The following is a 57671-nucleotide window of genomic DNA, read 5'->3' as shown; positions in this document are numbered from 1 at the left end:
TTGGGCACCACCCTGTACGCCCACTTGCCCGGAAGGCACTGCTTGCCCTTATGAGCTAATACTTTCCTTTAAACTAGAAGAAGATATTTTTGTGGTTGCATTGCCTAAAAACATTGATAGAGATTTAAAGCTAACACCCGCATTCCTTGTTAAATTTCTTTTGACTGTATTGGAAATGTTATATATTCCTGAACAAAAATCCGATAATTTGTTAATCGCGGAAGCATTGCAATTTTTGGCAAATCAATTTAATATAGAGTTTTTCCTTTTTGACAATAAAGGACAACTAATTTTAAGTCAAACTCATTCGCCTATCCAACTTTCTACCTTTACCCTTTGGGAAAAGGTAAGTCAGACAGGTGAGCCAGAAGGTTTTATAAAAACCAGATGGGGAAACTTTTATTATCGTATTTTTACAAAAGATGGAATAACAACGGGTTCGATAGTCTGGAAAACAGAACCAACCAAGCAGGAAGAAAACAAATTCCTTTTTCACGACGATTCTTTTTTTACTATTCCAGGTAAAAACCCTCGTTTTTTAGAAATAAAAGACCTTGTACGACAAATCGCAGTAACCGACAGCACAGTACTACTTCAAGGTGAAAGTGGCACTGGTAAAGAACTCTTTGCCCGCTATATTCACTACTTAAGTCCTCGGAAAAACCATCCTTTTATTGCAATAAACTGTGCTGCAATTCCCGATAACCTTCTTGAAAGCGAACTTTTCGGCTACGAAGACGGCTCATTTACAGGTGCTCGTCGTGGCGGCAAGCCTGGTAAATTTGAACTTGCTAATGGTGGAACAATTTTTCTTGATGAAATTGGTGACATGCCTCTACAATTACAAGCAAAACTTTTACGGGTTTTGGAGAACCGACAAGTAGAAAGAATTGGAGCTACTGTTTCCCGTCCAATTGATGTAAGAATTATTGCGGCAACTAATAAAGATTTAAAAGAATTAATTGATGCTAAACTGTTCAGAGAAGACCTATTCTTCCGCTTAAATGTTTTTCCAGTTTTCATACCACCACTACGTGAGCGTCGAGATGATATACCTCTGCTTTTGGATTTTTATTTAAAAAATGTTTGTCTTGAACAAGATAAGCCATTTAAAGTCTTTAGCCCCGAAGCTATTCAAATACTTCAGAATTATAATTGGCCAGGAAATATACGAGAATTAAAAAACGTAGTTACTTACGCCGTCTCTATTTGTAAAGGTGATAAAATTATTCTGCATTATCTACCAAAGTACTTACAAAACGGTTTTTCCTCTAGTAAATCCCAGTTTGGTGAAGTTAAAACCACCCATCCAATTATCCAGGTCGATCAATTAAAAGATCAGTTAGAAATTCTATTAGCTAAATACGGTAATTCTACCCAGTCCAAAAAGTTAATTGCCCAAGAGTTAGGTATTAGTCTGGCAACTCTCTATCGTTGGCTTAGAAAATACCATCTAAGGTAGGTGTAACTATGCAAGAAATTACCATTGATTGGATTGAACCACTTTGGTATGGCAGTATCTTCCTCGGTTCGGGTGGTGGCGGGAAAAGTGAACTTTTGGCATCTGTACTGTATAAAGCTTTACAAAACCGTTCTATTCCATTACTAACCCTTGATGAATTGCCAGAAAACAATTTTTTTTGCGGCGTAGGTCTTCTAGGCTCACCGGAATTAAGTGAAGAAAGCCTACCTTCGGGAATGGAAGCACGTATTATTATTGAGGAGTTAGAAAAACATACTGGTGCTAAGTTTAAGGGGATCTCAATCGTTGAAGGAGCAGGGGTTAATATTTTTTACCCACTCTTAACTGCGCTTCAAACAGGCTTACCAGTTACTGATGGTGATGCTATGGGGCGAGCTTTTCCCGAATTGCAAATGACCACCTATCATCTTGAAAATTTAACTGTTACTCCTTTAGTGTTAATTGACAGCAATTATAATTTGCATTTGTTTCTTGATAAGCAAGATACCTTCCTTTTAGAATTGAATACTCGCCAGATTATTTCCCAGCAGGGAGGAGTAGGTTATTTTGCTGGTTTTCCTTATCCTGGTTCTGTGCTAAAAAGAGTCCTTCTTCCAGGCACGTTAACTTTTGCTCGAGAAATAGGTGAATGCTTTCTACAAGCTGATAATTATCGTGAACTGTTTAGCTTGCTTTTAGAAGTAACTTCTAACTCTTTCTACGGGCCAGTAGTGGAAATTTTCCAAGGTACCGTAACAAACATCTCCACATATGAAATTACTAAATGGAAAGCTGCAACATTAATTTCGCCAAAAGGTGAAAAATTACAACTTCTTTTTCAATATGAAAATCTGCTCGCTTTTAAAAACGGTAATATGGTTGCTAGTGTGCCTGATTTAATTTCTGCAATTGATTTAAATAAACTTAAACCAGTAAACAACAACGAAATTTATGAAGGACAACAGCTGGCACTTCTGGGCCTTCCAGCACCGCTTCGACTCAGAATCAGCAAAGCTCTAGATGTCGTTGGCCCTCAATGTTTTGGCTATCGAACTATTTATGTACCGCTGGAAAAGCTATATTGGGACTACTACCATAAAAAGGAGGTATTTTCTTGAAACTTACACTTGGAATTTTTTTGAATGGTCAATCTGGAACTCTTATCGCTGGCTCAGGTAAGTACCTTCTTTATGAAGGAAAATTTTCTTGGCAGACTTTTTTAGATGAATTAGAGCACTGCCTTTCCATACTAGGCTTATCTAGAAAAGATGTAATTAAAGTCTATTTTACTCCACCTCTTTCTTCTTCAGCAAAAAGTGATATTAAGCCAATCTTTCATCTTCGCCTAGTACCAGAGCAATTTAGTGCTTTTTTTACCCAATCCCAAAATTTACAAAAACTAGTAACAATCTTTCAAGTAACCCCAGAAAAACTTTTACAAAAATTAGAAGAAAATAAAGAGCAGATTAAAAAAGCCAATGTAATCTCCATCATTGCGCCTTTTGGTCTAGTCTACCCTGAAAAAGAAGACAAAGCTATTCGTATACTTAAAAAACTCGCTTCGGCAACAATCTTAAAATCTCAGGATTATCCCCAGCTTGGCTTTTATGAACGAGAAAAAGCTTTGCTAATAGCTGATAATTTTATGGTTACAGTATATCCTTATCTTAAGCAACTTAGAGATTTTTTTGCTCCTTACCCCCCAGGAATATATTGGGTTGAAAACGAAGCAGTCTGCTTAACCGAAGATTTTTTACCACAAACTTGCGGTAAAATTTACGAATTTGCTCCTTTGTTACAAATAGCCCGAGGTGCTGCCGTTTTATTTGGTTACCGTTATTCTTTAGCTCTTTTTAAAGTCGGTTCTACATTTAAACTTTTTCAAGTGCAGAATTCTTTAGAAGTCAGCGAATTATCTCCACCTTTTAGTTTCATTAGCGCCTCGTCAGTGCAACCTTTACTTGCCAGCCTTAAATACCGCCTTCCTGAAAATGTGCAGGGCATAATTCCTATTTTTAATTTTTCCAGTTACTATTTTTCTGATTCTTATCCATACCGATTTTATCAGCTTGCTTTTTCAAAATTACTCCGTTATATCGGTTTTCTTACAGCTCCAGCGGTTTTAACATCTCTTACCATCTGCAAACAAGAAGAACTATATGAAAACAAAAAAAATTTATTAAAAAATTTACACCTTATTAATAAAAAGCATAATTTTCTGGAAAAGCCTGTAGTTTTTTATCAAGAAACTCCTATTCGTTATTTAACTTTTAATCATACAATCTTAAAAGTGGGTCTAAAAGAGTCAAGTTCATTGCAATTATAGTTATTACATTAGCGGCTTCTCTATGTATTCTGCAATTTTGTGACCTGGTTTTTTCCTATATTCCTAATGCCTTATGCTATAAAAGTAAGGAACCCCTCTGCTGTAAAGGGTTCCTTAGATTTTATCAAAAGCAATATTTTCTCTCTGCGTTGCAATCCATCTTTCTGCTACTGGTGTTTTTTATTATCTTAACTTACTTACATTCTTTTATTAGCACTATATTCTGATTCCCATTTGGGCTGTGGTCCTCTTAGATAGGATATAAAAGCTGCAACCAAGCTTATTGCAAAAGAAATCCCAAAAGTAGACCTTAAGCCCTTAATAAATTGAGCAACTGCTATCCCTTTTGCCCCAACTTGGGTTCCTACAAAAAGTGCTTGCATTGCTTGTGGATCTATGCTTGAAGAAATTATTCCCATTGCTAATGCTATACTTATTACTGTTCCGGCATTGTTCATCATTGTCCTTACTCCTGCCGCTATTCCTCTTTTGTCGACCGGAACATTACTCATTATAGCATTGGTATTAGGAGATATAAATAGTCCGGAGCCAAAACCCATTATAGCCATCCACAGTATTAACTTTGTAATTGACGTTATAGCATTTATTCCCATAAAACCTACAAGTCCTACTGCAGATATAAGTAGCCCTATACTACTTAACTCTCGTGACCCATACCTATCAGATAGCCAACCGCTAATTGGAGAAACCACCATCATTGCAAGAGCAAATGGTGTCAATAAAATACCTGCAGTCAATGGATCCATTGCTTTAATACCCTGCAAATAAAAAATCAAAAGAAAAGTAACGGCTCCTCTTGCTATTCCGTTTAGAAGATTACTCGTATAGGCAAAAGCTAATATTCTCGTTTTAAAAAGATTCAAATCAAGCATTGGCTGGTCTACGGTATTTTCAATATAAACGAATAAAACAAACAAGGCTATTGAGACAACAAAGAGAGTAATAATGTGTGGATTTCCCCATCCTGCAAATCCTCCAAAAGACAGGACAATTAAAAGTATTATCATAGCAACGGTAAATACTAAAGTACCAGCATAATCAAATTTTTGATGTTCGGGAAGAGCCTCTACTTCCCTAAGCTGTAGTGCTGCCCACAGCGTGCCAATAATCCCAAATGGCACATTGATGTAGAAGATGCTTCTCCAGCCAAATTTAAGCAAAAATCCTCCTAAAATAGGTCCTATGACATTTGCAATGCTTATAACCATGCTGTTTATACCTAAAGCTTTCCCTAATTCGTTTTTAGGAAAAGCGTCTGTTACAATCACTGTACTATTAGCCATCATTAAGGCGCCACCAATAGATTGAATAATTCTAAACAAAAGCAATTGAATACCCGAATTTGACATTCCAGATAGTAAAGAACTGAGAGTAAATATCGCAAAACCTGTAACATATAATTTCTTTCTTCCAATCATATCTGCAATTCTGCCTATTGTCGGTACAAGTATTGTAATAGAAAGCATGTAACTCATGACAATCCACATGATTATAGTCATATCAGCATGTAAAGCGTTCATAATATCAGGCAAAGCAATTAAAAGCATACTTCCATTAAGAACAGAAAAAAGAGCACCTATTGTAGTGCAGGAAAGCGCAATCCATTTGTATTCCAATTTTTTCACAGCATGCATCCCCTTTCTCATGTGACGATTCTCGGATATAATAATGCGGCACATAATTGCAAAATAGCAGTTATGAATATTATTATTAGCCAATCCAAACCTGCATTTGGTATAGGACTATTTAATAAATATCCTCTTAAAAGTTCTACAATATAACTCAGAGGATTTATGTATTAATGCCTGGCCGATTTCCAGTTTTCTAACCATACCACCAGAGTACTCTTTGACAATCCTGTTTGCTGCTTCACTTAAATTTAATATGTCAAGAATATGATTAATCCTTTCTTCTCTCTCTTTTTTAGGTAAGCGCAATAATTTTGCAACAATTAGAAGATTTTCATACCCTGTTAAAGTTGAATCGGCTGATAAGGCTTGCGGTACATATCCTATTAAATTTCGAATATAACCTCCATTTTTTATAACATTTATTCCCTCTATTTTGATTTCGCCTGATGTCGGAGACAAAAGCGTAGTTATCATACGAATTGTAGTTGTTTTTCCTGCTCCATTAGGTCCCAATAAGCCAAAAACCTCTCCTTTGTTTATGTTAAAACTTATACCTGCAACTGCCTCATACTTTCCAAAAAACTTCCTTAGATTTTTAACTTCAACAGAAAAAGGCATACAAACACCTCCTTCCAAATTAAAATTTAGCAAGTCTCACATTCTTTCAAATGATTCCAAATTAACCTCAAATCCCTGTTTAGCCGTTCTACGTCAAGTCCCTCAATTTTTTTCAAAATATTTGCGAGTATTGATGTGCGATATTGTAAAATCTCTTTTAATAGTTTATCACCTTCTTGGGTTAATTTCAGATAAACAAGCCTCCTGTCAGTTTCGTCTCGCCATCTTTCAACGAGCCCATCACTTACAAGATTGTCAACAAGTCCTGTCAGAGTAGCGGGAGCTAGCAGCAACCTTCTTTGCAATTCTTTCATGGTTATTGGGTTGTCAGCCGACAACTTATTCATAACCCAAAACCTCGCCATCGTTATATTTTTTTCGTTGAGATAGCTTCGAGTATATAAATTTAATATGTGGTTTATCTCTCGTAAAAACATTTCTAAATTGTCTATATACCCTAGTTTCATCAATTTGCCTCCCTAATATTTTGGTTTCCAAATTATATTATAACATTATTTTTACAAAGTCAATAGGGTGTAAACATTTTATTATAAAAATGATAGATAAAGATATAAATAAATGCGTGAACAATGAGATAAATATCCTTAAAAATAATAGACAAGAAGAAAACAGTGTGGTAATCTATAAAAAGAAAGTAAAAATCAATTTGGAGGGCGTTAAATGAGTAAAATTTTTGATATTGATAGAAATGATGAATGCATTTGTGGAAGTGGAAAAAAATATAAAAAATGCTGTCTTCCTAACATAGAAAAAATTGAGAAAACCCTCTTAAAAGAAATGGAAAAAGATGACGTATTTTTACCTTATGATTATGAATTTATACGAATATTAAGTGTAATGTATGGAATTAAGCTGGATGGTAAAAATGAAGCTGTAAACGTGGAAAAATTAAAAGTATTACTAATAGAATCATTGGAAGAAAGAAAACGACAGGCGGAAGAACTTAATGAAGAAAATGAAGATGAAATAACCGAAGAATTATTTAGAAAAATTGTAAGCATATTCAGAAAAAATGAAGGGTTGAAAGACTTAAGGATCCCGGTTACTTTTATAATGAATGTAGATCTTGATAATGAGGAAGAAATGGAAAGAGTTTTAGATGAAATATCTAATACATATTTTTTAGAAAACTATTTATTGAATTTAGCCTATTATCTACGTACAGAAAAAGTTAACGAAGAAGAAATGAAAAATATCTTTATCTGGCTTTCAATAGCAGTTATAGATAAAACTTATAAGATATTTACAACACCTATCTTAGAAGCAACGGAATTTGACCTTGTGGATGGAGAAGATGAATTAGAAAAAGTTATAAATGATGCAGAAAAATTACCTCATGACTTAGTGAAGGAGAAAGTGATGGAAATATTCTATAAATATCCTATATTTGCCGAATATTTAAGTGCCAATATGCTTATGGAAATGGAAGATGATTTAAATTATATTTTAGACCCTGAAATGGAAATTGAAATACCATTTTATGTATTTTATATATTTTATTTAAAGTTCCTTACAAAAGCTGCTGAATTTTTTAAAAAGAAAAATATAGAGAAACAAGAAGTTTTTGATTTTATATTTGATGAAGTGATAGATGAAATTTTTGATGAAGATATAGTTGCAGAAAAAGTGTATTTTTCTATATTAGACAAAATAGTAAAAATAGAAAAAACTACAAAAGATAATGACCTCAAAGAAAAGCTTCAAAACATATTAGAATTTTTAACTATACCAACAACATTCCAGATTAGTTTAATAAAGATAAGATTTGTTATATCCCTATCTAACTATGTTAATACTTTACCTCAAAGAATAGATGATAGCAATATGATTTTAGAAAATCTAGAACAGCTATTATCAAGAAAATTTTTTAATGAATATATAGCCTATTTAGAGTCAAAGGATTTTGAAGAAGTGCAATACTTAAAACAGCTTTACAATAAAATCGAAGAACAAAAAGCAATTATATATGATAATATGAATGCGATTGTAAATGCATTAAAAGGTTTTTGATTTTTGTTGTGTAGAAATGTTATGAATTTATAAATAAATCAAAAAGAATCAATATAAAGCTACTTTAAAGGCTTTTTAAAGTTTTAAGGTAGCTTATTTTTGTTAACATTTTAAATTTTATTATTCGATGAGATAATAGCTGCCTGTGGCAAAACTTTTAAGCTTTTTCTTTTTAATTAAAAAGTTAATTAAAAAAGAGCAATTAACCACTGCCCTGGCATTGCTCTTTCTAAGATAACACATTAATTTTTCTTATATTAAAATCTGTAAATACTTGATAATCACAAAAATCTAATCTTTCTCTAACACATTCCACAAAGATTGCTTTTTATTCTTCAAAACAATTTCATCATCTTTTAGTTGAAGGGGCATAACAGACACAACAATGTGCTTTTCTTTTAACAGCTCTTTTTCAATAAACAACCATGTATGATTGTGCAATAGCTTTTGCCACCACTTTGGTGCAGTAAATTTTGGTATAATTACAGTTATTATATCTCCCTTTTGATAGTTATACTCTTCTGACTTTATATATTCTAAAAGTGGTTCGATGATTTTTCTGTAAGGTGAGTATCTGATAACTAAAGGAATAGAACAATTTAACATTTTATATCTTTCTTGCAATTTCTTTGCTTGCTCCTCGCTTATAGAAACATTGAATGTAATTACATTATCAGATATAGTCCTTGCAAACCTTAATGCTCTTACACTTGCTTTGTTTAAACTTTCTATTGGAACAATTACTCTATTTCTATAGATATTGTGTTCAATATCTAACAATTCTTTATCAGCAGGTGTTATTCTGAGCTGGTCAGCAACAGCAATATAATGAAGTTTTACTTTTACCATTGCAAGAACAAGTACAGGTATTAAAAGAACAACAATCCAAGCGCCTTCTTTGAATTTGGTTATTGCAATTATAATGACAACAACAAAGGGAGTAAGAGTTCCAAACCCGTTTATAAAAGCTTTTATGTGCTTTATGTTTGGGCCATCTTACAAACATGCCACTTTGAGACAATGTAAATGATATAAATACACCAATAGCATAAAGACCAATTAAGGCCGAAACATTGCCTTTAAAAATGACAATTAATAAAGCAGATATTAATGAAAGAATTATTATTCCATTTGAATAGCTCAATCGGTCTCCTTTCATACTTAGTTGTCTTGGAACAAATTCTTCCTTTGCCATGACAGCTACAAGCATTGGAAAACCTGCAAAAGCTGTATTTGCAGCAAATACAAGAATTATAAATGTTGTTGCAGCAACGAAATAATACATAAAAGTTTTGCCAAAAACTTCTTGAGCCATTAAAACAAGCATTGCACCTTTTTCGGGATTTACTCGATAGTAAGTCGCCAGTAAAGATGTCCCACCAAATAATATAAAAATTATCAAAGATAAAAGCATAAGAACCATTTTTGCATGTTTTGTAGCAGGCTCTTTAAAGTTGGGAACAGCATTAGCAACTGCCTCAACATCTGTTAAGGCAGTACATCCACTTCCAAATGCTTTCAAAAGCAAAATCATTGTAACAGGGTGTATTGGATAATTTATTTTTGGTTCAGGCGGTATATAACCAGTTTTGAGCTTGAAAAATCCCGCGATTATTAGAAAACTATCGCCAACATAAAAGCATAAGCCGGAATACCAAATATACGTGAAGATTCTCTTATTCCCCTTAAGTTTCCTATCATCAATAATAAGACTAAAAGCAATCATATCTCCAATTTATATGGTCTTAACACACTGATAGCAGTTACAATTTGATCAGCACCAGATGATATAGAAACAGCAACAGTAAGTATATAATCAACTGATAAGGCAGCACCAGCAATGATTCCTGCTAAAACTTCAAGATTGTCCTTGGCAACAATAAAGGCTCCACCACCGTTTGGATAGTTATCAATGGTTTGACTGTATGAAATCATAAGAATAAAAAGTAATACAACTTTCTCCCATAATCTTTTTATTCCTCCTTATTACCTTCTTCTTCGGCCTTAAACGTACTTTTAAACATAAATAATCTATATTGTGAACTTTTAACAAGTCTTTATCTATGTAATTATATAGTGTCTTAGTACAAACTGTTTTTTTTCATCCAGAACTCCTTCTGCAAATAACCTACTACTGCATCTGGCAACCATTTGTCTTTTAATATTTTTTCCTCTATAAATCTTAGAAATTTTTCTACTTTGGCTATTTTGAACTTTGCTTCGCAATTTTTTTTATTCTTCTTATATACTTCATACCCAATTTTCGGAAAATATTACAACATTTTAATTTATTACAGGAGTGCTAAATTTTGATATGAACTTTAAAATCATTGCCCTTGTATAATTTACTAAAAAACTGTAAATTTCTTTTTTATCCTTTATATTTACTTTTTCTAAAAATATGGGTTACCCAATGCAAATTTTAACTTTTGCCCTTTTTGGAATCCATTTTCCTGGAGGAAGCACTCTTTCCGTCCCTATTATCGCTATAGGAAGGATAGGTGCATTTGTTTTAACCGAAAGGAAAGCAAAACCATGTTTGAATTCTTTAACATTTTCATTTACGCTCACCCCGCCTTCCGGAAAAACGCCGACTATATTGCCGTTTTTTAGCAAATCTATTGCTCGTTTTAATGTCCTTAAATCTTGCTTTTTTCTTTTACAGGAAGCACACCCACAAGCTTTAAAATTATATTTAAAAACGTTATTTTAAATAGGTATGAAGCAGCTTACTTAAAAACACAATAAAAATTTTCCTGTCATAATATTATCCCTCTGATATTTTTCTGTCAAAAAACTTATAGATAGCTACATTAAGCCAAGCCCAAATTTTTGGGGTAAAATTTCACTTTTGCTTAGAATAAGATTATGAGCATGAAATGAAAGCCAAAAATCAGGCATGGATTAGATGTTTTATAAATTATGTTAATCAAAAAGAACATCTTTATCCAACAAATATACAATAGTTGAAGATCTGATAATGAAGTATCAATATTTTACATTCATAGAAATTGAATTTTTAATCTAGTTGCTACTTGTCGAATTGAGGTTAAAATAAGATTAGAGTAAAATAAAGTTATTTGCATTTAATATATAAAATTGCTAATAATAGTATTACGTTCCAATCTAAAAACTAAGGGCAGGCATTCAGAAAATACCCACCCCAATTCTTGATAAAGAAACAAAATAAAAAATATGTTTGCAAAATGTTTGCAAATTTCGATTTCTAATTGTATTTCCAAAAAAAAGAAAACCGCAAAGCCTTGCGGTTACTGATCTTCACTGGTCTGAGTGGGGGGACTTGAACCCCCGGCCTCCAGAACCCCATTCTGGCGCGCTACCAGCTGCGCCACACCCAGAAAGAAACTATGTTCAGCTTTTATTATAAACGAGATAAAATAAAAAATCAATAGTTAAATGATTATAAAGATTATTCCGCCTCCACTGTCATTCACAACTCTTTCTAATGTATCTCTCAGTTTATGACTTAAGTTTTCGGGAATGGTGCCAATCTTGTTTTGCATTCCCTCTTTTACAAGGTCACTCAAGGTCTTGCCAAAAATGTTAGATTCCCAAATTTTTTCTGGATCGCTCTCAAACTGTTCTGTCAAATATTTTACAAAATCTTCACTTTGCTTTTCTGTTCCTACAACTGGCGATACTTCTGCCGTAATATCAGTTCTAAATATGTGATATGAAGGAGCAGAAGCTCTAAGCCTTACCGCAAATCTCCCACCTTGCCTTACTATTTCGGGTTTTTCAAACTTCATGTCATCAAGGCTTGCAGGTACCACTCCTACACCTGTTTTTTCAGCTTGTAAAAAAGCATCTTTAACTCTATCATACTGTCTTTTTGCATAAGCCAATTCTCTCATCATTGTCATTAATTCTTTATCACCCTGAATTTCAAGTCCGCTTTCATCACTTAATATCTTAAAGAATAAGCCTTCCTGGGTTTTTATTTCAACATTTGCACAGCCTTCACCTGGAGTTATCTTCTTTATAAACACCTCAGAAAAGTTTTCATTTGCTTTAAGACCACCAACTAACTTAGGTATATCTCTTAATCTAAACAAATCTTTTATGTTTTCTTTTACTGTTTCCATTATATTTTGCTTAAGCCAATGACTTTTATCAAGAGCATCTACCCATTTAGGCAAATCAATTGCAATCTCCCGTATGGGAAATTCAAATAAGACTTTTTCCAAAATTGCATGAATGTCTGGTATTTCCATTTTAAGTACATTTAAAACAACAACAGGTACATCGTATTTTTTCTCTAATTCTTTTGCTAAATTAATTGTTTCGGGACTTTGAGGATCAGTTGTATTTAGCACTATTATAAAAGGTTTATTCAATTCTTTTAATTCTTTTACTACCCTTTCTTCTGCTGCTACATAATTTTCTCGCGGTATGTCGGTTATGCTTCCATCAGTGGTCATCACTAATCCTATTGTAGAATGGTCATTTATGACTTTTTTTGTTCCTATTTCTGCCGCTTCCTCAAAAGGTATTTCATAATCATACCAAGGAGTAGACACCATACGGGGCTTATCCCCTTCCATGTATCCCAGTGCACCTTTGACCATATATCCTACACAATCTACTAATCTCACTTTAAACCTCGTGTTTTCATTAATTGTTATCTCTACCGCTTTTTCAGGAACAAATTTAGGCTCAGTAGTCATTATGGTTTTGCCTGCTGCACTTTGTGGCAATTCATCTTTTATTCTCTCTTTTTGGGGAAGATTTTCTATGTATGGCAGTACTAATATGTCCATAAATCGCTTAATAAAAGTCGATTTACCTGTTCTCACTGGGCCTACTACTCCTATGTAGATATCCCCTTGTGTTCTTTCTGCAATATTTTTATAGATATCGTAGTTTTCCAACCCATTTCCCTCCTTTTTATATCCCCATATCCTTTTCTTCTCACTCATATATATATGCTTTAACAGTACATTTATATGTAAAAAATATTGAAATATAATAAAATCTCCGGAAAACCGGAGATCAAATACCGTGCAATTCATGTTTTTTATCTCTTGTCATAAGGCTATAAACAGCCTCATAGGGATTTTTACCCTCAAAAAGTATGGAATAAATTTCTTTAGTTATTGGCATTTCTATTTTATGAATTTGAGAAAGTCTGTAGGCGGATTTTGTAGTATTAACTCCTTCTACTACCATTCCTATCTCTTTTAATGCTTCTTCTAAACTTTTACCTTTACCTATAAGTATCCCTGCTCTTCTATTTCGTGAAAGCATGCTGGTACAAGTGACAATGAGGTCTCCTACACCTGCCAAACCTAAAAACGTCAACGGATCAGAACCTAACGCGACACCCAAACGAGTAATTTCCGCAAGACCTCTTGTCATAAGAGCAGCTTTGGTATTATCGCCAAATCCAAGCCCGTCTGAAATTCCAGCTCCCAAGGCTATAATATTCTTTAATGATCCTCCTAATTCCACTCCCACAACGTCCTTGTTTATATACAACCTAAAGTTTTCATCCATAAAGGCATCTTGCACTATTTCACAGGCTTTAACATTCAAAGAGGCTAAAACACAGGCTGTAGGAATTTGCCTGACTACTTCCTCAGCATGACTAGGACCTGACAAAACAACTACATCATTTGAAAGATATTCTTTTATGACTTCAGACATTCTTTTTAAAGTGGAAGTCTCTATTCCCTTTGCAAGATTTACCACAATAAAGTTTTTATCAACTACCTCTTTTAATTTTTCCGATATCTCTCTCACAGCATGAGAAGGTACTGCGATTACTACTATTTCAGAGTTAGTTACTGCCTCTTTTAAATCAGTAGTAATGGAAATTTCTTGAGGAATATCAACATCAAGATATTTTTTATTGTGACGAGTAGACACAATTTCCTCAAACTGATTTTTATCTCTCATCCACAATGTAATTTGATGCCCAAGTCGGTTTAAGTGTATCGCTATAGCTGTTCCCCAACTTCCCGCACCTAATACTGATATTTTCATGACCACTTTCCTTTCTCATTTTATTTCCGTCTTTTGTCCAAGTTTAGATTCTGTTCCCGCCAGCAAACGTTTTATATTAGAACGGTGTTGGAAAATTGCTAAAGATGCCAGAATAAGCGAAAATATGAATATTTGTGTTGAATTCCAAAAGATTGCATTTAAAAGCACAAAAGTAACCGACCCTGTTATGGACCCTAAAGATACGTATTTTGTCAAAACAATTACTGTAACCCCAATTGCTAAGGCTATGAGCCCTAAAAGAGGACTTACAGTCATTACAACTCCAACGCTTGTAGCAATTCCTTTTCCACCTCTAAATTTTAAAAACACAGGCCAGTTATGACCGCATACCACTGCTATTCCTGCAATCATAGCACCAGTATTACCCATTAAATACTTACCGATTAATACGGCTATAACTCCTTTTAACACATCCAATGCAAAAACAGGAGCTGCAGCTTTATATCCTAATACTCTCAAAACATTAGTAGCCCCCGCATTTCCACTTCCATAATTGCGAATGTCTATGTTTCGCGTGTATTTTGTAAAAATATATGCATTGTTTATGCAACCAATCAAATAAGCAATGATGGCCGTTAAAACAGCGTACATATTTCCCCCCCTTTCTCTTTTAATTTTCTCCTCTTTTTTTAGTAGAAATCACAACAGGTACTCCTTCAAAGCCAAAATTTTGTCTTAATGTATTCTCAATAAATCTTAAATAGGAAAAATGCATCAGCTCAGGTTCATTGACAAATACTACAAAAGAAGGCGGCTTAATTCCTACTTGTGAAGTATAATATACTTTTAATGGTTTGCCCTTATCAGCAGGTGGCGGAAACATAAGCATAGCTTCATTTAGCACATTATTTAAAAGACCAGTAGTAATTCTTTTATTATATTCCTCCCATACTTTATCTACAGTCTCTAAAACTCTGTGTACTCTTTGCCCTGTTTTTGCTGAAATAAATAGTATAGGAGCAAAAGATATAAAAGATAGTTTTTCTCTTACCATCTTAGTATACTCATTAACAGTATTATTGTCTTTTTTTATTGCATCCCATTTATTAACAACTATGATGATTCCTTTTCCATTTTCAAACGCATATCCTGCTATTTTAGTGTCCTGTTCTGTTGGACCTTCTGTAGCATCTATCATCAAAAGGCATATATCAGACCTTTCAATTGCAGCTAAAGCTCTTAATACGCTGTACCTTTCTATAGATTCGCTAATTCTACTTTTTCTACGTATCCCTGCTGTATCAATAAGAACATAGTTCTTCCCATCTTTTGAAAAAGGAGTATCTATTGCATCCCGTGTAGTGCCAGGTATGTTACTGACTATTACCCTTTCTTCCCCTAATATTTTGTTAACTAGTGAGGATTTCCCCACATTAGGTTTGCCAATAACAGCAATTTTAATTGTCTCTTCAGTGTATTCTAACTCTTCCTGTGGCAATTTTTTTACTACTTCGTCTAAAAGTTCTCCGATGCCCAACCCATTTGACGCTGAAATTGGAATGGGATTGCCTAAACCAAGGCTAAAAAAGTCATAATAAGTAGGAGGCATTTCTTTAAAACTGTCCACCTTGTTGCAAACCAAAATAACTTCTTTTTTTGCTCTTCTTAAAATGTTTGCTATTTCTTCATCTTCTGGCATTAAACCTTCTTTTGCATCAACTAAAAATAGTATTACGTCGGAAGCATCAATTGCTGCTTCCACTTGTAAACGGACTTTTGAAAAGAGGATATCTTCAGCATTTGGGTCTAATCCTCCTGTGTCTACTAATATAAATTTTTTGTCCAGCCATTCTGCATTGCCGTATATTCTATCCCTTGTAACTCCTGGTTTGTCTTCCACAATAGAAATTCTTTTTCCCATAATTTTATTAAAAAGAGTAGATTTACCCACGTTTGGTCTACCTACAATACTTACCATTGCTCCTGCCATATCTATCACCTTCCACTCTGTATCCTTTGTAAAAATTTTCTCCCATCGACTTCAGAAACTATAACTTTTGTCCCCAGTTCTCTTTCTATTTCTTCAACAGTAGTATCATCAAGAAAAACATTTGAACTTTCCTTTAACATGACATCGGGAATAACTAAAACTTCCCCATTTATTTTACCTTTTAATTGGTTTATTATATCTTTCCCCACCACAAGTCCAGCTACTGTGATATTGTGACCAAAAAACTCATTGTGTATCTTCTCCACTTTTACATTAAACCCTGTTTTTCTTAATTCTTTCGCTACTTCTTCCATAAAATTATAGGCAGCTATTCCTGTAACAATAATGTAAGGGGTGGTGTTTATATTTTTCCCTTTCTTCACTTTTAATCTTTTTAGACTCCTTTGAAATTGATGTTTAAACAATGCCATAAGTCCTACGCCATTTTCTATTTGAGGAAATCCCTCGTAATGATAATAAGAAGGTATAGTAACACCTGCCATCACATAAAACTCATCTGACAAAAAAACAAAAGAAGAACCTAATTCTTTCTTTAATTTCTTTTGCCATGAAGATACTTGTTCGACTACATTTTTAGCTTCCTCTTTAGTAAAAGTTCTAAGTTTATAAAGTTTCTCTCTGTGGTCTGTAAGTCCTACTGGAACAACTGCTATTGATTTTACACCAGGATATAGACTTGACAAATCCTTGATAGTTCTGTCAAGAATTTTACCATCATTTATTTCTGGACATAATACGATTTGACCATGTACCTCAATTCCGTTCTCAACAAGTTTTTTTAATTTATCCATTATACCTTTTGCATTCGGGTTATTTATCATTTTTACTCTTACATCATCATCAGTGGCATGAATTGAAACATATAAGGGAGAGAGCTTATATTTTATTACCCTGGCAATTTCCTCTTCACTCATATTAGTCATAGTAATAAAATTACCTTGTAAAAAGGAAAACCTATAATCGTCATCCTTAAATAAAAGAGATTTGCGGACTCCTTTAGGTAACTGGTCAATAAAGCAAAAAATACACTTATTTCTACAATGTTTTGGCCTGTCAATTATTTCTTCTTCAAAGACTAACCCTAAATCCTCATCATAGTCTTTTTCCACTTCAAAAATATATCTTTCTCCTGTAGCCTTTTCAATTTCTAATTGTATAAACTCATTTGACACTTCATATCGATAATCTATTATATCAATTATTTCTTTTCCGTTTAATGTAATGAGTTTGTCTCCTTTTTGTATATCTAAATCCCATGCTATACTTCCTTTTATTACATCTTTTATATTTATTTTATGCATATTTTTCCTCCTAAATTAACTCCTCTCTTTTCAATTATGAATTAATCCTATCAATACGTCAAGACCTTATTTGCAACTTTGTTTTAATATCTGTTACTAATTTTACGAAATTGTTGTATTTTTTCAATATGCCATATACCGTTATAGGCCTACCTAAAAAGATAATTCCTAAACGCCTTGACGTAATACCTCCAATCTTTGTAGTAAGTCCTATGGTAGGAAGTGCATCTACGACTAATATATCTTTTTCAGAAATTCCATATAAAGACAAAAAACTGTAAATAGCTTTTGTCACTATTTCTCGCCCATTTCTCGCACCGACAATGTACACATAGTTTCCAAATTCATCCTTACCCATATAAAAAAGAGTGCCAATTTCATCGTTGGAAGTTTTATCATAATGAGGAAGAGAAACAATTTCTTCATAAGTAGGCACTCTGTCAATAGGTAAAAGTCCTATGTGTATAGAAGCAGCTACAACAGAAGAGTGAGCACTTCCATAACACATATATACAATAATCACAAACCTACCACCTCATAGTATTTTTTTATATCTCTCTACAAATCTTTTTATATTCTTGTGTCTCATCAAATAGTAATTATACAAAAAATTGTCTATAGTTTGTGTTAGTATTTTCTTACCTCTTAGATTCATCAGCACTTTAAAAAAAATTACATCATAGTGGGAAGTATCTATAAAAATTATATCTTCTTTTATTTTAAAAACTTCCATCAAATCACACAAAGTTTTCTTGATATTTTCACTAAAATTTTTCATTCCTATTATGAACACTTCATTTTGATTATTATCTTTCCCAATAAATCTCATTTGTCCATAATCAACTTGAAACAAAAAAGGGATTTTAAAAAATTCCTCTTTTTCAATTTTGGATTTATCATTTAAATGAAGATATGCACATATAGGAGAAGAATAGCACCCATAATAACTATAATACACTACTTTCATAGATACCACCTAATATTGTTTAACTAAAATAAATACTCCATTTTCAAGATCGTGAACGGCTGCCTTAAAAATTCTGCTCAAATACATAGAAATCTTTTGCTGCTCTTCTTCATTTTCTACATAAATGATGGGTGCAGTACCACTTAAGACATTATCTTTTGCTTTTCTTAAAGCTACTATTGCTATTATATATCCTGTTACATGTACTTCCATTCTATCACCTCAATTAACAGCTTTTCTCGCGCCCCTTGACTTTGAAGGATACTTTCTTACAGTTTCAATTGCTGGCACATTCTTTATAATTTCCACAAAAGCATCAATATCAGGCTTCATCGCTACCATAACTACAATAATATCTCCATTTTCATTGTTGTTCATAGTAAGAGGAGCTAATTCGGGAGTATCAATATTCATTTTTAATCCCAATTGATTAGCAGCTTCATGGAGAATAGCCTGTCTTATTCCCAAATTGTTTATGGAAATTAAACTATCCAATCCTTTCGGACGTATTATAACAGCCATTCCAAATTTCTCTATTATTTCTCTTCCTTCTTTTAGACCTATATCTGCTAAAACCACATCCTCAACGCACAATAAAGGTCCTTTAAAAACAATCTTTGAAGGAAGAACTTCGGCAATATCTCTAATATAAGCAATTTTCATTACATAACGAGACAAATAAATTGCTAGTCCTCCCACAATTGTCCCTATTATAACACTTTTAGAAAGATAAACTGCCAAAGAAGTAAGAGTAGCTACTGCCATAGCAATATAGTTTCTTGCTTCAAAAATTTTAGCTATATTTTCTATATAAGCTGCTCCTCTTGGAACTAATTCTGTTGCTTCCATTTTTTCTAAACTGGCTCTCTCTATTTCTCTTACTTCTTTAAATTGTTGTGCTGCCAAAGCTAAAAAGGTGACAGCAGTGTACTGTTTTTCAATTAATGCAGGCACAGAAAAAGCTCCTAAAGCAGCTGAAATTACCCCTAAGGTTAAATGAGTCATATAACCTTGAGGATAAGTAGGATACTGCCTATAGTCCACTCTTAAATATATAAAGCGGGCAAGTGTCCCCAAAGCAATTCCACAAACCACAATATTGATATACAATTCATGATTTATGCTCATGGCTCATCTCCTTTTTTTCTCCTAAACTTACCCAAATAACTTGCAAATTCTTTGCGCGTAGCTTTAGAAAACTTGTGATACATCTCTCTCCCACCAGTACTCAAAAACATGAAAGCTACTGCTGATACTACAACAACTCCAATCAAAACCCATATTCCGGTACCTGCAGCTTTATTTTGTCCTGGCAACGGCTTTTGAGTTTTTGTAACTGTACCTACTTGTTTTTGTTCATCGGAACCATATAAAGCTTTTGTCAATATGTCTGCTATTAAAGAAGCTGAAACTTCTGCTCTTTCTCTTGTGTGAGAATAAGTGCCAAATTCTAACAGCAAAGAGTTTGGAGTCAAATCTTGATTGAAATCTCCTTGTCCAAAAAATACATCCTTGATCATGTTTGGATATGTCTTATCCGCAATAGCTTTTATCCTATAGGCTAATTGCTGATTTGCTTTTAAATTAGGGTTGTTCCGTCCTAAGACAATTCTTACGCCTGTAGCATTCTTCCCTGCAATTTTTCGTATATATTCTTTGAAAGGGACTGCATCTCTATGGACATCCAAAAGTAAGTCCGGTTTAAAATCCTTTAAAAGTTTGACTGCTCCAGTTCTTGACCGGCTGTATGCCATAGCATCATGCGGTATATACAAAGTCCTGTCCACTTTGACTGTGACTCCTTTTGCCTCTAAAGCTTTTTGTAAGGCGGCATCTACTTTATATATCCCGCCATGTCCATTGATACTTGCAGCGCCATCTGAAGGAAGATATGATTCATCACTGTGGGTAGAATATATCGCCACTCTCTTTTCACCAGTATTTTCTGCTACTGCCATTGCTTGTGAAATTTCTTCTATGTTAACATCTGGAAGTTTTTCTGTTCGCAAATACTTTGCATAAGCTATATTTTCATTTTTATCCACTTTGAACACTTCATACAATTTATTATCCCCTGATAAATATCTATCCCCTTTATAAACCTCCATTGCAGTCCTGAAAAGCACTTTATTTGTCTTTGCATCATACACTGTGTAATAATCAGGTTGTAATTCAGCCTGCTTCTCTGCATAACTGCTAAAAGCAAAAGATAAAAACACAATAATCAATAAGATTAATATTGTAACTTTATTCATCTTCTTTTTGTTCATTTTTATCACCCTCTTCTTTTTTGTTAGTATCTATCAGGCTGCTAGCCATACCCTCCCTGGGTTCAAGATGCTTTTTAGAAGTACCTCCTTGTATTTTTTCTCTTGTTTCCCCAATTATTTCAGACAAAAACACGGCAATTATCATAGATATAACTACCGAATCGAAAAATCCAGCTCCTCCTATGGGTACTGCTCCTCCTGTCCCTGTCAAGTAGTTTGAAACTGCCTGCATCACATTTGCCAGCATTATTCCCATCACTCCTGCAATAAAAGCACTTCTTCTCGAACGTGAAAAAAGATACGCGATTAAACCTCCAACAATACCATAAATATACTTAGGCTCAATAATCATGGCTTCAGGTTCTGCAGGAAGTATTCGCCCTGCAATAAAAACAGCTATTCCTGTAACAATTGATACTACAACTGCATTTACTCTTTCTCTGGTACTTTCTGCTCTCAAAAAAAGATACACACATACTGCTATAGGAATAGCAGCTCCACCTATGTTTATAGACACAGTTTTGGTTATAGGAATATTAGGTATCAAAGTCCCTATAATCATCCCAATTATCACTAAAAAAGCCCAAGTATCTGTCATTTTCATCCTATCTAATACTCTATGGGCAAATCCGAACAAAACGACCAATCCTGTAATAGAAAGCAAAATATAACTTAATGGCATCAAAATCACTCCTTAACTTTTTTTCTTAAAAATATGTTTTACACAATGCAAAAAAAATATGCAAAAAGCGCTCACTTCTTCGAGTGAGCGCTTTTTGCATTTCAATTTAAATCTATATGTTCACCGGTATCTAGGTAGATTACCCATTCACATATATTAGTTGCATGGTCAGCAATTCTCTCAAGATAACGAGCAACAAACAAAAATTGAGTTGCCTGGTCAATGTTTCTAGGGTCTTCCATCATATATGTCAAAAGTTCTCTAAAAATCTGTTTGTAAAGAGCATCTACTATATCGTCTTTTTCGCCAATAGCTCTTGCCAGCTCTAAATCTTGTCGTACGTAGGAATCCAAAGACATTTTGACCATTTCTCTTACAATTTCTGCCATTCTAGGAATATCGATTAAAGGTTTTATATACTTTTGATGAGCAATCCGCAACGTAGTCTTTGCTATATCTACTGCATGATCTGCCATTCTTTCTAAATCTGTAACAATTTTAAGGCCCGTCAAAACTATTCTCAAATCCCTTGCAATCGGCTGCTGTGTGACCATGATTTTTGCACACTTATTATCAATTTCTACTTCTATTTTGTCTATCCTGTCATCGTCATCTATAACTTTCTGAGCTAATTCTGTATCATGGTTTACTAAAGAAGCAATGGCATTTGCTATGGCCTCTTCTACAAGGCTACCCATTTTCAATACGTCATAATGGAGTTCCTCTAATTCTTTTTCAAAATGGGTGCGATTCACTGTGTCACCTCCTTTAACCGAATCTACCAGTAATGTAATCTTCTGTTCTTTTATCTTTAGGATTATAAAATACTTGATCTGTTGGTCCACTTTCAATTAATTCACCATTTAGGAAAAACGCAGTATAATCAGACACTCTTCCTGCCTGTTGCATATTGTGAGTTACTATTATTATTGTATATTTATTTTTAAGTTCCTCAATTAATTCCTCTATTTTCATAGTAGAAATAGGGTCTAACGCAGATGTAGGCTCATCCATCAAAATTACTTCTGGCTCTACTGCCAATGTCCTAGCAATGCAAAGCCTTTGTTGTTGACCTCCAGATAAACTAAGAGCCGACTTATGAAGCCTATCTTTTACTTCATCCCATAAAGCTGCAGCTTTTAAACTTTTTTCAACAATTTCATTTAACTTTTTTTTGTCTTTTATACCATGGATTCTAGGTCCATATGCTACATTGTCGTAAACAGTCATAGGAAAAGGATTTGGTTTTTGGAAAACCATTCCTACTTTTTTTCTAAGTTCAATAACATCTACCTCTTTGTATAAGTCTTGTCCATCTAGCAAAACTGTTCCATTTATTTTGACCCCTTCTATAAGATCGTTCATCCTGTTTAAAGTACGAATAAAGGTAGATTTCCCACAACCAGACGGACCTATAAGTGCCAAAACGCTATTTGCTTCTACATCCAAATTTATTTTTTTAAGGGCCTGGACCTCACCATAAAATAAGTCCAACTCTCTGACCTCTATTTTTTTCATTTGTCAGTCATTCCCCTTCCTATTAGCTATATTATACCATTTTATTTTTCGCCTGTCATTCTTTTATATAATGTACTTCCTAACCATCTAGCAAGGATGTTGAAAATCAATACCATTAGCAATAAAACTGCTGCTGCACCGTCTGCAATCTGTCTTGCATCAGGTGCTAACCCCTCACTATTTACCTTCCAAATATAAACAGCTAAAGTCTCTGCAGGTCTAAAGATATTTAAAGGCGAGGTAGGACTTGAAGGATTTAAGTTTGAAAAATTCAAGGCAGGGCTGCTCATACCTGCAGTATACAATAAAGCAGCAGCTTCTCCAAAAATTCTTCCAGCAGTTAAAATTATCCCGGTTATAATTCCAGGCATTGCAGCAGGCACTACAACTTTTACAATTGTTTGCCATTTTGTGGAACCTAAAGCGTAACTTGCCTCTCGCAAACTATTAGGCACACTTCTAATTGAATCTTCACTTACTCTTGTCATTACAGGAAGATTTAACACCGTAAGAGCAAGAGCTCCTGCAATGAGGGAATAACCCCATCCAGTCATAGTTACAAACACTAAAAGTCCAAAAAGACCTACTACAATAGAAGGCATTGAAGATAAAGTTTCTACTGACAATCTTATAAGTTCTGTTAATAGACCTGGCTTTGCATACTCTGCCATATAGATTCCTGCACCTAAGCCTATAGGAACAGAAATTATCAAAGTTATTATTAATAATTCTAACGAATTAAAAAGCTGTGGCCCTATGCCTCCTCCTGCTTCCATAAATTTTGGAGGGGAAGTTAAAAAATCTATATTGAGTTTAGTTCTCCCTTGATATAATATATAACTTATTAATGAAACCAAAAACAAGATTAAAAACACAGCAACAGCATAGAAATATATAGTCGCTATTTTGTCATACAGCTTGGATTTCATTTATACATTCCCCTCCTGCCAACTAATTTGATAATAATGATAAAAGTAAAAGATATTATGAGAAGCAGTAATGCTAAAGACCAAAGTGCATCATTCCACACAGAACCCATTGCTGTATTTGCCATGTCCATTGTAATAATAGAGGTTATAGTACTCATAGGCTCTAAAAAAGATTTGGGAATAACTGGACGATTACCTATAACCATTTGAACTGCCAAAGCTTCTCCAAAAGCCCTTGCCAAACCCAAAATAATTGCTGTTAAAATTCCCGATTTCGCAGCAGGAATGACAACATGTCGTATTGTCTGCCATCTTGTCGCCCCAAGAGCATAACTGGCTTCTCTTATTTCCACAGGTAATGACCTTATAGCATCAGTACTAACACTAGTAATTGTTGGAAGCGTCATAATGGTAAGGACTAATATACCTGCCAATAAACTAAAGCCCAATCCTCCAAAATGTTTACTTATAAAAGGAACTAATACAGTAAGGCCAACCCATCCGTATACGACAGAGGGAATACCAACAAAAATCTCAATAGCTGGTTGCAATATTTTTTGTCCTAATTTTTTTTCAATCTCTACCATAAAAATTGCAGAGGAGACTCCCAGAGGTGCACTTATCATAATTGCAAAAGCAGAAACAAGAATAGACCCTATTATAAATTGCAAAGACCCGACAGCAGGTACCTCTCTATCCGGATTCCAAGTGGTAGAAAACAAAAACTCTTTTATCGAGATGCCATCTTTTATGAAAGTAGAAAGGCCTTTAGATGTCACAAATAAAAATAGTGAAACAGTAATAATTATTAACAATAAAGCAGAGATGAAAACGATAGCCTTTCCAAACGAATTAACCAATTTCCGCTTTCTTTCATAATTTTTATCAACTGTCATGTGCTTTCCCCCATTTAAGAAATTATAATGACAATAATGGCACTTCTTTTATAGTATCAACTCTAAAAAAAAAATTCATTAAATTTATGTTAAATATGTGTTAAATCTATGTTAAATCGATATCTATATCTCTATATATATTAAAAAAGGAACTGACATTCATGTCAGCTCCTTTTTTAATTATTTTCTATTTTGTTTTCATCTCACTAACAGGTATAAATCCCACCTTAGGAACAAGTTCTTTTTGTACTTCATCTGACATCATGAAATCTAAGAAAGCTTTAACTGCACCAGTAGGTTCTCCTTTTGTGTACATATGCTCGTATGACCAAATAGGATACTTGCCATCTATTATGTTTTGGGCCGTTGGTTCTACTCCCTCATATTTTAGAGCTTTAACAGTATCATCCACGTAGGATAAAGCAAGATAACTTATAGCTCCTTTTGTGTCAGCAACTGCTTTTTTAACTGCACCTGATGAATCCTCTGTCAAAGCAAAACCTTGAGCTTCTTCTTGTCCCTTTAATACCACTTTTTTGAATGTAGCCCGAGTCCCTGAACTTGCAGGTCTATTAATAATAACTATTTTCATATCTGACCCGCCAACATCTTTCCAATTTGTTATTTTCCCTGTAAAAATGTCTATTAATTGTTGTTGAGTTAAATTATCAACTGTAACATCTTTATTAACAACTACAGCAAAACCTACAATCGCAACTTTATGATCTACTAAAGATTTGGCTGTGTTGGCATCTAATTTTTCTTCAGCAAAAATATCAGAATTTCCAATATCAATTGCCCCTTGAACTACTTGTGTCAATCCTGTACCACTACCACCGCCTTGCACTGTTATCGCTACATTAGGATATTTTTCCATAAACATTTTAGCTGCTTGTTCAGCCAATGGCTGTAACGCTGTAGAACCAGCAACTGTTATATTACCTGACAGGTTACCAGAATCTGCACTTTGAGGTTGTTTTGAGCCACACGCAGCAAAAGTAAAAAAACTTGCAATTAACAGTACTACAATAGCAACTTTCGCAAATCGACTATTTAACATTAAAGCACCTCCAAAATTCCTTAAATTTTTTGTACAACTACATTGTAACAGTCTATTGTAAAGTCAATATTAAGATATTGTTAAGTCTTTGTTAAATCAGCTTTGTTGAATTTTATAATAAATTTTGTACCTCTCCCCACTTCACTTTCTACAAAAATTTCCCCTTTCATAGATTCCACGATATGTTTAACTATAGCAAGTCCCAATCCTGTACCACCTAATTTTCTTGAGCGACTTTTGTCAACTCGATAAAATCTTTCAAAAAGCCGAGGAATATTTTCTTTTGAAATACCAATGCCGTTGTCTTCTACTTCAATAATTATTTTATCCCCCTCTTCTCTGGTAGATACTTTTACAAATCCTCCCTCTTGAGTGTATTTTATACCGTTATCTATTAAATTGATCATCATCTGATGAAATCTATCTTTATTAGTATTTATCACCAAATCAGTACAATTTAAATCTTTTTTTAACGTTATATTTTTATTTCTCGCGACCTTGTCCATTATATATAATATATCCTCTATCTCATTATCTAATTCTATTTCTTCTGTCGGATAACCTTCTTTAACATTTTCTATTTCAGAAAGAGTGAGTATATCGTTTATAAGTCTTGTAAGTCTTTCAGACTCAAAATCAATTATATCTAAAAATTTATCCCTTGCTTCAGGATTCTCAATAGCACCATTTCTTAAAGTTTCAATAAAGCCTCTAATAGAAGTCAAAGGAGTTCTTAGCTCATGGGACACATTTGCAACAAATTCGCTTCTTATTTTTTCCAATCTTCTCATTTCTGTAATATCATCTATTATTAACACAAAACCCAAATTTTGATGGGAAATTGGATGAAGAATTGGACTGGTATACACTTTGAGGTGCTTGTTGAAAACATTTAGTTCTAAACTTCTGGAAGGGGAATTTTTATTTTTCTTAACATCTTCAAAAAGGTCATGTAATTTACTATTTCTTACAACTTCTAAGATATGTCTTCCAATTAAATCTTTCTCTTTTATATTTAGAATTTTCCTCGCAGCATCATTTATAAGTAATATTTTCTCATTATCATCAAAAGCGATAACCCCATTTACTATACTTTTTAAAATGGCTTCTAATTTTGCATTTCTGTCATTTAATTCCTCTATCGTTTCTTTTAATTTATAAGACATAGAATTTACTGCAAGAGAAAGTTCTTTTATTTCATCAATAGAATTGCTTTCAAGTTCATGACTGTATATACCATTTGCAATATCCTTTGTAATTTCAGTTATTTCTTTTATTGGTTCTACTATATTTTGTATAAATCTATAACTTAAAAAACCTGTTACTAAAATTCCTAATAAAATAGCAAAAATAAATTTGGTCGTTGGAACATAACCTAAAAAAAATATGGCAACTATTAAAATTCCAAGTAGGTTTATAAAAAACAATTTATAATAGGATTTCTTTAGCATCACACTTCACCTTTATCTTTTAGCTTATATCCAATTCCTCTTACAGTTTCAATATACACAGGAGATTTATCATCGTCTTCTATCTTTTTTCTTAAATGCCTGATATGGACATCAACAGTTCGAGTTTCTCCAGCATATTCATATCCCCATACTTTGTCTAAAAGATAGTCTCTAGTTAATACTTTGCCCATATTTTGAGACAAAAGTTTTAAAAGCTCAAACTCTTTTAAAGTCAATTCTAAGACTTTCCCTTTTTTATAAACCAAATGCTTTCCAGTATCTATAACTATATCACCAAATTTTATTATTTCTTCTTTTTCTTCTTCTGGTTGCTGGGTTCGCCGAAGAACGGCTTTAATTCGAGCTAACAATTCTCTTACGCTGAAAGGCTTTGTTATATAATCATCGGCTCCCAACTCCAATCCCAATACTTTATCAAATTCTTCGCTTTTTGCTGTTAACATTATTATCGGTATATTTTTCGTTTCATCATTCTTTTTTAAAATTTTACATATTTCCAGTCCATCCACATCTGGCAACATCAAATCTAATATAACCAAATCGGGTTTTCCTTCAAGTGCTTTATCCAAGCCTTCTTTTCCATTTTCCGAAGTAATAACTTTGTATCCTGCTGCTTCCAAGTTGTATCTTAAAAGTTCCAATATATGAATTTCATCTTCTATAACCAAAACCGTATAGGCCATTTTGACACCTCCAGATAATATGGCTTGTACACATTTGAAACAAAAAATAAAATTATGTCTTTTCTTTTTTTGTCTCATTCTCTTTAAGAAGTTTCTTAAGTTCATCCATAAAAGTATTTATGTCTTTAAACTGCCTATAAACAGAAGCAAATCTGACATAAGCTACTTCATCTACATTTTTAAGTTTTTCCATTACCATTTCTCCGATTTCGGCGGAGGTTATTTCCCTTTCCATTGAATTTATTATTCTTTTGTCAATTTCATCTGTAATTTCTTCTAAGACCTTTATAGGCACGGGCCTTTTTTCGCAAGCTTTTATCATGCCTTTTAATATTTTATCTCTGTCATAGACTTCTCGGCGATTGTCTTTTTTTATTACAAGTATAGGCAATTGTTCTACTTTCTCATAAGTAGTAAATCTCTTCCCACATTTTAAACATTCCCTTCTTCTCCTTATAGAAGTGTTATCATCTGTAGGTCGAGAATCAATAACTTTTGAATCTGGATACCCACAATAAGGGCATTTCATCTTATTACCTCCAACAATTCTTAATTGTTTAATAAAATTATAATAAACTTGTTTTCATTAGTCAAACTTAAGCTTCTCTATCTTTAAAATCTACTAATATTACATCCGTTCCAATCTTTTTTATAGATTCCCACGGCAAGTATATTTCTATATCTTTATTAAAAAACCTAAAAAAACTTGTTTCTTTCGGTATAACAATTCCCTCTACTCTTCCTTCTTCAAGGTTTACTTCAATGTCAATTATATTCCCTAATTTTTCTCCTGTATTTATATCTATAACATCTTTATCTCTTAACTCTGAAGCTTTAATCATCCTCATTTCCCCCTTTTGTCCTTTTCATAAAATTATATGAAAAAATCTAGCTTATCATTCCTGATAAGCTAGATGTATTTCCTCATGTGATTTAAAGCCGCTTTTTCTAATCTTGAAACTTGTGCTTGAGATATTCCTATCTCTTTTGCTACCTCCATCTGGGTTTTCCCTTCAAAAAATCTCATCGTCAATATCATTTTTTCCCTTTCGCTTAGTTTTTGTATTGCTTCTTTTAATGCAATTTTCTCTAGCCACACTTCATCCATATTCTTGTCATCGCTTACTTGATCCATCACATAAATTGCATCTCCACCATCATGATATATAGGTTCAAACAAAGAAACCGGTTCTTGAATAGCATCAAGAGCCATTACTACTTCTTCACGTGTAAGGTCAAGCTCTTTAGCTATCTCGCCTACTGTCGGCTCTTTGGAATTTTCCGATACTAATTTGTCTCTTACCTGTAATGCTTTATAGGCTATATCTCTTAAAGAGCGGCTCACCCTTATAGGAGTGTTATCTCTTAAGTATCTTCTTATTTCTCCAATTATCATTGGAACAGCGTAAGTAGAAAATTTTACATTTTGATCTAAGTCAAAATTGTCAATAGCTTTTATAAGCCCTATACATCCTACTTGAAACAAATCATCTACGTATTCCCCGCGATTATTAAATCTTTGAATAACACTTAGTACCAATCGCAAATTGCCATTTATAAATTCTTCTCTTGCTTTTTTGTCTCCATTTTTCATCCGTATCAATAGTTCTTTTTGCTTAGAAGGTTTTAAAACAGGTAACTTAGAGGTATTGACACCGCAAATTTCAACTTTGTTATTCATAAATCCTGCCCCCACATGTTTAGCTTATTAACAGTATTGCCGGCAGGATAAAAAAATATACAGAAAAGCTTAAACTAGTCTATTCAATTCTTTTTTTAATCTTTTTAAAATCTTTTTTTCTAAGCGAGAAATATAGGACTGTGAAATTCCCAACATATCTGCCACTTCTTTTTGAGTCTTTTCTACTCCACCCTCTAATCCAAATCTAAGTCCTATTATCTTTTTTTCTCTATCTGGTAATTTCTTTAATGCAGAAGTCAATAATTCCTTTTCTACTTCATCTTCGATATATTTATAAACTGTTTCGTTATCAGTGCCTAAAATATCTGAAAGCAAAAGTTCATTTCCATCCCAATCTACATTTAAAGGTTCATCAAAAGAAACCTCTAATTTAGTTTTGCTATTCCTTCTTAAATACATTAATATCTCATTCTCAATGCATCGAGAAGCATAAGTAGCTAATTTTATTTTTTTCTTAGGATTGAAAGTATTAATAGCTTTTATAAGTCCAATCGTGCCAATAGATATTAAATCTTCGATTCCTACTCCTGTGTTTTCAAATTTTTTTGCTATATATACTACCAATCTTAAATTTCTTTCAATAAGTACCGTTTTTGCTTCATTATCTCCTTTTTCCATTTTTGAAATTAAATATATTTCTTCTTCTACAGAAAGAGGTGGAGGTAATGCTTCACTTCCTCCAATATAAAATATGCCTTCAGATAAATCTAAAAAATCAAGGATTTTTTTCCACAACAATAGCATTTCTATTTTTACTTTTGTTTTTAGTTGCACTTCCAACACCCCCATTATACTAAAATTTCTGGTGCTAACAACGCCGCATAATTACCATATTTATCTATTTGGCTTTTGTATACTCCTACTATTACATTCCTTATCTCTTTTTCACCTACCACTAATTTATCTGGCTTAAATCCTAACATTATTCCTTTAGACTGTCCTACTGATATAAAGGGTATTAACCTTATCCTTGATAACCATCTTTCCTCTTTCAAAACTTCAAAAATTTTGCTAAAATCTATCTTCTCTTCATTTAATAAAATTTCCATATTATCAGGAAGTATATTTTTCATAGCCAAAAACTCTACTACCACAACAGGCGATTTAGTTAAAGGGTCGTATAATCTATTTCCAGTATCTAACAATCCTTTTATCTCTATTTGTTTTTGAAAAATTTCTATTTTTAGGCTGTATAACATTTTTTCCTCTTTTGATTTTCTCACTATATAATCCCAATTAGTATAGAAAAGTAAAATAGCTATCAATATTCCAATCCATAAACTGTGTAAATTAAATTTTGCCGTATACAAAACTGCAAAAATTGTCCCACCTATCGCAAAAGAAATTAGATAAAAAACTGCTAAAATTCTCAAAAATTCTTTTAATGTTTTTGGAGTAAATGCCATATATATTATTAAGAGAGATAAAATAATTTTTGCGAAAACTTCGTGAATCATCTTATAAGGTAACAAAAAAAATATTAGGACATAACACGCTCCCAATAATGCACCTAAAAAAAGCTTAATAGGTTTGCTGCCCTTTTTAGAAAATTTTCGTGTAAGGGATAAAATAAGATAGTTAATAATTAAATTTTCGAAAAAAATTACGTCTAAATACATTCATACCATCCCCGGGGACACTTTTAATCCTTATACAATGTATATTCCCATTTGCTTATTTTATTCATATTATAAAATAAAAATCTCAAATTTATTGTAATATTTTGGTATAAAAATAAGGTTGTTTTTGTAGAATTTTTGCATAAAAAAATCTGCAAAGAAACCTTTGCAGATTTATCGTCTCCCTCTTCTTAAAAAAGTAGGTATATCTAAATCATCACTCTCTATAACATTTTCTAATTTTACTTCAGGCTCCCTAGTGTCTTTTTTCTTTGCTGTATCCTTAGATTTTTCATTTCTTTCAAATCCTGTAGCTATAACAGTAATCCTTATTTGGTCCTCTAATGCCTCGTCTATTACTGCACCAAATATAATATTTGCATCAGGGTCTGCAGCTTCATAGATAAAATTAGCCGCTTCATTAACTTCAAATATGGTTAAATTTGGACCTCCTGCAATATTAAGTAATATTCCTCTTGAGCCTTCAATTGAAGTCTCTAATAATGGACTATGGATTGCTTGTTTCGCTGCCTCAGTCGCTTTATTTTCCCCAGAAGCTATACCTATTCCCATATGTGCAAGTCCTGTATTTGTCATAATAGTTTTAACATCAGCAAAATCCACATTTACAAGTCCAGGGACTGCGATAAGGTCGGATATACCTTGAACACCCTGTCTTAAAACATCATCTGCTAATTTAAAAGCATCAATCATTGAAGTCTTTTTTTCAACAACTTGCAATAATCTATCATTAGGAATAGTAATAAGAGCATCTACATGTTTTTTAAGTTCTTCAATGCCCATTTCTGCATGGGCCATCCTTTTTCTCCCTTCAAAGGTAAAAGGCTTGGTAACTACTCCTACAGTCAAAATTCCTAATTCTTTTGCTATTTCCGCCACAACAGGAGCCGCTCCTGTTCCTGTGCCTCCTCCCATGCCAGAAGTGATAAATATCATATCAGCACCTTTTATAACTCGTTCTATTTCTTCTCTAGATTCTTCAGCAGCTTTTTTCCCAATTTCAGGGTTTGCTCCTGCTCCTAACCCTTTTGTTAATTTTTCACCAATTTGTATTTTTATTTCAGCTTTCGATAAATAAAGAGCCTGCTTGTCTGTATTAATTGCAATAAACTCAACACCGCGAAGGCCAGCATCAATCATTCGATTTACAGCATTTCCGCCTCCACCACCAACTCCTATTACTTTAATAGCAGCAAATTGTTCCATATCAGTTTCTATACCTATCACAAAAAACCCTCCTCTTTACGCCCAAAAATCGCTAAATATTTCTTTGAGTTTATCAACTAATTTAGAACTCTTTTTCTCTTTTTTATCAGTCGGTTGGACATTATGCATAAACCTCTTATTGTTATATACATATTTTACCACTCCTACCCCTGCCGAGTAAATAGGAGTTGCTACTCCGATATTTTGCGGAGAACCAATGCGAATGTTTCTATTAAAAATTTTTTGTGCCAACTCTATATTTCCCTTTAAAAAGGAAATGCCTCCACCTGTTATGACTACATTTGTAACAATGTCTTCCAGAACTTTTGCTTCTTCCAATCTCTCATACACAAGCATTAAAAGTTCAGAAACCCTCGCTTCTATTATATCAGATATTTCATTTACATCTGTAGCTGATTTGCTTTTACCTGCTAAACTAGCAATTTTAATTGGTTCCAGCTTTTCAGGGGATAATTTTTCTAAAGTTCCATATTTCTTCTTTATATTTTCGGCTTCTTCAAAAGAAATCTTTAACCCTATAGATAAATCGTTTGTGATATGCCATCCACCGACTGCTATCATAGATGAATAAATAAGGCTGCCATACTTAAAAACAGAAATATCAGTCACTCCTGCACCCACATCAATTAATGCAACCCCCAACTCTTTTTCATCTTTTAAAAGTACTGCTTCGCCCGTAGCTAAAGGGCCTACAATTATTCCTTCTACCTCTAACCCTGCTTTTTTAACGCACTTTTCCATATTTTGAATAGCGGTAACACTACCTGTTACTATAGCGGCATTTACCTCTAACCTTATACCCGCCATTCCAACAGGGTCTTTTATTTCCCCATACCCATCCACAATATATTCTAATGGTATAACATCGATAATTTCTTTATCAGAAGGAATAGCAATGATTTTAGCAGCTTGTAAAACTCTATCCACATCTTGTTTTGTTATTTCTCTATCTTCTCTCGATACTGCTACTACTCCATTGTTTTTATATATAGTCGTCAACCCTCCATATATTTTCAAATACACAGAGGATATTTTTTGGTTGGCCATTCTTTCCGCTTGCTCCACAGACTTTTTTATAGAATAGGCAGTTTCATCTATATCTACAATAACCCCTTTTTTAACCCCATAACACGGATAATAGCCAATCCCAACAATATGCAGTTCTCCATTTTTATCCCCTTCTCCAATAATTGTACATACTTTAGATGTGCCAATGTCTAAACCAACTATTAAATCACCCATTATCAAATCCTCCTTCAGGAGACTGCTATCTTTTTCGCATCTTGTCTATCAGATATCTCCTTATATATGCAAAATTGACAAATAGCCTGCTTCCAAATACAAAAATTGCCGCAAGATAAATAGGAACTCCTAACACATCTCCAATATAAGCAAGGCCTCCTGCCAATATCGCATTGCCAAAAAAGCCAGTTATAAAAATAAGATTATCAAACTTCTCTTCAAGACTAGCTCTAATACCACCAAAAACTGAATCCAACGCTGCAAGAATAGCAACAGATAAATAAGAAACATAAGTGCTGGGGATATTAATTGGCAAAATAAAACCTATCACTATTCCTATTAATAAACTAACTATTATAATATAAGCCATTACTTGTTCTCTCCTTCAACTAAAGGTTTTGCATATCTAAACTTTATCACTCCGTCATATTTTTTAATCAATATATTGTCCGATTTTTTGATATTTACCTCTATTCCCCAAGTAGCTAAAGTATCTACTACTCCACCCTTTAGCTTAAGAGCAGCCTCTAATGTATCAGGGTCTCCAATAGCCTTTATGACATACGGCGCAGAAAAACGCACAGAATTTACATTTACTGTAGGACCAACGCACCTAATTTCTGAAGTAGCAATTAATCTTTGGTCATTTAAAGATATGGCCTCCGCTCCTGCCGCTCTTAGCTCATTTACAACTCGCAATAAGTCCCCATCGTGGACCAGAAATAAATTAGGGTCTTGTCCTGGGGGAACGGCTTGTTTGCTATCATTTATAGTTACAATTACTCCTGGACCTTGAAGGTCAGTCAGTCCTGCTAATTCTTTATATTTTTCTACATCATTTTTCAAAGTTTGAGTAATTACGCTATTCTTGGACGCAGAATCTTCGTAAGCATTTATTTTTGCTTCTAAATCATTAATCTGTTTTAGAAGAGCATCTTTTTCTGACTGCAGTTCCTTTAATTGAGCTGCCAATTCTTCTGCTCTCTGCACAGTAACTACGCCGCTTTTTTTTACTATTTTAAATTGAGTAGAAAGCATTATTCCTAATACTATTGAAACTAAAGCTACGGAAATATATACACTTTTTTTCATAAGTACCCCCATCCTCTATGGCATAAATACTGGATTGCTGTCTCCAATAATTTGAATTGTACCTTTATGATACCCTTTTTCAACCAAATCTTTTAATATTAATTCGGCAAATTTGAAAGAATAATTAATATCAGAAGGATTGTCAAAAGATATATCTATGCCATTTTTTGTAACTAATATAATTTGTCTTTCATTCACATATTTTATAACAGAACAAAAATCAGTACCTTCTATGAGTTCTAAAAGCGTTCCCAAATAACTTTTTTCAAAAATATCATTCAACTTTTTGCCAATTTGATATTTATCAACTTTTATTCCTTCTATAACAGGAAGTTCAGGGTTATACTCGTCCTTTTTTATTACCACTCCTTCTTTATCTATCATTAAATAGTCTTTTTGATATTTGACTTGTGCAACTATTTGTCTTTCTTTTATAAATATTTCTACAGTGGCAGGATATTGAATTTTTACTTTACTCTCCCTTATATAGGGGTTAGCAAGTAAATTACTTTCTATTTTTTTAGGATTAACTTTAAAAATATTCATTCCATAATCAATCATAGCTAACTCTTTAATATCATTATAAGATAAAATTCGATTGCCTACAACTTTTATAGTTTTAATCTCAAAATAATTTGAATGAAACATAAAAAGGTAAATCAAAACTATAAATATCAAGGTCGCAAACATAAATATTAAAAACCTCTTTTTAAAAGCACTTTTAACCATTAAACCATCCCCTGCTTGTACTTTTCTTTTGCATATGTAAAACAGCATGACGCTGTTTTACATTATTCTTACAATATCCCCTCCCACACTTTTCAAAGCCTTTTCGATTGATTCATATCCTCTATCAATGTGTTCTGCTTCTTCTACTATTGTTGTACCTTTTGCCCCCAAACCTGCAATAATCAAAGCAGCTCCTCCCCTTAAATCTCTTGCTACTACTTTTGCACCCATTAACTTCTCAACACCACGTATTACTGCTACTCTTCCTTCCACTTTTATATCTGCTCCCATTCGTATAAGTTCTTCCGTGTATTTAAATCTATTATCAAATATTGTCTCTGTAATAATAGATGTTCCCTCTGCTACAGACAAAACCGAAACCATCTGGGGCTGTAAATCTGTGGGAAAGCCAGGGTATGGCAATGTAACAATCATATCTACTGCTTTGGGGCGCTTATCGCATATAATTTTTATATAATCATTTCCAGCATGTATTTCGCATCCCGTTTCTCTCAATTTTGACAACAATGGTTCTAAATGTTCTTTTAAAGCATTTACTACTGTTAATTCTCCTTGTGTCATCACCGCAGCACAAAGATAAGTACCCGCAACAATTCTATCTGAAATTATGGTGTATTCCGCATCATGCAATCTTTTTACTCCTTCTATGATAATCGTGTTGGTACCAGCTCCTGATATTTTAGCCCCCATAGAGTTTAAAAAATTCTGCAAGTCTTCTATTTCCGGTTCTTTTGCCGCATTTCTAATGATGGTGACGCCTTCTGCAAAAACTCCCGCCAACATGATATTTTCTGTGGCTCCTACACTAGGAAGGTCTAAGTGAATTTCATTTCCTCTTATCTTCCCACCTTCACATTTAATATATCCATAAGATTCTTCCACTTTAACTCCTAATCTTCTCAAACCCTTAAGGTGTAAATCTATAGGTCTGTGTCCTATATCACAACCTCCTGGAAAACTCATCAAAGCTTTTTTGTTTCTTGATATTAAAGCCCCCATCAAAAATATAGATGACCTCATGGTTCTCATTAAGCTATCAGGTATTTCACTATCTTTTACATCCCTTGCATCTACAATAATGTCTCTGCCTTTAAAAGTTACCTTACAACCTAAATGTTCTAAAATTTCTATCATTGAATAAACATCTTTTAATTTAGGACAATCATGTATTACAGAAATCCCTTCATTTAAAATTGATGCTGCAAGGATGGGTAAAACAGAATTTTTAGCGCCATTTACCTTTAACTCACCATATAGCCTGTTCCCTCCATTAATTTTAAATTTCCCCATCTTATCACCCCTAAATTTAATACAGCTTACAACATATACTATGCATAAATAGGATGGGGTGTTACATAAGGTATTAAGTTATGCTTTTTATAAGCTTGTATATCTTCTCCGCAGCATCAATTTTAGAAATTTTTCGTGCATTATCTCTCATTTTTAAAAGTACTTGAGGATTATCCAAAAGATATTTGATTTTTTTGTATAATTCTTCTGCTATCAAATCCTTTTCTAAAATAACATAAGAAGCTCCGGCTTTTTCTAACACCCGGGCGTTATACTCTTGGTGATTATTAGCAACATAAGGAGAAGGAATCAAAATAGAAGCAACACCTTTTGCAGTAATTTCTGCCAAAGTAATAGCCCCAGCCCTACAGATTATAATATCTGCGGCAGCATATACATCCTGCATATTGTGACAATAAGGAATTATTTTAACTGTTTCATCTATGTCTATAGTTTCAGTTTTAACTTTTTCCAACACTTTTTCATATTGATTAGCACCCGTAATTATTAAAACTTGCAGGTTTTTATCTTTCAATTTTAAAAACTCTACCATTGTAGAATTGATTTTCTCTGCCCCTCTGCTCCCTCCAACTGATACTATTAAAGGATTATCAGAATAAAAACCCAAATTTTTTAAACCTTCCTCTTTAGTAACTTTTAGCAATTCTCTTCTAATTGGATTACCTGTTACCACAACTTTTTCTTTATTTTTAAAATATTTAACTGATTCTTCAAAACTTACCGCTACTACCTTCACAAACCGTGATAGTACCTTATTTGTAAAGCCTGGAAAAGCATTTTGTTCATGAATCAAAGTAGGTATCCCTTTTAAAGCCGCCATCATTAAAACAGGGCCACCAACATATCCTCCTGTTCCAATTACTACATCTGGTTTAAATTCTTTTAAAATATCATTTGCTTCCTTAAGCCCCACCATTGCTTTATAAATAGTTTTTAATGTATCTAATGATAATTTCCTTTTAAATCCTTGCACAGTAATTGTCTTTAAATCAAAACCTTCTCTTGGTACTAACTCATTCTCTAAACCTTTTTTTGTACCTACAAATAAAATTTGAGCATCTTTTTCATTTTTTAATATTTCCTTAGCAATGGCTATGGCAGGATAAATATGTCCTCCAGTACCTCCACCAGCAAACAAATATTTCAATTATCATCAACTCCTATCTAAATTTGCAGATCGTGAAATATTTAATAGTATGCCTACTCCTGCCATCATAATAACAGTAGAAGTACCTCCATAACTTATAAAAGGAAGGGACACCCCTGTAGGTGGCATAGAAGAAGTTACAACCGCAACATTTATAAGTGTTTGAACTCCTATAAGACTTGTAATTCCTGTAGCTAAAAGACATCCAAACATATCTGGAGCTTTTGCTGCCACTCTCAAACCTCGCAAAATAAGGTATAAAAACATCAAAAGTATAGTAACTGTACCCACAAGTCCTAATTCTTCTCCAATTATGGCGAATATAAAATCATTGTAAGGCATAGGCAGATACATGAGTTTTTGCCTGCTTTCTCCAAGTCCTACTCCGAATAATCCTCCAGAGCCTAAAGCATAAAGGGATTGTACAATTTGATACCCAGATTTTTGAATATCTTGCCATGGATTTAAAAATGTAAATACCCTTTCCCGTATATACTTAAAAGATGAAAAAACAACAACTGCTGCCCCAATTCCTGCTCCAAATAAAGCTCCCATAAAAGATAATTTAGCACCTGCTACAAAGAGAATTATTACAGCCACAATGAATATAATACCAGCTGTACTAAAATTAGGCTGTAACATTATAAGGCCAAAAAACAATCCTGCCAATCCTAAAACAGGCATAACTCCTTTTTTGAAACTTTTTGCATAATCAGGATGTTTGTCAAAATATTTTGCAAAGTATATAATAAGAGCATATTTTGCCACTTCAGAAGGCTGTATTGTAAAGCTTCCAACTCCTATCCATCTGGTCGCATTATATCTTTCAACTCCTATTCCAGGAATTAAGACTGCAACAAGCAATCCAATCGAAATAATAAGCAAAGGGCCAGCTAACTTCTTTAAAATAATGTAATCAAAATTCATCATAAAAACCATAGCAAAAAAACCTAATATTACCCATAACAATTGCCTTTTCAAAAAATAATAAGGGTCATTGTACATGTACTCAGCACTGGCAGAACTAGCACTAAAGACCATAATTACACCAATGGAGACTAATATTAAAACTACGAGTAAAATGCCGTAATCCACAGGATACTTTTTTTTCATTATTTTACCTCCTTAACTCTGCCACTGCCTTTTTAAAGATTCTTCCCCTCTCCTCAAAATTCCTAAACATATCCCAACTGGCACAAGCTGGTGACAAAAGTACACTATCCCCCTCTTTCGCACTTTCATAAGCTTTTTTAACAGCTTCTTCTAGAGTACTAGCAAAAAATATGTCATCTTCAGGATAAGAATACTTCCTTGCAGTATCTCTGATTTTTTTTGCAGTTTGCCCTATCAAAATCAATTTCTTTACTTTCCCATTAAAGGCTTTTACAAACTCATCAAATTCACTACCTTTATCATAACCACCAGCAATTAAAACTATAGGGGTTTTTAGCGCTTGTATCGCTTTAATTGAGGCGTCTGGGTTAGTCCCTTTAGAATCGTTGTAAAATTTTATACCATTTATTTCATCAACAAACTCAATCCTATGTTCTACACCTTTAAAAGTTTTTAAAGTATTTGCAATAACATCTACATTAATACCGGAAAGATATGCTACTGAAGAAGCAGCCAATGCATTCTCTAAATTGTGTTCTCCAGGAATATAAATTTCCTCTATGTCAATAATTTTTTTAGCATTTCCATTAACACCTATATAAATACTTCCATCTTTTACATATGCCCCATTTTCTAATGAACTTTTTCTACTAAAAGGAAAAACTCTGCATTTAGCCTTATTTTTTAGACTCCAAGTAATAGGGTCATCGAAATTTAGAACAGTATATTCATTTTCGCGTTGATTTTCAAAAATTCTTCCTTTTATATCTCTATAATTTTCAAAGGTTTTATGTCTGTTTAAATGATCAGGGGTAATATTTATTATACAGCTTATTTTGGGTTTAAACTCTTTTACAGTCTCTAATTGAAAGCTACTAATCTCTGCTACTATAAAATCTCCTTCTGCTGCTTCCATAGTAGCGTAAATAAGTGGATAACCTATATTTCCAGCAACATATACCTTTCTCCCAGCATTTTTAAACATTTCGCCTAATAAAGTAGTAGTAGTTGTTTTGCCATTTGTACCTGTAATTGCATAAATAGGAGCTTTAGAAAACCTATATGCAAACTCTACTTCTCCCCATACTTCAATTTTCATTTGTTGTGCTGTTTTTACTATATCCGAATCTGTAGGAACACCTGGACTTAAAACAATCAAATCCACACCTTCTAAAAATTCCTTTTTGAATCTACCAAACCTAAAATCTATAGGCAAACTTTTAACTTCTTCTAAATTTTCCTTTAAGACATCATATTCTTTTTCATCATAAGCTATTACTTTTGCTTCTAAGCTATCCAATACTCTACATAAAGCTATTCCACTAACTCCTAAACCTGCTACAAAAATTTTTTTCCCTTTTAGCTCCATAATTTGCACTCCTTAGCTTAAACTATAAAAAGATATAAACATAGCAATTAGAGTAACAATCCAAAAGGCATATACTACATTTTGTTCTTGCCATCCTGACAGTTCAAAATGATGGTGTAAAGGACTCATTTTAAAAACTCTTTTACCAAACAATTTAAAAGACAATACCTGAATAATCACTGAAAAAGCTTCAACCACATAAATAATACCTATCAAGGGCAAAATCAAAGGCAATTTAGTCAAAACCGCGGCAGTAGCTATAGCTCCTCCAATAGCTAAGGAACCAGTATCTCCCATAAAAATTTCCGCAGGATGACGGTTATACCTCAAAAACCCCAACAATCCCCCTGTCAAAGAGGCGCTAAAAGCTCCATAAGTTATATTATTTAAAAATAAAGCTGTCATGGTGAAAAAAGCCATAACAATAAAAGATACACCAGCTGCTAATCCATCAAGCCCATCTGTCAAGTTTACACTGTTTACTGTTCCAACTATTACAAAAACCATAAAAGGAATATATAAATTGCCAAGGTCAATAGTAGTTTTTAAAAAAGGGAAAATCACTTCTGTTCCCACATATTTTTGAGCAAAATATGAAATGATTGTCGCAAGTAAAAACTGTCCAATAAGTTTTTCTCTCGCTTTTAAACCTAAAGGCCTCTTAAAATAAACCTTTAGAAAATCATCTGCAAATCCTATTAAACCATATCCCAAAAAACCTACTAACAAAATAGCCAAATATTTGTTCCAATGAGAAAAAATTAAAGTAGAAATAACTGTGGCTGTAATAAACATTATCCCACCCATTGTAGGGGTTCCGGATTTTTTTAAATGGCTTTTAGGCCCATCTTCCCTTACTTTTTGCCCAAATTTTAATTTTCTAAGATAAGGTATAAAAAGAGGACCAGACACCAAGCTTAGCACAAAAGCAACAACTGTAGCCAAAATTATCTTTTGTAACATTTTACTTTACCCTCTCCAGCAAAAATTGTACTATTTGTTCCATTTTCATACCTCTTGAACCTTTTATTAAAATTGAATCCCCTTCTTTGATAATATCTTTCAACATTTCCTTAACCTCTTTATTAGTGTTACAAACAAAAATAGTATTCTCTTTCATCCCACAAACCTTGGATTCTTCTGCAATATATTTCGCCATATCACCAGAGGTTATCAAAATATCTATATGGCTATCTGCCACCACTTTTCCTATTTCTTTGTGGGCTTCTACTGCATACTCACCTAATTCCAGCATATCTCCCAAAACTGCTATTTTTCTCTTAGCAGGTAAATCCCTTAATACGCTTAAAGCTGCTTTCATAGAATCCGGATTAGCATTATATACATCATCAATAATTTTTATATCACCTTTTTCTATTATATTAAGCCTCATTTTGCCTGGTTGAAAATCTTTTAAAGCCTCTGCCATCTCCTCTACATTGATACCAAACTCTAATCCAACACAAATAGCAGCAAGAGAATTGTACACATTGTGAATACCAGGTACTGAAAGCTTTATTTCCTTCGCCAAATTTTTATATTTTAAAGTATATTTTATATCTTTTTCTCCTTTTTCTATATCGCAAGCTTTAATTTCTCCACTTTTTATACCATATCTGTAATACTTACTTGAATACTGCAGAGGAATTTTTGATAGCATATCATCATCTGCATTTAATACAATCACATTTTCCTCTTTAAAATTTTCAATTAACTCAAGTTTAGCTTTTAATATATTTTCTCTTGAGCCTAATTTTTCGATATGAGCAACTCCTATATTTGTAAAAACTGCTACTTGAGGCTCTGCAATATTCTTTAGCCTCCTAATTTCTCCAAAACCACTCATTCCCATTTCCACTACCGCAATCTGATGAGTATCTTCCAAATTAAAAATTGTCAATGGCAAGCCAATTTCATTATTAAAATTTCCCTCTGTTTTCAAAACTTTACACTTTTTAGACAATATTTGTGCAATCATATCTTTCGTAGTAGTTTTTCCACTGCTACCTGTCACAGCAATAAAAGGAATATTGAATTTTTTTCTATAATAAGAAGCAATTTTATGCAAAGCTTCTAAAGTTTCATTAACGTAAATGACATCAACTGAAAAATCTTTCAAACACTCTACATTATCCAACCTCGCAGTAATAACTGCAATAGCCCCTTTGTCTATTGCATCTTTTACGAAATCTTCTCCATCGTATTTTTCCCCTTTCAAAGGGATAAATAATTCATCTTTTTTGACTTTTCTCGAATCAGTTGAAATTCCTATTACTTTATCCTTTAAACTTCCTTTTATAAATTTTCCCTCAGTAGCCCTTACAATTTCATCTATTAAAAGTTCCATTATTTATTACCGCCTTCAGACAAAATTTCTTTAACTATTTCTCTCTCATCAAAGTGAATAACCTTATCTCCTATAATTTGATAAGTTTCGTGTCCTTTACCTGCAAGTATTATTACATCGTCTTTTTGAGCATTAGTCAGAGCGTATCTTATCGCTTCTTTTCTATTTTCTATTACAACATAAGGGCAATTAGTCTTTTTTATGCCTTCCTCAATTTGTGAAATTATTTCTCTTGGGTCTTCCGAACGAGGATTGTCTGATGTCAAAATGCAAAAATCTGCATATTTTCCTGCAACTTCTCCCATCAAAGGCCTTTTAGTTTTATCCCTATCTCCTCCAGCACCGAAAAGAAGTATTTTTCTTCCAGTTTTATATTCCTTCAATGCCTCCATTATATTCTGTATTCCGTCAGGAGTATGGGCATAATCTATAATCACATAAAAGTCTTTTCCTGTCTCCACCAGTTCAAATCGACCTTTTACTGTGACCTGACTTAAAGCTTCTCTCACACTTCGCAAAGAAATACCAAGAAAATCAGCCACTGTAATGGCAGCTAAAGCATTGTAGACGCTAAAAATTCCTGGAATTTTTAATGAAATCTCTTCTTTTTTATCTTCAATCTGAACTTTAAACTTTACACCATCTAAACTATTCCTAATATCCTTTGCCATAACATAAGCAAAATCTTTTATACCATAAGTCAAAACTTTTGCTTTAGAACTCTCAATCATCATAGAAGAGTATTTATCATCTATATTGATGACCGACGCACTCTTCGCCATCTTGAATAACTTACTCTTTGTCTTAGCATACTCTTCCATGTTCTGGTGAAAATCTAAATGGTCTTGGGATAAGTTGGTAAAAACTGCTATATCAAATTCACATTCGCCTACTCTATTTAATGCTAAAGAATGAGATGATACCTCCATAACCACATACTTAACACCTTTGTTCACCATAATGCTAAAAAGCTCCTGCAAATCCAATGATTCAGGTGTGGTATGTACAGAAGGTATCACTTCATCCCCTATCATATTTTGTATAGTCCCCACTAGGCCCACTTTATTATTTTGCCTTTCTAAAATCGCTTTTAGCATATAAGTAACAGAGGTTTTGCCATTTGTTCCTGTTACACCAATTAAAGTAAGTTTGCTGGTGGGGTTATTGTAAAAATTAGAAGCTATTTTTGCCATGGCAGCTCGAGCATCTTCTACTAATACTGTTGTAATTCCGGGATATTCTTTTATTTCCCTATCTGTAACAACAGCAACTGCCCCATTTTTAATAGCCTCTTCCACATAGAAAATACCATCGGTTTTAAACCCTTTTATAGCGATAAATAAATATTTATTTTTAGATTTACGGGAATCGTAACACACCCCACTGATGTCTATATTAGGATCTCCTTTTATCTCGCAGTTGACTCCTTTTAAAATATCTATAAGTTTCATGTTAGGCCTCCTCACAAAAATATCTAAAAAGCATACCACCACTAAATAGTATAGCACAATTATAGATTTTGCATAGAGGAAGTTTAATTTTCCTTAGGCCTAAACTCCACTTCTACAGTTTCACCTTTTTTCAAAATCGTACCTTCTTTCGGACTTTGATTTACAGCAAAACCACTGCCTTTTATTCTTATTTTAAGTCCTAAAGAATTTAGAATTTCTGTAGCTTCTTTTACGCTCTTACCAGTTAAATCAGGAACTACTACTTCTTGTATTTTTTCAGCATTTAAGTACAAAATAACTTGTGTGTTTTCTTCTACAATTGCTCCTGGTTTAGGCATTTGGTCAAAAACGGTATCTCCATTTCCTTCTATTATAAAATTAAGCTTATTCGACAAAATAATGTTTTCTGCTTCATAAAGTTTCATATTCCTCACATCCGGTACCACAACCGATGCAGGTTTTTCTATTCCTCTTGGCTGTACTTCCAAATATCTTAAGGTATCTTCTAAAATGCTCTTTACTACAGGTGCAGCCAATTGGCTTCCAAAATGGGTTTCCGGATTATTAGGCTCATCTATTACCACCAACACAATAACTTTTGGATCCTCCGCTGGTGCAAAACCTATAAAAGATGCCACATATTTGCCTGGCATATATTTTTCTGTAGTACCAGTCTTTCCAGCTACATCAAATCCTTCAATATATCCTGCTTTGCCTGTTCCCTCTGACACTACACTTTTTAGTATTTCTCTCATTGTAGAAGAGGTCTGTTCAGGAATGACTTGCCTCACTACTTTTGGTTTAAATTCCTTCACTACTTTTCCATTTGAATCTACAATTGATTTCACAATTAGAGGTTGCATCAATTTTCCTCCATTGGCTATTGCGGAGACAGCAGTAATCATCTGAAGAGGCGTCACAGCAATACCTTGCCCAAAAGAATTAGTGGCTAACTCAACAGGCCCAACACTACTTTCTGCCAATACAAGACCTGGAGCTTCACCAGGAAGAAGTATTCCTGTCCTTTGTCCAAATCCAAAATCATGTATGTATTTATAGAGTTTTTCTACTCCTAGCCTTTGTCCTAACGTCACAAAAACTGCGTTGCAGGAATTTTGAACACCTTGAACAAAATTTTCACTGCCATGGGTAGCCCAGCAATTTATTCTATGTCCAGAAACTATAGTATAGCCCGGACAATAAAACTGTTCATTAAGACCTACAAGTTTTTCTTCTAAAGCTGCAGAAGCAGTAATTGTCTTAAAAACAGAACCAGGTTCATAAGAATCAGAAATAGCTTTATTTCGCCAAGCTTTATACCATTCCTCCTGCGGTCCTTCAAAAGGATTATTAGGATTAAAATTTGGTCTATTAGCCAAAGCCAATATTTCACCTGTTTTGGGGTCCATAACAATGGCTACTGCTCCTTTTGAAGGCTTAGAATGAACCATCGCTTTGTTAAGAGCCTTTTCTGCAAAATGCTGAATAGTTTCATCTATTGTAAGCACTACGTTATAACCTGGAAGAGGTTCAAAATACTCTTCCTCTCCCACATCCATCTTTCTACCTATAGCATCCATTGGAGTAGAAATTCTTCCCGGAATACCTCTTAAAAAGTTGTCAAATGCTAATTCAATGCCATCTAAACCTTGGTTGTCAATTCCAGTAAAGCCCAAGACATGAGATGCAAGAGTATTATTTGGATAAAATCTTTTCATGTCCTCAGAAATTATTATTCCATCTATATTAAGCTTTCTTATCTCTGCTGCCTTTTCGTCATCAACTTGTTTAGCAATTAACACTTCTTGTAAGTTTTTATTAGAAATCTTTTGAAGAACTTTTCCTTTATCTAAATTTAATATTTGGGCTAAAGCTTCAGCTACTGCTTCTCTTTGAGAATCAGGTATTTCTTTGGGGATAACACTTATATTTTCTGCTAATACTTTGCCATTTCTATCAAATATATTTCCCCTTTTGTCGCTAACAGATACGTCTAAAGTCCATTGAGGAAGTGCCATCTTTTGATATTCTTCACTTTTTACAACCTGTATCCAAAAAAGTCTAAGTATAAGTCCAAAAACTACTATAGAAGATAAAAAAAGTAAAAAAAGAATTCTTCTCTTTACAGATATGGTTGGATATATTTATTATCCCCCCTATCTATTCAACACCCCCAATATCCTCATAAAAAAGTTACTTCTATCTTGTGATTTCTCTTCACCTTTTTTCTCTTCAGCTACTTTAGGCTTTTCTCCCACATTTATATAGACTATCTGATTTTCTTCTGGCAATTGCATTCCTAATTTTTCTTTTGCAATCTCTTCAATTCGAGCAGGATTGCTTAAAGAAGCAATTTGGGCTTTTAATTGTTGATTTAAATTTTCTGTATATTGTACTTGTTTTTCCATTTTATCTAAAGCAATTGACCTTTGATAAATTACAGTATACCTGTAAAGTATCAAAATGCTTAGAGAACTTATAAAAACTACCAAAAGTAAATTCTTTAATTTCCTGTTTTTTTTAGTTTTTCTTACTTGCTCTTTCTTTTCTGAGGTATATGGGGGATACTCGTAATTATATTCTCTTTGTGCTACTATCAATTTATTCTACCTCCATTTCTTTTAGAACTTACAGTTTTTCTGCAACTCTAAGTTTTGCACTGCGAGACCTTGAATTTGTCTCTATTTCCTCTTTGGAAGGTAGTACCGGTTTTTTTGTGATGATTTTTATCAAAGGTTCTTTGCCACAAGTACAAGGCATATTATGTGGACAAGTGCAGGGATTTTCTAATTTTTTAAAAGTATTCTTCACAATTCTATCTTCCAAAGAGTGAAATGTGATTATCGCAATGCGCCCTTTCCCCCGTAATACCTCTACCATATCCTCAATCGCCTTATCTAAACCTTTAAGTTCTTCATTGACTTCTATTCGTATGGCTTGAAATGTTCTTTTTGCTGGATGTGGTCCTTCTCTCCTGGCAGAGGCAGGAATAGCGTTTTTTATAATCTCTACTAACTGAAAAGTAGTTTTTATTTCTCCTTTTTCTCTTTCTTTTACAATAAATTTAGCAATACGTGATGCCCATTTCTCTTCTCCATATTCTCTTATCACTCTTTCTAATTCTTGCTGTGAATACTTGTTCACCACATCATAGGCAGAAAAAGGTGAATTTTTGTCCATTCTCATATCCATCGGAGCATCTTTCATATAAGAAAAACCCCGTTTAACTTCTTCTAATTGATAAGAAGATACCCCCAAATCCAAAAGGATGCCATCAACCTTGTCAATATTCAAACTTTTAAGTATCTCTTTTATATTTTTAAAATTATCATTTATGTACTCTACATTTTTGTAATTTTTAAGCCTTTCTTTGCTAGCCTTTATCGCATCTAAATCTCTATCTATCGCAATTAACTTTCCGGTGGTAAGCCTTTTTAATATTTCTTCAGAATGGCCTCCACCACCTAAAGTACCATCTACATATATTCCCTCTGGTTTTATATTTAAATATTCAATTGTCTCCTTAAGCAAAACACTTTTATGGCTATATTCCATTCTTTATCACACCTATATATTTAAGTCGTCAAGATGCTCAGCAATCTCTTCAAAAGAAACATCTGTATTGTTAGAGTATTCTTCCCAAACCTCTTTACTCCAAATCTCAACCCTTGTAGAAACTCCAATAAATATAACATCTTTTTCTATTTTGGCATGCTCTCTTAAATTAGCAGGTATAAGTATTCTTCCCTGTTTATCAATTTCACATTCCACAGCTCCAGCTAAGAAAAATCTCGTAAATGCTCTTGCGTCTTTTTTGGTAAGTGGCAAAGTTTTAAGTTTGGCCTCAATATTTTTCCACTCCTCCAAGGAATATACAAATAAACAATTGTCCAAACCTTTAGTCAATACAAACTTTTCCCCTAGTTCTTCTCTGAATTTTGCGGGAATTATGACTCTTCCCTTTGCATCAATTGTGTGTTCGTATTGGCCCATCAACATACAAAACACCAAACTTTCATTTCACATTCTCCCACTTACCACCACATTACACCACTTAATATGTTATTCTATATAAATTTAAAAAATCCTGCTAAATTTTTATAAAAAAATAAAAAAATCAGGCTTTGCGCCTGATTTTTTTATTTTTTTATAGGATTCACAACGGAAAGTACACTATTCTCTTCTCTCAGATGATTTTGAAATCTTTCTCTAACATCTTCAAAGCTTATACTGTAAAGCACATCTAAATAATCCAGTAAATTTATTTCTTTCATATAAAAGTTTATAAAACTGTAAGCTATACTATCGACCGAATTAAATGTTCTTAAAAATTTTCCTATGTATTTTTTCTTTATTCTCTCAAAATCTTCTTCCTTTAAAAATTGTAGATTATTTATTGCATTTAAAATGATATCTCTCACTTTAAAAGGATCTTTAGATTGACCTCCTATTATAGAATAACCGTAATCTATCTCTCCACCGTAATCAAAGCTAAAAGTGCTGTCAATAAGCCCTTCATTGTAAAGCCTCTCATACAAGTCAGAACTTCTGCCTAATGCCATTTCCAAACCTATTTGTATCTCTAAATTTTTCTTTAATAATTTCTTTCCCCCAAAACCCACATCTGTATCTTTAAAACCTAGATTAAAAAGAGGAATGGATACTTGCATATCTTGTACAACTTCTTTTTTATAAACGCTTAAAGGCTCTTTAGGATATATCCTTTTTATTTTTCCTTGTTTTTTATCTTGTCTCATATTTTCTTTTATAATGTCAAGAGTTTTATCTATATCAATGTCTCCTACCGCAAACAATACCATATTTTCAGGATGATAAAATGTGTAATAACACTTATATAAAATTTCTTTATTTATCTGAGAAATTGATTCAATTGTGCCAGCTATGTCCTTTCTAACTGGATGTACATGATAAAGAGCCTCTAATGCGTTAAAATAAACTTTCCAATTGGGGTCATCTTGATACATCCTTATTTCTTGAGCTATTATTCCCTTTTCTTTTTCCACATTTTCATCTGTAAAATAAGGATTTTGTACAAACTTTACTAAAAGTTTTAGATTTTCATAGAAGTTTTCAGTACTCGCAAATAAATAAGCAGTTGTAGTAAAATTAGTGTAAGCGTTAGCTGAAGCCCCTAATTTTGAAAACTGCTCAAAAATACTACCTTCTTCCTCTTCGAACATTTTGTGTTCCAAAAAATGTGCAACCCCATCAGGTACCTCCGTTACATTAGTATCCCCTGGAGCGATAAACTTACTGTCATTAGAACCAAAATGGGTAGCAAATATTGCAAACTGCTTTGTATAACCTCTTTTCGGCATTATATACACTTTCAGGCCATTATCCAATTCTTGTAAAAGTATTTTTTCGTCTATTCTCCCATTGTACAACTGCTGCATAATTATTCCTCCTTTTTGCCGGTCATAAAATACACCGTATCTAATTTAACCTTTTTAGCAACTTCCACTACGTCCTCTTTTGTCACCTTTTCTACTTTTTTAATAAATTCTTCTATATTTAAATCTGCTCCTGCAATTTTTTGTGACAAATAGTAGTCAGATTTAGAAGTAGCATTGTCTTTCATTGCATTCAAAGAGGTCTTTAAGGCTTTTATTGTGGAATCTAATTCATAATCTGAGATATTACCTTCTTCAATTTCTTTTAACTGTTTAAGTATTATATCAAGAGCTTTGTTGTAATTTTCTATCTCTATGCCGCAACTTACCACCATTAAACCTTTAAATCTCTCAAGCCTTGAATAAGCATAATAAGCAAGGCTTGCCTTTTCCCTCACATTCATAAAAAGTTTAGAAAAAGGTCCTCCTCCTAATACACCACTGTATACCAAAAGAGGAAAATATTCCTCACTGTTAGCCGGCACATTAGTTCTAAAGCCAAGAGTAAGCTTCCCCTGGGTTACTTCTAAATTTTCTGTCACATACTTTACTTCCTTTACCTCTTTATATATATTTGGGGAAGGAATATTTAGTATCTGTCCTCTTTGAAAAGAAAAATATTTTGTAAAAACCTCTTCTACATATCTAGGGTCCACATTTCCTACAACATATATATCTATCGGCAAAGTATTAATACAATTTTGATAATAGTGGTAAAGATTTTTTTCATCAATAACCTCTAAGTCCTCACTCTTGCCTAATTCGAATATAGCAAAAGGCTCCCCTTTACACATCTCTTCATAACAACGGTCTACCGCATATTTGGTTTTGTCATTTATTCTTGAATCTATTAAATTTTTGTGAATCTCTTTTTCTTGAAGTACATAATCTTTATTAAAAGCATTTCCTTCTGTAAGAGGGTTGAAAACTAACTCTTTTAAAAATTTTACTCCCTCTTCTAAAATATTCTCTTTTATGTACTCCTCTTGAGGTAATTCCAATCTATATTGTTGAAGGTGCCTTTCTCCTTTTTTATACACAGAAACAGCCATAGTAGTGCCGTATAAGTTTTCTAAAAACTTCACCATTTCTTTATAGGTTTTAATACTAGAAGTACCCCTTTTTAAAACAGCAGGCAGCAAAGCGTATTTTGTAGCCTCTTTTCCTAATTGATTGTGGATATAAAGATTAATTGTCACTGTTTTAAATTTGTCTGTAGTATCTATGTACAAATTTATTCCGTTGTTTAATTGTTTCTCAATTAATTCCATGGAATCAACTCCTTCTAAAATAATCCAATTATTTTTTGATTATATGATAATTGTATCACAAAGTCAATAATACATAAACCCGGGGAAAAACCCCAGGTTTTTTACATGCCAGGCGTTATGCGCTTAATAATTTCTGATATCTGTTTTGCAAATTCAGAAACTGGTCTTCCCTCTGAAATACCCTTAGCAATATTATCTATTCTCTTGTACAAATCTGGGTCAGCAGTTATATAAACTCTTTTTATAGACTTATCTGTGTCTTTTACTGTTTTTTCTATTTTCTTTTTCACATCAGTTTCATGAGCGCCTTGTACCCTTGCCTTCATATCCACACCTACAATAGCATTTGTCCCTGAAATTACCACTGTAGCCTTGTTTACTTCTGGTATTTTGGCAACATTTGAAGCTATCTTAGAAGCCCTTACACTCTCAGGTGTCGGTTTTCTTACAGCAGTTGGAGCAGGTGTAGGTGTTGTCGGTGCAGGTGTAGTATATCCTGGGGCTGTCTTAGAAGGCGCAGGAGTAGTCCTTGTAGGGGCTGGTGTATAACGTGCAGGAGTAGGCTTTTTAGTCGCAGTTTTGCATCCTGCCATTGAAACCATTATCATTATCCCAATAAGCATTATTGTAATTATACTTTTTATTTTTTTCAAAGCTATGCACCTCCTCAAAATATATTTTTGCACTTTTATTAAAAAGTATTATGCTAAATTATGGAATTTTTACGAAAAACATTTGAAAAAATTTTGTGAGTAATATATAATGCATATGTAAAACTATTGGAGGGAAGATGAAATGGAAATAGGAATTGTTGGACTACCTAACGTCGGTAAAAGCACTTTGTTTAACGCAATTACAAAAGCAGGTGCAGAATGTGCAAATTACCCCTTTTGCACTATTGAGCCAAATGTCGGAATTGTATCTGTGCCTGATGAAAGGTTAGATTTTTTGTCAAAAATTGAAAATCCCCAAAAAATCATACCTGCAACTATAAAATTTGTTGACATAGCAGGACTTGTAAAAGGGGCAAGTAAAGGAGAGGGTTTAGGAAATAAATTTCTTTCTCATATTAGGGAAGTTGACGCTATATTAAACGTGGTAAGATGCTTTGAAGATAGCAACATTGTCCATGTAGAAGGAAGTATTGATCCTATAAGAGATGTTGAAATAATAACTTTAGAGCTTATACTTGCTGACATGGAAGTTATTGAAAGGCGTCTTCAAAAAACATCAAAACTTGCGCGAAATGATAAAAAAGCAGCCTTTGAAGTAGAAGTACTTGAAAAAATAAAAAAAGGATTAGATGAAGGGAAACCTGTAAGGGCTCTTCAATTTACTGAAGAAGAAAAAAGTTTTGTAAGTCAACTTATGTTGCTTACCTATAAACCTGTTATGTATGTAGCAAATATATCAGAAGAAGACTTAATTTCAGGAAAAGAAAATCAATATGTAAAGCAACTAAAAGAATATGCTGAAAATGAAAATTCCCAAGTTTTAGTTATAAGTGCAAAAATTGAAGAAGAATTAGCTTCTTTAAGTGATGAAGAAAGAAATGAACTTTTGAGAGAATACGGCCTTGCCGAACCTGGCCTTAACAACATAATAAGGCATGGTTACTCTCTCCTTGGACTTATAACCTTTTTCACCGCTGGACCAAAAGAAGTCCACGCTTGGACAATAAAAAAAGGCACAAAAGCACCTCAAGCAGCAGGAAAAATTCATTCAGATTTTGAAAAAGGATTTATAAGGGCAGAAGTAATCTCTTATGAAGATTTAGTAAAAGCTGGTTCACAGGCAGCAGCAAGAGAAATGGGACTTATGAGACTGGAAGGAAAAGATTATGTGATGCAGGATGGAGATATAGTAGTATTTAGATTTAATGTATAAAAATCGCCTTTTAGGCGATTTTTATACATTACTCTTTTTTGTCTATCTTTGGTGTCTCCTCAACTTCATATCCCAAAGCAGCAATCAAATTGTCCAATTTGTTTCTAATTGTAGGATAAGATAAGCCTAATTCTTTTTCCATTTCCCTTATATTTCCCCTCGTCCGTATGAAAAGTTCCAAAAAATCTCTTTGCTCTTTTGACAAATAACAAAATTTACAAAGTTCAAATTTACCTTCAATTGCTGTTCCACATTGAGGACATTCCAGCCTTGTTACCACCATTTTTTCACTGCAAACTGGACATCTACCTATTACTTCATTCATTAATATCACCTCTTAAAAGGCAAGTTTATTATAAAAAGCCTGCTCACATTCGTCATCTTGTTTTTATTATAACACTTATTTTAAAAATGTCAATAAAAATTTTAAATTATTTTAAGTTTTAGTTTAAAAAAATTAATTTTTTAAAGGATAAAAATAAACCAAGCAAAGCTGCTTGGCTTAAACTTCTATAACCTCTTCTTCAAAATCATCAATATATTTTTGATACTCCATTTTTTGTTCTGCTTCTATTACTTTTTCTAATTTTGGCTTTGTAGCAGGATGTTTTGGCACAAAGATAGTGCAACAATCTTCATAGGGTCTTATAGAGATCTCAAACGTACTAATCTTTTGAGCTAAATCTATAATCTCTGTCTTATCCATCCCAATAAGAGGTCTAAATATTGGCATAGAGACAGAAGCATTGGTTACATATAAACTTTCAATCGTTTGGCTTGCAACTTGTCCTAAACTTTCCCCTGTGATTAGAGCCATAGAACCATTTTTTTGAGCAATTTTTTCTGCTATCTTCATCATCATTCTTCTCATTATTATAGTAGTAAACTTAGCAGGACATTTCTCATAAATTTCCAGTTGTAAATCAGTAAAATACACCACATGCAATTTTATGCTTTGGCCATATTGAGAAAGCACTTTGCACAAATCCACCACTTTGTCTTTAGCCCTTTCAGATGTATATGGTGGACTGTGAAAATATACAGCATTTATCTCTACTCCTCTTTTCATCATCATCCACGCAGCTACAGGGCTGTCAATGCCCCCTGACAAAAGCACAGTAGCTTTGCCATTAGTGCCAAGCGGAAGTCCTTTTGCTCCTTCGATTACTCCTGCATAGACAAAAGCCATCTCCCTTATTTCTACATTTAAAAGCACATCAGGGTTATGAACATCCACCTTAAGGCCTTTTACATTCTTTAAAACCGCAGCTCCGACTCTACGGCTTACTTCCATGCTGTCATAGGGAAAAGATTTATTTGGCCTTTTTGTCTCTACTTTAAACGTCTTTCCTTGGTATTCCCTCATCAGTTCTATAGCAGCTTCATATATTTCCTCCAAGTTTAAACCAATCTTTTTCGCCCTTGTTATGCCTACAATGCCAAAAATTTTTTTTAGCCTTTCTATTACCTCTTCAATATCCCCATCACATTCTACATAAATTCTGCCATGAGTTTTTTCAACTTTAACTTCCTTAAAGTCAGAAAGAGCATGTTTTATATTTTTTATCAATTTATTTTCAAAAAAAGACCTGTTATCTCCTTTTAAAGCTAATTCTCCATATTTAATCAATAATATGTCTTGCATATTTTACCTCCGTTTATACTTTCTTAAAAAATTCACTTTTTCTTTTAACACTGATATAGTATAGTCAATTTCTTCTTCTGTATTAAAAATTCCAAAAGAAAATCTTATAGCACTTTCAATGAGGTCCTCTTTAAGACCTATTGCTTTTAGAACGTGGCTTTGTCCTTTCTTTTTGGAAGAACAAGCTGAACCTGTAGAAACGTATATACCTTTTTCCTCAAGAGCATGTAAAAGTACTTCCCCTCTTACGCCAGCAAAAGAAATATTAAGTATATGCGGCGCTCCACCTTCAATATCTGGACCGTTTAAATGGATATCTTTTATTTCAGAAACTATACCTTGGTATAACTTTCTTTTCAAGTTCATTAATTTATTTATATTATCGTTAAAGTTTTCTTTAGCCAATTTGCTTGCTATGCCAAACCCCACAATTCCAGGCAAATTTTCTGTCCCAGACCTTAAATTCTTTTCTTGCCCTCCTCCAAAAATTATCGGCCTTATTCTAACTGATTTATCTACATAAAGTGCTCCTACTCCTTTAGGACCGTGTATTTTATGGCTGCTTAAAGACACCATCTTTATTTTTTGCTTTTTAACATCTATATTTATTTTTCCTGCTGCTTGTATAGCATCTACGTGAAAAACTATGTCCTTTTCGTCTGCAATGTCTGCTATTTCATCTATTGGCTCTATAGTGCCTATTTCATTATTTACAGCCATTATCGATACGAATATAGTCTTGTCAGTTATCGCCCCTTTAAAATCTTCTAAATCTATTTTTCCTGTTTTATCCACATCAAGATATGTCACATCAAATCCGTTTTCTTCAAGGTGCTTTAGCACATTAAGCACAGAAGGATGTTCAATTTTTGAAGATATTATGTGATTGCCCTTCTTCCTTAAGCTTTCAGCAACCCCTATTAAAGCAAGGTTGTTTGACTCTGTACCGCCCGATGTAAAAATTATCCCCTCATTATCGCCGTTTATTAACTTAGAAACATTTTCTCTCGCTTCACTCATTAACTTTTCAGCTTCATAGCCTTTCATATGCAAAGAAGAGGGATTGCCATATTGCTTGTCTAAAACCTCCACTATCTTTTCAATTACTTCGCTTCTAACTCTGGTAGTTGCGCTATTGTCAAGATATACTTCCATGGACATCATCCCTTTTAGTTAGATTTTTTGTAGTTGATAACAACCATTTTAAGTGTTGTCCATCACTCCGACAAATCTGTCCTTTACAAACTTTTAAACATTAACAACATATTTTATTTGACAAATTTGATTAGCAAATTGATAATCCTTTGCACATCTTCATAGGTAGCCTTTCCATCCTCACTTGCTAATATACATTCTTTAGCGTGTTCTTGAATAATTGACATGCCTACCTTTTCTAATGAGGCTTTAACTGCTGCAATTTGCAGCAATATATCCTGACACTCTTTTGATTCTTCTACCATTTTTTCTATACCAGCAATATGGCCCTTTATTGTCTTTAATCTCATCAAAATATCATTTCTCAAGCTTTCGCTCACTTACAACACACCTTTCACTAATTAAATTTTTCTTTCCTCTATATATTAACTTTGCCACAAAAACAATAAAGAGTCAATCATTATGTAAAAAAGCCAGCCACACGCTGGCTTTTAATAAGGATTTTGGTACATTTGTGGCGGCATAAATGATGGGAAAGGTCTTTTGTTAAACTCATCGCATACATTAGTTGGAAATTCTTCGCAAGTTGCAGGAGTCGGGCAAAATCCGTAAGAAGGAACTAATAGCTGCACATCTACCGCAGATTTTATCACAATCCATACTCCTATTATCACATCTACAGTTGTAGTAGCACCTACATTAACTTTGCCATATAAGCACTCTGCCAACGCCTCATACTTCATTATTGCTACATCAGGCTCTGGCACGTAAAGGACAATGTCTTTTGTAAATGTGGTAATATTTCCTGGTAATGTCTGCGTAGTCCCATCAGGAAAATTAATGACAATATCATAAGTCACCTGAAAAGTCGCTTCTACTCTTGCAAATCCTGGTCTATCAGGAAGCGGAGTTATCACAAAACCCGGAGGCGTCAGCAAAGATACTGTTATATTTTCACATCCTCCAAAAGAAGGAGTTAAAGTTAGATTTGTTGGTACAAACGTAATAGGAGGTATATTATCAAGGCATAGTTTCTGCGAACAAGCATCATATATCTTAGTCACTTCAATGCAAGCTATCTCTGTAGGTTCAGGAAGTTGCCCTGGCTGTACAGGGCCTGGCACTATTTCTTGCTGTCCCACCATCTTTTTAGAAAAAGCCATATTATTTCCCCCTTCATGGCTTACACCATTTCTGAAACTTCTCTTTTCTACCTACAATATACGCAACCAATGTGAATTTTGTTACAATAAATGCAACAAAAAGCTCTCTCAGCAAGTCCGCATGAGAGAGCTTTTTTCTTATGAAAGCCGCTAAATTTTCTATTCTTCTACTACAACTTCCTTGCTATTTTCCCATAACCCATGTATATTACAATAGCTTGCCGTATAAATTGTTCCTGATTTTCCAGCTTTAAACTTAACAATTATGTAAGGCTCAGTAAAAACACCGTACTCTCCGTGGGCTGTAAAATTGTAATTGCCTATTTCAACAGGAAATTTATCTCCTTCACCATGGAAACAAATTTTAATCCACGCAATGTGATGCTCTAAAGTATTGGGATGTGGAATTTCCTCTCCCACGTTAACTTTTAATTCAATTACTTCACCCTTTTTAACTTTTTCAGGAAGGTGGATTACAGGTACGTGTTTTTCGCCTTTCCAATCTCCACTTTGATACAATGAACCAAAACTTTTCATAAATATCCTCCTCAAAACTCAAAATTTCATTTGTCCAATTTGCACTCATACTTCTAAATATCTAAAGCAACTAATTCTTCTTTCTTCATTTAATCTCCTCAATTATCTCCTCTACTTCTTTTGCCCCTTCTTCGTAAAATTTTTCCTCATCAGGAGCTAATTCTTTCAAAAGCCTCAAAAACTCTCCAGCATGTACTCTTTCTTCATCTGCTATTTCCTTTAAAACTGCAATTGCCAGTTTATTGTCTATTGATTCCGCAAGCTGTGTATAAAACTGAACTGCCTCATACTCTGCCGCCACCATAAAGCGTATAGCCCTTACCAATTCTTCATGAGTAAGTTTACGCTTTTCACTAAGCCCCG

Annotated in this window: 60 protein-coding genes, 1 tRNA gene and 2 pseudogenes (1 of these 63 running past the window's edge); 5 read left to right on the top strand and 58 right to left on the bottom strand. The window is 33.5% G+C overall.

Features of this window, described 5'->3' with window-relative positions:
* The 3 genes in view from M663_RS0108110 to M663_RS0108100 are tightly spaced (at most 8 nt apart) and all read left to right on the top strand, a layout consistent with a single transcriptional unit that may run on beyond the window.
* Nucleotides 1-1462, top strand: the 3' portion of a protein-coding gene (locus M663_RS0108110; protein WP_029688564.1) for a sigma 54-interacting transcriptional regulator. It extends 119 nt beyond the left edge of the window; 1462 of the gene's 1581 nt are visible here — the last part of the coding sequence; its start codon lies beyond the left edge, outside the window; it ends in the stop codon at nt 1460-1462.
* Between the two features lie 8 nt (nt 1463-1470).
* Nucleotides 1471-2580 carry a DUF917 domain-containing protein gene (locus M663_RS0108105; RefSeq protein ID WP_029688563.1) on the top strand — a complete coding sequence of 370 codons (1110 nt, stop codon included), beginning with the start codon at nt 1471-1473 and terminating at the stop codon, nt 2578-2580.
* Nucleotides 2577-3788, top strand: coding sequence for a hypothetical protein (locus M663_RS0108100; RefSeq protein WP_029688562.1), 1212 nt, complete (start codon nt 2577-2579; stop codon nt 3786-3788). Before M663_RS0108105 ends, M663_RS0108100 begins: the two co-directional genes overlap by 4 nt.
* Before the next feature lie 197 nt (nt 3789-3985).
* On the opposite strand, the gene M663_RS0108095 is transcribed toward M663_RS0108100, so the two are convergent.
* From M663_RS0108095 to M663_RS0108085, 3 genes are all read right to left on the bottom strand, one after another.
* Nucleotides 3986-5434, bottom strand: coding sequence for a DHA2 family efflux MFS transporter permease subunit (locus M663_RS0108095; RefSeq protein ID WP_029688561.1), 1449 nt, complete (start codon nt 5432-5434; stop codon nt 3986-3988).
* A gap of 117 nt (nt 5435-5551) precedes the next feature.
* Nucleotides 5552-6058 (bottom strand): ATP-binding cassette domain-containing protein, encoded by a 507-nt coding sequence (locus M663_RS0108090; protein WP_029688560.1) that lies wholly within the window; start codon nt 6056-6058, stop codon nt 5552-5554.
* A gap of 26 nt (nt 6059-6084) precedes the next feature.
* Nucleotides 6085-6525: a MarR family transcriptional regulator gene (locus tag M663_RS0108085; RefSeq protein ID WP_029688559.1), complete on the bottom strand. Its 441-nt coding sequence runs from the start codon at nt 6523-6525 to the stop codon at nt 6085-6087.
* A gap of 214 nt (nt 6526-6739) precedes the next feature.
* Here M663_RS0108085 and M663_RS0108075 point away from each other — a divergent pair, with 214 nt between their 5' ends.
* Nucleotides 6740-8089: an SEC-C domain-containing protein gene (locus tag M663_RS0108075; RefSeq protein WP_029688558.1), complete on the top strand. Its 1350-nt coding sequence runs from the start codon at nt 6740-6742 to the stop codon at nt 8087-8089.
* A 291-nt stretch (nt 8090-8380) separates the two neighbouring features.
* Here M663_RS0108075 and M663_RS15855 read toward each other — a convergent pair whose 3' ends face one another.
* The 48 genes and pseudogenes from M663_RS15855 to M663_RS0107850 form a co-directional block, all read right to left on the bottom strand.
* A complete protein-coding gene (locus M663_RS15855) occupies nt 8381-8938 on the bottom strand; it encodes a hypothetical protein (protein ID WP_337954495.1) in 558 nt (185 codons plus the stop codon).
* A complete protein-coding gene (locus M663_RS15850) occupies nt 8901-9815 on the bottom strand; it encodes an amino acid permease (RefSeq protein WP_337954494.1) in 915 nt (304 codons plus the stop codon). The genes M663_RS15855 and M663_RS15850 overlap by 38 nt, the downstream gene beginning before the upstream one ends.
* Entirely contained in the window at nt 9812-10024 is a 213-nt protein-coding gene (locus M663_RS15845; RefSeq protein WP_337954493.1) for a hypothetical protein, read from the bottom strand. Before M663_RS15845 ends, M663_RS15850 begins: the two co-directional genes overlap by 4 nt.
* Before the next feature lie 19 nt (nt 10025-10043).
* Nucleotides 10044-10374 (bottom strand): annotated as a pseudogene (locus tag M663_RS15410) (IS30 family transposase); the annotation flags it as partial.
* A 121-nt stretch (nt 10375-10495) separates the two neighbouring features.
* Nucleotides 10496-10726, bottom strand: a pseudogene (locus M663_RS15405) (lysophospholipid acyltransferase family protein); the annotation flags it as partial.
* Between the two features lie 646 nt (nt 10727-11372).
* Nucleotides 11373-11448 (bottom strand) — tRNA-Pro (locus M663_RS0108060).
* A 54-nt stretch (nt 11449-11502) separates the two neighbouring features.
* Nucleotides 11503-12981: a stage IV sporulation protein A gene (gene spoIVA / locus M663_RS0108055; protein ID WP_006570266.1), complete on the bottom strand. Its 1479-nt coding sequence runs from the start codon at nt 12979-12981 to the stop codon at nt 11503-11505.
* 121 nt (nt 12982-13102) lie between these two features.
* Entirely contained in the window at nt 13103-14095 is a 993-nt protein-coding gene (locus M663_RS0108050; protein ID WP_004401364.1) for an NAD(P)H-dependent glycerol-3-phosphate dehydrogenase, read from the bottom strand.
* Between the two features lie 15 nt (nt 14096-14110).
* Nucleotides 14111-14707 carry a glycerol-3-phosphate 1-O-acyltransferase PlsY gene (plsY, locus tag M663_RS0108045; protein WP_009052531.1) on the bottom strand — a complete coding sequence of 199 codons (597 nt, stop codon included), beginning with the start codon at nt 14705-14707 and terminating at the stop codon, nt 14111-14113.
* 19 nt (nt 14708-14726) lie between these two features.
* Nucleotides 14727-16046 (bottom strand): ribosome biogenesis GTPase Der, encoded by a 1320-nt coding sequence (gene der / locus M663_RS0108040; RefSeq protein ID WP_029688557.1) that lies wholly within the window; start codon nt 16044-16046, stop codon nt 14727-14729.
* 5 nt (nt 16047-16051) lie between these two features.
* On the bottom strand, nt 16052-17368 hold the full coding sequence (locus tag M663_RS0108035) for a DUF512 domain-containing protein (RefSeq protein ID WP_029688556.1): 1317 nt from the start codon (nt 17366-17368) through the stop codon (nt 16052-16054).
* 58 nt (nt 17369-17426) lie between these two features.
* The gene (locus tag M663_RS0108030) at nt 17427-17891 is read right to left on the bottom strand and encodes a DUF3189 family protein (protein WP_003867953.1); all 465 of its coding nucleotides are present in this window, start codon (nt 17889-17891) and stop codon (nt 17427-17429) included.
* 12 nt (nt 17892-17903) lie between these two features.
* Nucleotides 17904-18335, bottom strand: coding sequence for a DUF3189 family protein (locus M663_RS0108025; RefSeq protein WP_003871109.1), 432 nt, complete (start codon nt 18333-18335; stop codon nt 17904-17906).
* 9 nt (nt 18336-18344) lie between these two features.
* Nucleotides 18345-18548: a hypothetical protein gene (locus M663_RS0108020; protein ID WP_003871110.1), complete on the bottom strand. Its 204-nt coding sequence runs from the start codon at nt 18546-18548 to the stop codon at nt 18345-18347.
* A gap of 9 nt (nt 18549-18557) precedes the next feature.
* Nucleotides 18558-19463 (bottom strand): YIEGIA family protein, encoded by a 906-nt coding sequence (locus tag M663_RS0108015; protein WP_004401355.1) that lies wholly within the window; start codon nt 19461-19463, stop codon nt 18558-18560.
* Nucleotides 19460-20605, bottom strand: coding sequence for a stage II sporulation protein P (spoIIP, locus tag M663_RS0108010; RefSeq protein ID WP_029688555.1), 1146 nt, complete (start codon nt 20603-20605; stop codon nt 19460-19462). The genes M663_RS0108015 and spoIIP overlap by 4 nt, the downstream gene beginning before the upstream one ends.
* Nucleotides 20583-21287 (bottom strand): DUF1614 domain-containing protein, encoded by a 705-nt coding sequence (locus M663_RS0108005; RefSeq protein WP_006570263.1) that lies wholly within the window; start codon nt 21285-21287, stop codon nt 20583-20585. Before M663_RS0108005 ends, spoIIP begins: the two co-directional genes overlap by 23 nt.
* A gap of 101 nt (nt 21288-21388) precedes the next feature.
* Nucleotides 21389-22042 carry a phosphate signaling complex protein PhoU gene (gene phoU / locus M663_RS0108000; RefSeq protein ID WP_003871114.1) on the bottom strand — a complete coding sequence of 218 codons (654 nt, stop codon included), beginning with the start codon at nt 22040-22042 and terminating at the stop codon, nt 21389-21391.
* Between the two features lie 13 nt (nt 22043-22055).
* The gene (gene pstB / locus M663_RS0107995; protein WP_003871115.1) at nt 22056-22805 is read right to left on the bottom strand and encodes a phosphate ABC transporter ATP-binding protein PstB; all 750 of its coding nucleotides are present in this window, start codon (nt 22803-22805) and stop codon (nt 22056-22058) included.
* Between the two features lie 41 nt (nt 22806-22846).
* Nucleotides 22847-23734 carry a phosphate ABC transporter permease PstA gene (pstA, locus tag M663_RS0107990; RefSeq protein ID WP_006570260.1) on the bottom strand — a complete coding sequence of 296 codons (888 nt, stop codon included), beginning with the start codon at nt 23732-23734 and terminating at the stop codon, nt 22847-22849.
* The gene (gene pstC / locus M663_RS0107985; protein WP_029688554.1) at nt 23731-24630 is read right to left on the bottom strand and encodes a phosphate ABC transporter permease subunit PstC; all 900 of its coding nucleotides are present in this window, start codon (nt 24628-24630) and stop codon (nt 23731-23733) included. Before pstC ends, pstA begins: the two co-directional genes overlap by 4 nt.
* 187 nt (nt 24631-24817) lie before the next feature.
* A complete protein-coding gene (locus tag M663_RS0107980; protein WP_029688553.1) occupies nt 24818-25690 on the bottom strand; it encodes a phosphate ABC transporter substrate-binding protein in 873 nt (290 codons plus the stop codon).
* A gap of 80 nt (nt 25691-25770) precedes the next feature.
* Nucleotides 25771-27141: an ATP-binding protein gene (locus tag M663_RS0107975; RefSeq protein ID WP_029688552.1), complete on the bottom strand. Its 1371-nt coding sequence runs from the start codon at nt 27139-27141 to the stop codon at nt 25771-25773.
* The gene (locus M663_RS0107970; protein ID WP_004402377.1) at nt 27141-27845 is read right to left on the bottom strand and encodes a response regulator transcription factor; all 705 of its coding nucleotides are present in this window, start codon (nt 27843-27845) and stop codon (nt 27141-27143) included. The genes M663_RS0107975 and M663_RS0107970 overlap by 1 nt, the downstream gene beginning before the upstream one ends.
* 52 nt (nt 27846-27897) lie before the next feature.
* Nucleotides 27898-28374, bottom strand: a complete 477-nt coding sequence (gene nrdR, locus M663_RS0107965) for a transcriptional regulator NrdR (protein ID WP_004402378.1) — start codon at nt 28372-28374, stop codon at nt 27898-27900.
* Nucleotides 28375-28441: 67 nt separating this feature from the next.
* Complete coding sequence (locus M663_RS0107960) at nt 28442-28687, bottom strand: YlmC/YmxH family sporulation protein (protein ID WP_003867938.1); 246 nt, start codon at nt 28685-28687, stop codon at nt 28442-28444.
* Nucleotides 28688-28755: 68 nt separating this feature from the next.
* Entirely contained in the window at nt 28756-29526 is a 771-nt protein-coding gene (sigG, locus tag M663_RS0107955) for an RNA polymerase sporulation sigma factor SigG (protein WP_029688551.1), read from the bottom strand.
* Between the two features lie 69 nt (nt 29527-29595).
* Complete coding sequence (gene sigE, locus M663_RS0107950; RefSeq protein ID WP_244499176.1) at nt 29596-30336, bottom strand: RNA polymerase sporulation sigma factor SigE; 741 nt, start codon at nt 30334-30336, stop codon at nt 29596-29598.
* Nucleotides 30336-31166: a sigma-E processing peptidase SpoIIGA gene (gene spoIIGA, locus M663_RS0107945; protein ID WP_029688549.1), complete on the bottom strand. Its 831-nt coding sequence runs from the start codon at nt 31164-31166 to the stop codon at nt 30336-30338. The genes sigE and spoIIGA overlap by 1 nt, the downstream gene beginning before the upstream one ends.
* Before the next feature lie 174 nt (nt 31167-31340).
* Nucleotides 31341-32414: a cell division protein FtsZ gene (gene ftsZ, locus M663_RS0107940; protein WP_004402383.1), complete on the bottom strand. Its 1074-nt coding sequence runs from the start codon at nt 32412-32414 to the stop codon at nt 31341-31343.
* A gap of 15 nt (nt 32415-32429) precedes the next feature.
* The gene (ftsA, locus tag M663_RS0107935) at nt 32430-33656 is read right to left on the bottom strand and encodes a cell division protein FtsA (protein ID WP_004402384.1); all 1227 of its coding nucleotides are present in this window, start codon (nt 33654-33656) and stop codon (nt 32430-32432) included.
* A 25-nt stretch (nt 33657-33681) separates the two neighbouring features.
* Complete coding sequence (locus M663_RS0107930) at nt 33682-34026, bottom strand: small basic family protein (RefSeq protein WP_003871210.1); 345 nt, start codon at nt 34024-34026, stop codon at nt 33682-33684.
* Nucleotides 34026-34748 carry a DUF881 domain-containing protein gene (locus M663_RS0107925; protein WP_029688547.1) on the bottom strand — a complete coding sequence of 241 codons (723 nt, stop codon included), beginning with the start codon at nt 34746-34748 and terminating at the stop codon, nt 34026-34028. Before M663_RS0107925 ends, M663_RS0107930 begins: the two co-directional genes overlap by 1 nt.
* Nucleotides 34749-34763: 15 nt before the next feature.
* A complete protein-coding gene (locus M663_RS0107920) occupies nt 34764-35477 on the bottom strand; it encodes an FtsQ-type POTRA domain-containing protein (RefSeq protein WP_029688546.1) in 714 nt (237 codons plus the stop codon).
* Nucleotides 35478-35534: 57 nt separating this feature from the next.
* Entirely contained in the window at nt 35535-36788 is a 1254-nt protein-coding gene (gene murA, locus M663_RS0107915) for a UDP-N-acetylglucosamine 1-carboxyvinyltransferase (protein WP_029688545.1), read from the bottom strand.
* A 73-nt stretch (nt 36789-36861) separates the two neighbouring features.
* Nucleotides 36862-37956 carry an undecaprenyldiphospho-muramoylpentapeptide beta-N-acetylglucosaminyltransferase gene (gene murG, locus M663_RS0107910; RefSeq protein WP_029688544.1) on the bottom strand — a complete coding sequence of 365 codons (1095 nt, stop codon included), beginning with the start codon at nt 37954-37956 and terminating at the stop codon, nt 36862-36864.
* A gap of 6 nt (nt 37957-37962) precedes the next feature.
* The gene (gene spoVE / locus M663_RS0107905; RefSeq protein WP_029688543.1) at nt 37963-39069 is read right to left on the bottom strand and encodes a stage V sporulation protein E; all 1107 of its coding nucleotides are present in this window, start codon (nt 39067-39069) and stop codon (nt 37963-37965) included.
* Between the two features lie 4 nt (nt 39070-39073).
* Nucleotides 39074-40438 (bottom strand): UDP-N-acetylmuramoyl-L-alanine--D-glutamate ligase, encoded by a 1365-nt coding sequence (gene murD / locus M663_RS0107900; protein ID WP_029688541.1) that lies wholly within the window; start codon nt 40436-40438, stop codon nt 39074-39076.
* Between the two features lie 12 nt (nt 40439-40450).
* The gene (gene mraY, locus M663_RS0107895; protein WP_029688540.1) at nt 40451-41401 is read right to left on the bottom strand and encodes a phospho-N-acetylmuramoyl-pentapeptide-transferase; all 951 of its coding nucleotides are present in this window, start codon (nt 41399-41401) and stop codon (nt 40451-40453) included.
* Nucleotide 41402: 1 nt separating this feature from the next.
* Nucleotides 41403-42788, bottom strand: a complete 1386-nt coding sequence (gene murF, locus M663_RS0107890; RefSeq protein WP_337954496.1) for a UDP-N-acetylmuramoyl-tripeptide--D-alanyl-D-alanine ligase — start codon at nt 42786-42788, stop codon at nt 41403-41405.
* On the bottom strand, nt 42785-44236 hold the full coding sequence (locus M663_RS0107885) for a UDP-N-acetylmuramoyl-L-alanyl-D-glutamate--2,6-diaminopimelate ligase (RefSeq protein WP_029688538.1): 1452 nt from the start codon (nt 44234-44236) through the stop codon (nt 42785-42787). The genes murF and M663_RS0107885 overlap by 4 nt, the downstream gene beginning before the upstream one ends.
* Nucleotides 44237-44319: 83 nt before the next feature.
* Nucleotides 44320-46380 (bottom strand): stage V sporulation protein D, encoded by a 2061-nt coding sequence (locus M663_RS0107880; protein ID WP_029688537.1) that lies wholly within the window; start codon nt 46378-46380, stop codon nt 44320-44322.
* Nucleotides 46381-46392: 12 nt separating this feature from the next.
* Nucleotides 46393-46836 carry a cell division protein FtsL gene (ftsL, locus tag M663_RS0107875; RefSeq protein ID WP_004402396.1) on the bottom strand — a complete coding sequence of 148 codons (444 nt, stop codon included), beginning with the start codon at nt 46834-46836 and terminating at the stop codon, nt 46393-46395.
* A gap of 28 nt (nt 46837-46864) precedes the next feature.
* Nucleotides 46865-47791 (bottom strand): 16S rRNA (cytosine(1402)-N(4))-methyltransferase RsmH, encoded by a 927-nt coding sequence (rsmH, locus tag M663_RS0107870; protein WP_029688536.1) that lies wholly within the window; start codon nt 47789-47791, stop codon nt 46865-46867.
* 12 nt (nt 47792-47803) lie between these two features.
* A complete protein-coding gene (gene mraZ, locus M663_RS0107865) occupies nt 47804-48235 on the bottom strand; it encodes a division/cell wall cluster transcriptional repressor MraZ (protein ID WP_009052553.1) in 432 nt (143 codons plus the stop codon).
* Nucleotides 48236-48375: 140 nt separating this feature from the next.
* On the bottom strand, nt 48376-49653 hold the full coding sequence (locus tag M663_RS0107860) for a pitrilysin family protein (RefSeq protein ID WP_029688535.1): 1278 nt from the start codon (nt 49651-49653) through the stop codon (nt 48376-48378).
* Between the two features lie 2 nt (nt 49654-49655).
* The gene (locus M663_RS0107855; protein ID WP_029688534.1) at nt 49656-50921 is read right to left on the bottom strand and encodes a pitrilysin family protein; all 1266 of its coding nucleotides are present in this window, start codon (nt 50919-50921) and stop codon (nt 49656-49658) included.
* A gap of 101 nt (nt 50922-51022) precedes the next feature.
* The gene (locus M663_RS0107850) at nt 51023-51574 is read right to left on the bottom strand and encodes a YhcN/YlaJ family sporulation lipoprotein (RefSeq protein ID WP_004402400.1); all 552 of its coding nucleotides are present in this window, start codon (nt 51572-51574) and stop codon (nt 51023-51025) included.
* Nucleotides 51575-51716: 142 nt separating this feature from the next.
* Between M663_RS0107850 and ychF the strand changes: the two genes are divergently transcribed.
* Nucleotides 51717-52808: a redox-regulated ATPase YchF gene (gene ychF / locus M663_RS0107845; RefSeq protein ID WP_004402401.1), complete on the top strand. Its 1092-nt coding sequence runs from the start codon at nt 51717-51719 to the stop codon at nt 52806-52808.
* 28 nt (nt 52809-52836) lie between these two features.
* On the opposite strand, the gene M663_RS0107840 is transcribed toward ychF, so the two are convergent.
* The 7 genes from M663_RS0107840 to M663_RS0107810 form a co-directional block, all read right to left on the bottom strand.
* Entirely contained in the window at nt 52837-53133 is a 297-nt protein-coding gene (locus M663_RS0107840; protein ID WP_029688533.1) for a DUF2089 domain-containing protein, read from the bottom strand.
* Between the two features lie 177 nt (nt 53134-53310).
* Nucleotides 53311-54453 carry a tRNA uracil 4-sulfurtransferase ThiI gene (gene thiI, locus M663_RS0107835; protein WP_029688532.1) on the bottom strand — a complete coding sequence of 381 codons (1143 nt, stop codon included), beginning with the start codon at nt 54451-54453 and terminating at the stop codon, nt 53311-53313.
* Nucleotides 54454-54456: 3 nt separating this feature from the next.
* On the bottom strand, nt 54457-55608 hold the full coding sequence (locus tag M663_RS0107830; protein ID WP_029688531.1) for a cysteine desulfurase family protein: 1152 nt from the start codon (nt 55606-55608) through the stop codon (nt 54457-54459).
* A gap of 113 nt (nt 55609-55721) precedes the next feature.
* Complete coding sequence (locus tag M663_RS0107825; protein ID WP_029688530.1) at nt 55722-55988, bottom strand: metal-sensitive transcriptional regulator; 267 nt, start codon at nt 55986-55988, stop codon at nt 55722-55724.
* A gap of 111 nt (nt 55989-56099) precedes the next feature.
* Complete coding sequence (locus tag M663_RS0107820; protein WP_029688529.1) at nt 56100-56771, bottom strand: hypothetical protein; 672 nt, start codon at nt 56769-56771, stop codon at nt 56100-56102.
* Nucleotides 56772-56930: 159 nt separating this feature from the next.
* A complete protein-coding gene (locus M663_RS0107815) occupies nt 56931-57308 on the bottom strand; it encodes a class II SORL domain-containing protein (protein ID WP_029688528.1) in 378 nt (125 codons plus the stop codon).
* Nucleotides 57309-57393: 85 nt separating this feature from the next.
* A partial coding sequence (locus tag M663_RS0107810; protein ID WP_029688527.1) for a ferritin family protein occupies nt 57394-57671 on the bottom strand: 278 nt, incomplete at its 5' end.

This window comes from Thermoanaerobacter sp. A7A, assembly GCF_000445185.1.
In the GTDB taxonomy this organism is placed as follows: Bacteria; Bacillota; Thermoanaerobacteria; order Thermoanaerobacterales; family Thermoanaerobacteraceae; genus Thermoanaerobacter.
The sequence above is the reverse complement of the archived record's forward strand: the minus strand, read 5'-3'. Positions and strand labels throughout refer to the sequence as shown.

Coding starts and splice junctions, on each gene's coding strand:
- M663_RS15855 (WP_337954495.1), bottom strand. CDS start 8,938: ATGGTAAAAGTAAAACTTCATTATATTGCTGTTGCTGACCAGCTCAGA.
- M663_RS0107920 (WP_029688546.1), bottom strand. CDS start 35,477: ATGGTTAAAAGTGCTTTTAAAAAGAGGTTTTTAATATTTATGTTTGCG.
- mraZ (WP_009052553.1), bottom strand. CDS start 48,235: ATGTTGATGGGCCAATACGAACACACAATTGATGCAAAGGGAAGAGTC.
- M663_RS0107885 (WP_029688538.1), bottom strand. CDS start 44,236: ATGAAACTTATAGATATTTTAAAAGGAGTCAACTGCGAGATAAAAGGA.
- spoIIP (WP_029688555.1), bottom strand. CDS start 20,605: ATGAACAAAAAGAAGATGAATAAAGTTACAATATTAATCTTATTGATT.
- M663_RS0107975 (WP_029688552.1), bottom strand. CDS start 27,141: ATGCTAAAGAAATCCTATTATAAATTGTTTTTTATAAACCTACTTGGA.
- M663_RS0108015 (WP_004401355.1), bottom strand. CDS start 19,463: ATGAGCATAAATCATGAATTGTATATCAATATTGTGGTTTGTGGAATT.
- pstB (WP_003871115.1), bottom strand. CDS start 22,805: ATGAAAAAAATAGAGGTCAGAGAGTTGGACTTATTTTATGGTGAGGTC.
- plsY (WP_009052531.1), bottom strand. CDS start 14,707: ATGTACGCTGTTTTAACGGCCATCATTGCTTATTTGATTGGTTGCATA.
- M663_RS0108085 (WP_029688559.1), bottom strand. CDS start 6,525: ATGAAACTAGGGTATATAGACAATTTAGAAATGTTTTTACGAGAGATA.
- der (WP_029688557.1), bottom strand. CDS start 16,046: ATGGCAGGAGCAATGGTAAGTATTGTAGGTAGACCAAACGTGGGTAAA.
- M663_RS0107960 (WP_003867938.1), bottom strand. CDS start 28,687: ATGATTAAAGCTTCAGAGTTAAGAGATAAAGATGTTATAGATATAAAT.
- murA (WP_029688545.1), bottom strand. CDS start 36,788: ATGGGGAAATTTAAAATTAATGGAGGGAACAGGCTATATGGTGAGTTA.
- M663_RS0107855 (WP_029688534.1), bottom strand. CDS start 50,921: ATGGAATTAATTGAGAAACAATTAAACAACGGAATAAATTTGTACATA.
- M663_RS15850 (WP_337954494.1), bottom strand. CDS start 9,815: ATGATTGCTTTTAGTCTTATTATTGATGATAGGAAACTTAAGGGGAAT.
- M663_RS0108075 (WP_029688558.1), top strand. CDS start 6,740: ATGAGTAAAATTTTTGATATTGATAGAAATGATGAATGCATTTGTGGA.
- M663_RS0107815 (WP_029688528.1), bottom strand. CDS start 57,308: ATGAAAAGTTTTGGTTCATTGTATCAAAGTGGAGATTGGAAAGGCGAA.
- mraY (WP_029688540.1), bottom strand. CDS start 41,401: ATGTTACAAAAGATAATTTTGGCTACAGTTGTTGCTTTTGTGCTAAGC.
- pstA (WP_006570260.1), bottom strand. CDS start 23,734: ATGAAATCCAAGCTGTATGACAAAATAGCGACTATATATTTCTATGCT.
- M663_RS0108105 (WP_029688563.1), top strand. CDS start 1,471: ATGCAAGAAATTACCATTGATTGGATTGAACCACTTTGGTATGGCAGT.
- sigE (WP_244499176.1), bottom strand. CDS start 30,336: ATGGGGGTGTTGGAAGTGCAACTAAAAACAAAAGTAAAAATAGAAATG.
- M663_RS0107980 (WP_029688553.1), bottom strand. CDS start 25,690: ATGTTAAATAGTCGATTTGCGAAAGTTGCTATTGTAGTACTGTTAATT.
- ychF (WP_004402401.1), top strand. CDS start 51,717: ATGGAAATAGGAATTGTTGGACTACCTAACGTCGGTAAAAGCACTTTG.
- thiI (WP_029688532.1), bottom strand. CDS start 54,453: ATGCAAGACATATTATTGATTAAATATGGAGAATTAGCTTTAAAAGGA.
- M663_RS0107860 (WP_029688535.1), bottom strand. CDS start 49,653: ATGCAGCAGTTGTACAATGGGAGAATAGACGAAAAAATACTTTTACAA.
- pstC (WP_029688554.1), bottom strand. CDS start 24,630: ATGACAGTTGATAAAAATTATGAAAGAAAGCGGAAATTGGTTAATTCG.
- M663_RS0107830 (WP_029688531.1), bottom strand. CDS start 55,608: ATGGAAGTATATCTTGACAATAGCGCAACTACCAGAGTTAGAAGCGAA.
- M663_RS0108050 (WP_004401364.1), bottom strand. CDS start 14,095: ATGAAAATATCAGTATTAGGTGCGGGAAGTTGGGGAACAGCTATAGCG.
- nrdR (WP_004402378.1), bottom strand. CDS start 28,374: ATGAAATGCCCTTATTGTGGGTATCCAGATTCAAAAGTTATTGATTCT.
- spoIIGA (WP_029688549.1), bottom strand. CDS start 31,166: ATGTATTTAGACGTAATTTTTTTCGAAAATTTAATTATTAACTATCTT.
- spoVE (WP_029688543.1), bottom strand. CDS start 39,069: ATGAAAAAAAAGTATCCTGTGGATTACGGCATTTTACTCGTAGTTTTA.
- sigG (WP_029688551.1), bottom strand. CDS start 29,526: ATGAATAACAAAGTTGAAATTTGCGGTGTCAATACCTCTAAGTTACCT.
- rsmH (WP_029688536.1), bottom strand. CDS start 47,791: ATGGAATATAGCCATAAAAGTGTTTTGCTTAAGGAGACAATTGAATAT.
- M663_RS0108035 (WP_029688556.1), bottom strand. CDS start 17,368: ATGCATAAAATAAATATAAAAGATGTAATAAAAGGAAGTATAGCATGG.
- M663_RS15845 (WP_337954493.1), bottom strand. CDS start 10,024: ATGATTTCATACAGTCAAACCATTGATAACTATCCAAACGGTGGTGGA.
- M663_RS0108020 (WP_003871110.1), bottom strand. CDS start 18,548: ATGGAAGTACATGTAACAGGATATATAATAGCAATAGTAGCTTTAAGA.
- ftsA (WP_004402384.1), bottom strand. CDS start 33,656: ATGGGTGATTTAATAGTTGGTTTAGACATTGGCACATCTAAAGTATGT.
- M663_RS0107970 (WP_004402377.1), bottom strand. CDS start 27,845: ATGGCCTATACGGTTTTGGTTATAGAAGATGAAATTCATATATTGGAA.
- M663_RS0108025 (WP_003871109.1), bottom strand. CDS start 18,335: ATGAAAGTAGTGTATTATAGTTATTATGGGTGCTATTCTTCTCCTATA.
- murD (WP_029688541.1), bottom strand. CDS start 40,438: ATGGAGCTAAAAGGGAAAAAAATTTTTGTAGCAGGTTTAGGAGTTAGT.
- M663_RS0107840 (WP_029688533.1), bottom strand. CDS start 53,133: ATGAATGAAGTAATAGGTAGATGTCCAGTTTGCAGTGAAAAAATGGTG.
- M663_RS0108005 (WP_006570263.1), bottom strand. CDS start 21,287: ATGCCATTAAGTTATATTTTGCTTTCTATTACAGGATTGGTCGTTTTG.
- M663_RS0107820 (WP_029688529.1), bottom strand. CDS start 56,771: ATGGCTTTTTCTAAAAAGATGGTGGGACAGCAAGAAATAGTGCCAGGC.
- M663_RS0107930 (WP_003871210.1), bottom strand. CDS start 34,026: ATGGCTTATATTATAATAGTTAGTTTATTAATAGGAATAGTGATAGGT.
- M663_RS0107925 (WP_029688547.1), bottom strand. CDS start 34,748: ATGAAAAAAAGTGTATATATTTCCGTAGCTTTAGTTTCAATAGTATTA.
- M663_RS0108090 (WP_029688560.1), bottom strand. CDS start 6,058: ATGCCTTTTTCTGTTGAAGTTAAAAATCTAAGGAAGTTTTTTGGAAAG.